The organism is Pseudomonas sp. BCA17 (assembly GCF_004519405.1).
In the GTDB taxonomy this organism is placed as follows: domain Bacteria; phylum Pseudomonadota; class Gammaproteobacteria; order Pseudomonadales; family Pseudomonadaceae; genus Aquipseudomonas.
Genome location: NZ_SGWI01000003.1, coordinates 169089 through 226759, shown reverse-complemented (window position 1 = coordinate 226759; position 57671 = coordinate 169089). Strand labels below are relative to the sequence as shown.

At 60.3% G+C, this 57671-nt stretch carries 52 protein-coding genes (1 of these 52 only partly in view); 32 read left to right on the top strand and 20 right to left on the bottom strand.

The genetic code is table 11. From position 1 onward, the window contains the following. Positions 1-6 precede the first annotated feature (6 nt). The 11 genes from EXW71_RS13530 to EXW71_RS13480 all read left to right on the top strand — a co-directional run bounded on the left by EXW71_RS13530 (position 7) and on the right by EXW71_RS13480 (position 16251). Complete coding sequence (locus EXW71_RS13530; protein ID WP_134659493.1) at positions 7-1413, top strand: hypothetical protein; 1407 nt, start codon at positions 7-9, stop codon at positions 1411-1413. Next, positions 1410-2645 carry an aminotransferase class III-fold pyridoxal phosphate-dependent enzyme gene (locus tag EXW71_RS13525; RefSeq protein WP_134659495.1) on the top strand — a complete coding sequence of 412 codons (1236 nt, stop codon included), beginning with the start codon at positions 1410-1412 and terminating at the stop codon, positions 2643-2645. Before EXW71_RS13530 ends, EXW71_RS13525 begins: the two co-directional genes overlap by 4 nt. A gap of 3 nt (positions 2646-2648) precedes the next feature. Continuing rightward, positions 2649-3800 (top strand): ATP-grasp domain-containing protein, encoded by a 1152-nt coding sequence (locus EXW71_RS13520; RefSeq protein ID WP_134659497.1) that lies wholly within the window; start codon positions 2649-2651, stop codon positions 3798-3800. Further along, positions 3797-5017, top strand: a complete 1221-nt coding sequence (locus EXW71_RS13515; RefSeq protein ID WP_134659499.1) for an MFS transporter — start codon at positions 3797-3799, stop codon at positions 5015-5017. The genes EXW71_RS13520 and EXW71_RS13515 overlap by 4 nt, the downstream gene beginning before the upstream one ends. Further along, positions 5004-5453 carry a GNAT family N-acetyltransferase gene (locus EXW71_RS13510; protein ID WP_123716601.1) on the top strand — a complete coding sequence of 150 codons (450 nt, stop codon included), beginning with the start codon at positions 5004-5006 and terminating at the stop codon, positions 5451-5453. Before EXW71_RS13515 ends, EXW71_RS13510 begins: the two co-directional genes overlap by 14 nt. A 305-nt stretch (positions 5454-5758) precedes the next feature. Beyond that, a complete protein-coding gene (locus EXW71_RS13505) occupies positions 5759-7204 on the top strand; it encodes a sodium:alanine symporter family protein (RefSeq protein ID WP_134659501.1) in 1446 nt (481 codons plus the stop codon). Positions 7205-7290: 86 nt separating this feature from the next. Next, the gene (locus EXW71_RS13500; protein WP_134659503.1) at positions 7291-8268 is read left to right on the top strand and encodes an asparaginase; all 978 of its coding nucleotides are present in this window, start codon (positions 7291-7293) and stop codon (positions 8266-8268) included. 113 nt (positions 8269-8381) lie between these two features. Next, on the top strand, positions 8382-12944 hold the full coding sequence (locus tag EXW71_RS13495) for a hypothetical protein (RefSeq protein WP_134659505.1): 4563 nt from the start codon (positions 8382-8384) through the stop codon (positions 12942-12944). 63 nt (positions 12945-13007) lie between these two features. Continuing rightward, entirely contained in the window at positions 13008-14000 is a 993-nt protein-coding gene (locus EXW71_RS13490; RefSeq protein ID WP_134659507.1) for an AraC family transcriptional regulator, read from the top strand. Between the two features lie 122 nt (positions 14001-14122). Continuing rightward, the gene (locus EXW71_RS13485; RefSeq protein WP_134659509.1) at positions 14123-15163 is read left to right on the top strand and encodes a histone deacetylase family protein; all 1041 of its coding nucleotides are present in this window, start codon (positions 14123-14125) and stop codon (positions 15161-15163) included. Then, positions 15160-16251 carry a polyamine ABC transporter substrate-binding protein gene (locus tag EXW71_RS13480; protein WP_134659511.1) on the top strand — a complete coding sequence of 364 codons (1092 nt, stop codon included), beginning with the start codon at positions 15160-15162 and terminating at the stop codon, positions 16249-16251. Before EXW71_RS13485 ends, EXW71_RS13480 begins: the two co-directional genes overlap by 4 nt. Position 16252: 1 nt before the next feature. On the opposite strand, the gene EXW71_RS13475 is transcribed toward EXW71_RS13480, so the two are convergent. After that, on the bottom strand, positions 16253-17791 hold the full coding sequence (locus tag EXW71_RS13475) for a PLP-dependent aminotransferase family protein (protein WP_134659513.1): 1539 nt from the start codon (positions 17789-17791) through the stop codon (positions 16253-16255). 87 nt (positions 17792-17878) lie between these two features. Between EXW71_RS13475 and EXW71_RS13470 the strand changes: the two genes are divergently transcribed. The 3 genes from EXW71_RS13470 to EXW71_RS13460 are packed head-to-tail and all read left to right on the top strand — an operon-like array spanning position 17879 to position 19642. Next, the gene (locus EXW71_RS13470; protein WP_123716608.1) at positions 17879-18517 is read left to right on the top strand and encodes an FMN-binding negative transcriptional regulator; all 639 of its coding nucleotides are present in this window, start codon (positions 17879-17881) and stop codon (positions 18515-18517) included. Further along, on the top strand, positions 18514-18960 hold the full coding sequence (locus EXW71_RS13465; protein WP_134659515.1) for a GNAT family N-acetyltransferase: 447 nt from the start codon (positions 18514-18516) through the stop codon (positions 18958-18960). Before EXW71_RS13470 ends, EXW71_RS13465 begins: the two co-directional genes overlap by 4 nt. A gap of 10 nt (positions 18961-18970) precedes the next feature. After that, entirely contained in the window at positions 18971-19642 is a 672-nt protein-coding gene (locus tag EXW71_RS13460; protein WP_134659517.1) for a GNAT family N-acetyltransferase, read from the top strand. 70 nt (positions 19643-19712) lie between these two features. On the opposite strand, the gene EXW71_RS13455 is transcribed toward EXW71_RS13460, so the two are convergent. Then, entirely contained in the window at positions 19713-20612 is a 900-nt protein-coding gene (locus EXW71_RS13455) for a homocysteine S-methyltransferase family protein (RefSeq protein WP_134659518.1), read from the bottom strand. Positions 20613-20724: 112 nt separating this feature from the next. Between EXW71_RS13455 and EXW71_RS13450 the strand changes: the two genes are divergently transcribed. The 3 genes from EXW71_RS13450 to EXW71_RS13440 all read left to right on the top strand — a co-directional run bounded on the left by EXW71_RS13450 (position 20725) and on the right by EXW71_RS13440 (position 23827). After that, positions 20725-21546: an ABC transporter substrate-binding protein gene (locus EXW71_RS13450; protein WP_123716612.1), complete on the top strand. Its 822-nt coding sequence runs from the start codon at positions 20725-20727 to the stop codon at positions 21544-21546. Positions 21547-21578: 32 nt separating this feature from the next. Further along, positions 21579-22349 carry an amino acid ABC transporter permease gene (locus tag EXW71_RS13445; RefSeq protein WP_134659530.1) on the top strand — a complete coding sequence of 257 codons (771 nt, stop codon included), beginning with the start codon at positions 21579-21581 and terminating at the stop codon, positions 22347-22349. 167 nt (positions 22350-22516) lie between these two features. Next, a complete protein-coding gene (locus tag EXW71_RS13440) occupies positions 22517-23827 on the top strand; it encodes an autotransporter domain-containing protein (RefSeq protein ID WP_134659520.1) in 1311 nt (436 codons plus the stop codon). Positions 23828-23909: 82 nt separating this feature from the next. Here the strand turns inward: EXW71_RS13440 and oadA are convergent, their stop codons facing one another. Both oadA and EXW71_RS13430 read right to left on the bottom strand, forming a co-directional pair. Then, positions 23910-25718, bottom strand: a complete 1809-nt coding sequence (gene oadA, locus EXW71_RS13435) for a sodium-extruding oxaloacetate decarboxylase subunit alpha (RefSeq protein WP_134659522.1) — start codon at positions 25716-25718, stop codon at positions 23910-23912. A 100-nt stretch (positions 25719-25818) separates the two neighbouring features. Beyond that, the gene (locus EXW71_RS13430; RefSeq protein ID WP_090367886.1) at positions 25819-27234 is read right to left on the bottom strand and encodes an acetyl-CoA carboxylase biotin carboxylase subunit; all 1416 of its coding nucleotides are present in this window, start codon (positions 27232-27234) and stop codon (positions 25819-25821) included. Positions 27235-27430: 196 nt separating this feature from the next. Between EXW71_RS13430 and EXW71_RS13425 the strand changes: the two genes are divergently transcribed. Continuing rightward, positions 27431-28405 (top strand): LysR family transcriptional regulator, encoded by a 975-nt coding sequence (locus EXW71_RS13425; protein ID WP_123716614.1) that lies wholly within the window; start codon positions 27431-27433, stop codon positions 28403-28405. Here the strand turns inward: EXW71_RS13425 and EXW71_RS13420 are convergent. The 3 genes from EXW71_RS13420 to EXW71_RS13410 all read right to left on the bottom strand — a co-directional run bounded on the left by EXW71_RS13420 (position 28335) and on the right by EXW71_RS13410 (position 32774). Then, positions 28335-28532, bottom strand: coding sequence for a PA3496 family putative envelope integrity protein (locus EXW71_RS13420; RefSeq protein ID WP_123716615.1), 198 nt, complete (start codon positions 28530-28532; stop codon positions 28335-28337). The genes EXW71_RS13425 and EXW71_RS13420 overlap by 71 nt on opposite strands. A gap of 338 nt (positions 28533-28870) precedes the next feature. Next, on the bottom strand, positions 28871-29737 hold the full coding sequence (hexR, locus tag EXW71_RS13415; RefSeq protein WP_003177007.1) for a transcriptional regulator HexR: 867 nt from the start codon (positions 29735-29737) through the stop codon (positions 28871-28873). Between the two features lie 163 nt (positions 29738-29900). After that, positions 29901-32774 (bottom strand): GGDEF domain-containing phosphodiesterase, encoded by a 2874-nt coding sequence (locus tag EXW71_RS13410; RefSeq protein ID WP_123716616.1) that lies wholly within the window; start codon positions 32772-32774, stop codon positions 29901-29903. A 278-nt stretch (positions 32775-33052) separates the two neighbouring features. Between EXW71_RS13410 and uvrD the strand changes: the two genes are divergently transcribed. The 3 genes from uvrD to EXW71_RS13395 all read left to right on the top strand — a co-directional run bounded on the left by uvrD (position 33053) and on the right by EXW71_RS13395 (position 36922). Beyond that, positions 33053-35236 carry a DNA helicase II gene (gene uvrD / locus EXW71_RS13405; protein WP_134661156.1) on the top strand — a complete coding sequence of 728 codons (2184 nt, stop codon included), beginning with the start codon at positions 33053-33055 and terminating at the stop codon, positions 35234-35236. A gap of 270 nt (positions 35237-35506) precedes the next feature. Continuing rightward, positions 35507-36379: a Tim44 domain-containing protein gene (locus EXW71_RS13400; protein ID WP_134661155.1), complete on the top strand. Its 873-nt coding sequence runs from the start codon at positions 35507-35509 to the stop codon at positions 36377-36379. A gap of 135 nt (positions 36380-36514) precedes the next feature. Beyond that, positions 36515-36922, top strand: coding sequence for an SMI1/KNR4 family protein (locus EXW71_RS13395; RefSeq protein WP_123716619.1), 408 nt, complete (start codon positions 36515-36517; stop codon positions 36920-36922). Between the two features lie 17 nt (positions 36923-36939). Here the strand turns inward: EXW71_RS13395 and EXW71_RS13390 are convergent, their stop codons facing one another. After that, the gene (locus EXW71_RS13390; RefSeq protein WP_134661154.1) at positions 36940-38703 is read right to left on the bottom strand and encodes a cation:proton antiporter; all 1764 of its coding nucleotides are present in this window, start codon (positions 38701-38703) and stop codon (positions 36940-36942) included. A gap of 290 nt (positions 38704-38993) precedes the next feature. Here EXW71_RS13390 and EXW71_RS13385 point away from each other — a divergent pair, with 290 nt between their 5' ends. Then, entirely contained in the window at positions 38994-39476 is a 483-nt protein-coding gene (locus tag EXW71_RS13385) for an acyl-CoA thioesterase (protein ID WP_016978672.1), read from the top strand. Here EXW71_RS13385 and pdxY read toward each other — a convergent pair whose 3' ends face one another. After that, positions 39477-40349: a pyridoxal kinase PdxY gene (gene pdxY / locus EXW71_RS13380; protein ID WP_134661153.1), complete on the bottom strand. Its 873-nt coding sequence runs from the start codon at positions 40347-40349 to the stop codon at positions 39477-39479. Positions 40350-40466: 117 nt separating this feature from the next. Between pdxY and EXW71_RS13375 the strand changes: the two genes are divergently transcribed. Further along, positions 40467-40862 carry a DUF3301 domain-containing protein gene (locus tag EXW71_RS13375; RefSeq protein ID WP_060756613.1) on the top strand — a complete coding sequence of 132 codons (396 nt, stop codon included), beginning with the start codon at positions 40467-40469 and terminating at the stop codon, positions 40860-40862. Here EXW71_RS13375 and EXW71_RS13370 read toward each other — a convergent pair. From EXW71_RS13370 to dksA, 4 genes are read right to left on the bottom strand one after another with little or no spacing between them, the layout of a single operon-like run. Further along, on the bottom strand, positions 40856-41818 hold the full coding sequence (locus tag EXW71_RS13370; protein WP_134661152.1) for a GTP-binding protein: 963 nt from the start codon (positions 41816-41818) through the stop codon (positions 40856-40858). The two genes, EXW71_RS13375 and EXW71_RS13370, sit on opposite strands and share 7 nt — an antisense overlap. 44 nt (positions 41819-41862) lie before the next feature. After that, entirely contained in the window at positions 41863-42507 is a 645-nt protein-coding gene (locus EXW71_RS13365; protein ID WP_134661151.1) for a DUF1826 domain-containing protein, read from the bottom strand. After that, on the bottom strand, positions 42507-43715 hold the full coding sequence (gene zigA / locus EXW71_RS13360; RefSeq protein WP_134661150.1) for a zinc metallochaperone GTPase ZigA: 1209 nt from the start codon (positions 43713-43715) through the stop codon (positions 42507-42509). Before zigA ends, EXW71_RS13365 begins: the two co-directional genes overlap by 1 nt. Positions 43716-43742: 27 nt before the next feature. Further along, complete coding sequence (gene dksA, locus EXW71_RS13355; RefSeq protein WP_134661149.1) at positions 43743-44147, bottom strand: RNA polymerase-binding protein DksA; 405 nt, start codon at positions 44145-44147, stop codon at positions 43743-43745. A 126-nt stretch (positions 44148-44273) separates the two neighbouring features. Between dksA and EXW71_RS13350 the strand changes: the two genes are divergently transcribed. Continuing rightward, positions 44274-44642 (top strand): glutamine synthetase, encoded by a 369-nt coding sequence (locus tag EXW71_RS13350; RefSeq protein ID WP_123716626.1) that lies wholly within the window; start codon positions 44274-44276, stop codon positions 44640-44642. Here the strand turns inward: EXW71_RS13350 and EXW71_RS13345 are convergent. Then, positions 44639-45862 carry an N-acetylmuramoyl-L-alanine amidase gene (locus EXW71_RS13345; protein WP_134661148.1) on the bottom strand — a complete coding sequence of 408 codons (1224 nt, stop codon included), beginning with the start codon at positions 45860-45862 and terminating at the stop codon, positions 44639-44641. The two genes, EXW71_RS13350 and EXW71_RS13345, sit on opposite strands and share 4 nt — an antisense overlap. Before the next feature lie 128 nt (positions 45863-45990). On the opposite strand from EXW71_RS13345, the gene folE2 reads away from it, so the two are divergent. The 7 genes from folE2 to EXW71_RS13310 are packed head-to-tail and all read left to right on the top strand — an operon-like array spanning position 45991 to position 51610. Beyond that, a complete protein-coding gene (folE2, locus tag EXW71_RS13340) occupies positions 45991-46881 on the top strand; it encodes a GTP cyclohydrolase FolE2 (protein ID WP_134661147.1) in 891 nt (296 codons plus the stop codon). Further along, positions 46878-47546, top strand: coding sequence for a metal ABC transporter ATP-binding protein (locus EXW71_RS13335; protein ID WP_134661146.1), 669 nt, complete (start codon positions 46878-46880; stop codon positions 47544-47546). Before folE2 ends, EXW71_RS13335 begins: the two co-directional genes overlap by 4 nt. After that, positions 47546-48412 carry a metal ABC transporter permease gene (locus EXW71_RS13330; protein ID WP_134661145.1) on the top strand — a complete coding sequence of 289 codons (867 nt, stop codon included), beginning with the start codon at positions 47546-47548 and terminating at the stop codon, positions 48410-48412. Before EXW71_RS13335 ends, EXW71_RS13330 begins: the two co-directional genes overlap by 1 nt. Positions 48413-48423: 11 nt before the next feature. Beyond that, positions 48424-49302, top strand: coding sequence for a metal ABC transporter substrate-binding protein (locus EXW71_RS13325; RefSeq protein ID WP_134661144.1), 879 nt, complete (start codon positions 48424-48426; stop codon positions 49300-49302). Next, entirely contained in the window at positions 49299-49712 is a 414-nt protein-coding gene (gene hisI, locus EXW71_RS13320; RefSeq protein ID WP_134661143.1) for a phosphoribosyl-AMP cyclohydrolase, read from the top strand. The genes EXW71_RS13325 and hisI overlap by 4 nt, the downstream gene beginning before the upstream one ends. Then, positions 49709-50269: a carbonate dehydratase gene (locus EXW71_RS13315; RefSeq protein ID WP_134661142.1), complete on the top strand. Its 561-nt coding sequence runs from the start codon at positions 49709-49711 to the stop codon at positions 50267-50269. The genes hisI and EXW71_RS13315 overlap by 4 nt, the downstream gene beginning before the upstream one ends. Before the next feature lie 3 nt (positions 50270-50272). Next, positions 50273-51610: a dihydroorotase gene (locus EXW71_RS13310; protein WP_134661141.1), complete on the top strand. Its 1338-nt coding sequence runs from the start codon at positions 50273-50275 to the stop codon at positions 51608-51610. Here the strand turns inward: EXW71_RS13310 and EXW71_RS13305 are convergent. After that, complete coding sequence (locus EXW71_RS13305) at positions 51607-52128, bottom strand: DUF3617 domain-containing protein (RefSeq protein WP_134661140.1); 522 nt, start codon at positions 52126-52128, stop codon at positions 51607-51609. The two genes, EXW71_RS13310 and EXW71_RS13305, sit on opposite strands and share 4 nt — an antisense overlap. 130 nt (positions 52129-52258) lie before the next feature. On the opposite strand from EXW71_RS13305, the gene cls reads away from it, so the two are divergent. Further along, complete coding sequence (gene cls, locus EXW71_RS13300; protein ID WP_134661160.1) at positions 52259-53698, top strand: cardiolipin synthase; 1440 nt, start codon at positions 52259-52261, stop codon at positions 53696-53698. Positions 53699-53773: 75 nt separating this feature from the next. Here the strand turns inward: cls and cfaB are convergent, their stop codons facing one another. From cfaB to EXW71_RS13275, 5 genes are all read right to left on the bottom strand, one after another. Beyond that, on the bottom strand, positions 53774-54958 hold the full coding sequence (gene cfaB / locus EXW71_RS13295) for a C17 cyclopropane fatty acid synthase CfaB (protein ID WP_134661139.1): 1185 nt from the start codon (positions 54956-54958) through the stop codon (positions 53774-53776). An 87-nt stretch (positions 54959-55045) separates the two neighbouring features. After that, the gene (locus EXW71_RS13290) at positions 55046-55834 is read right to left on the bottom strand and encodes a DNA-binding domain-containing protein (protein WP_134661138.1); all 789 of its coding nucleotides are present in this window, start codon (positions 55832-55834) and stop codon (positions 55046-55048) included. Beyond that, positions 55825-56670: a DUF692 domain-containing protein gene (locus EXW71_RS13285; RefSeq protein ID WP_134661137.1), complete on the bottom strand. Its 846-nt coding sequence runs from the start codon at positions 56668-56670 to the stop codon at positions 55825-55827. Before EXW71_RS13285 ends, EXW71_RS13290 begins: the two co-directional genes overlap by 10 nt. 67 nt (positions 56671-56737) lie before the next feature. Next, positions 56738-56989, bottom strand: coding sequence for a hypothetical protein (locus tag EXW71_RS13280; RefSeq protein ID WP_123716638.1), 252 nt, complete (start codon positions 56987-56989; stop codon positions 56738-56740). Positions 56990-57107: 118 nt separating this feature from the next. Further along, a protein-coding gene (locus EXW71_RS13275; protein ID WP_134661136.1) for a cation-translocating P-type ATPase crosses the window boundary here: on the bottom strand, positions 57108-57671 show its 3' end. The gene runs 1323 nt beyond the window's last position; the window shows 564 of its 1887 coding nt (coding positions 1324-1887); the start codon falls outside the window, past its right edge — the gene reads right to left on this strand; it ends in the stop codon at positions 57108-57110.

Sequence of the window (57671 nt, the reverse complement as noted above, 5' to 3'; positions counted from 1 at the left end):
TAGGCTATGGACTCCTGGTCTCTGGAAGCATTTAAAAAGCCTTATTTAAAAGTCGGTCATATTGAGAAGACCGGCGCCGGGATTTTTGAACTAGGGGAGTCCGGCTCCGAATTCGTCATAGAGAGCCAGGCGTGCGATGAACTTATTGCCACCGTTCATGGCCTCAAAAGCCCCGACAACGCACAGTGGCGCTCATTGAGCGAGCGCCATGAACACGATGAAGTTCGCGCGCTGATCAATCACCTGAATGAAGCCGGTTTAGTGCGCGAGTCCAGCCCTGAACATACGCTGCAGGGCAAACGAAACATTACTCAGGACAGTTTGGCGGAAGCCCTGGATGCGCTGCACACAACGCACTTTGATGACCCCGCCCTGTGCCACCAATTGCTCGATTTTATCGATAACCTGCACAACACCTCCGTCAGGCAGGTGCTGGCCGAAAGCGGGCATGTGTATATCAAGTACGCCAAGCTGACGCTTTTATGTTGGACGGTTACCTGCCCGCCCGCCGTCATGGCGGCGAAAAAGTTGCTGAACGCCCTCACAGGCCACCGCGACAACGAGTCCTCGATCGAGTACTCCGCTTTCTGGGCCGGTGAGCTAAGAAAGTGCCTCAGTGTCCTGGTGTGGTTATTGAACAGGAGCCAGAAAGTCGATACGCGCAAGGTGGATTTTCCGGCACTGCATATCGAGGAAGTAGACTCCGGGGTTAACCTGGCTGTTCGTCTGGAGCGCTGGGGTCTGGATTTCATGGAGCACGTCGCCCCCAGCCAGTATCAGCAAGCACTGGCCAAGACCGGCCCTGGTCGTGATGCCTTGATTGCCGCCAGCTACGCGCAGGAATACTACATCACAGATCGATTTGTAGATCTCATCTCACCGGCCATCGCGCAACGCCTGCCCCGCCCGTTGAAGAAACTGGCGCGCCGTTATTACATGGAAGAAGCGGGCCACGAGCTCTATGAATTGAAGACCTGTAAGGCATTGGGAATGACGGAAGCACAGCTGCACTCGTCGCTACCGACCCCCTTTGGCCAATTGGTTTGCGATCTCTACACCTGCCTGGCTTCCAAAGAACTGGTGGCTTATTTTGCGGCGGCAACCATTACCGAAGGCTTGCCTGGCCAGGTTAACTTGCTCAATGAGTTGTCCGCGGCGAACAACGCTACGCCGTTGTTCAACAAGACATCACGCAAGCACGAGTCGCTCAACGACAAGCTGGGCCATCAGTACATTTCGAGAATCATGCTGGCCGAAGTCGGTGAGTTGAGCATCGAAGAACAACAAACGGCGGCCAATGCGTATGCCTTGCTCCTGGACCTGAATATTCGCGCGTGGGAGCAGCTCCATGACTTCCACATCACCTTGCAAATGCCAGCCATCAATCACCGCATGCTTGATTACATTGCATGAGCGCCTTGATTGCGCGCTATGAGGCGTTCATCAATCCTCATTGGAGTGAGGTGCTGCACCAACTTGGGGAACAGCCGGTATTTGTGCGGGCCAAGGACGAGTATTTATACGACGACGCAATGACCCCTTGGCTGGATCTGGTAGGTCATTACGGCGCGGCGATATTCGGCCATAACCGCCAGGAGCTCAAGGAAGCGTTATATACCGCCCTGGAGGCGGATATTCCTTGCGTAACACCGCTGGGGCTCAATGATCTTTCGGCCCAGTTGGCAATCGCATTGATTGAACGCCTGAACCTGAGCGGCCCCTGGCGGCTATCCACACTGACGACCGGAACCGAGGCCGTGGAAGGCGCAATCAAGGCGGCGCTGATACACACAGGCCGCTCTCGCCTTTTAGTCCGCCGTGGGTGCTTTCACGGCAGCAGCAGCCTGGCGATGCACCTCACCGATAATGCGTTGTGGCGCCAGGGCTTTGAAGCACTGCCTTGCCCGCTGGACGTGGTGTATTTCGACGACATCCATCAGGCAACGCGCGAACTGGCCAGCGGAACGTTTGCGGCCATGTTGATCGAGCCTTTTCAGGCCATCGGTGGCGGCGTCAGGTGTTCGGCGCAGGAGGCTGAACAGTTGCTGGACGCCTGCACGGCTTCGGGAACGGTGAGTATTTGTGACGAGATTTTTTCCGGACTCGGACGCTGCGGTCACTACAGTGCAATGCAAGCACTGGGTTGGACAGTGCGGCCGGATATCTTATTGCTCTCGAAGTCGTTGACGGGGGCTTTCTTCCCCAGTGCCCACGTACTCATGAGGGCGCCTATTGCCGATTCGATTTTCGGTCGGCCAGGCTGTCAGAAAATACTGGGATCAACCTTCGCCAACAATGCGCTGGGTTTCAGTGTGGCCCTCACTGCACTGGGGTTACTCGACAGATGCCTGGCTGACAGTCTTGCCGGCCAGCTTCGCAGCGACTTTGTGCAGGCACTGCATGGGGTGGCGGAGACCGTTGACCCGCCGCTTCAGGTTCAGGCACTGGGCGCCTGCATCATCGTGGAGTTTTGCGATGCCCAGACGTGTTTTTTTGTTTGGCATTCGCTGTTCGCCAATCAAATACTGACCACCGTCTGCAGCAACAAACCCAGTTGTTTGAAAGTGCTTCCATCGCTGACGATGCACGCAGACAGCTACAGCAGATTTATCGATGTATTCACCGCAGTAGTGGCGGAGTGTTGAGCCATGGATAGCAAACCGACTGTTTTGTTACTCGGGCCTACCGATGATTACCTGAAGAAAGTCGAAGCCAAGGCTAACGTGGTGCTGATCACTGAGCCTGCCCGCGTCACACCCTACCAACGTGGGTTGATCGATCCGGTCAATCTCCTGGACTTCAACGACGTCAATGCCCTGGTCAGACGCGCGCTGGAATTACAGCGTCAATTCGCGATTGACGGGGTTTACTCGTTTACCGAGTTGGGCATGGAATGCGCGTCGATACTTGCATCGACACTGGGTGTCCCTGGGCCCGACCTGCATTGCTCCTTTGCCTGCCGGGACAAGTTAATGACGCGACAGGCGTTGGAGCGCAAGGGCCTGAACACGGTAGCGTTCGAAGGGATAAGGCCTGGCGATATCGACGAACCGCTGATTGCGCGTGGCAAGAAAGTGCTCAAGCCAGTCGATGGCACCGGAAGTGTGGGCGTTCGCATTATTGAGGAGGGCGAACTGATTGGCTCGCCCTCCAATCTGTGCATCCTCGAGGACTATGTCGAGGGCCGCGAATTCAGCTGTGAGACTTTCAGCATTGATGGCCAGCATTTCAAACTGGCAGTGACCGAGAAACGCTTGTCGCAGCCTTGCGGGGTGGTGGAAGTCGGCCATGTTATTGATCCCGCACAGACGTTTATCAGTCCCGCTCAGTGGGACTATCTACAACACGTGCTGGACGCGATCGGGCTACGAAACGGCCCGGGCCATATCGAGTTCAAGTTGCACGATGAGGCGCTCCATATCATCGAATGCCATAACCGGCCTGGCGGGGACAGAATCTGGAACCTGGTGGAACTCGCTACCGGCTTCGACATGATTACGGCCTCGATTGACAGGCTACTGGGCGCGCCCGTCGAGGTACGCCTGCTTAATCATCGCTGCGCCGCCATCCATTACTTTGAATACTCACCGGGCCTTGTCCGGCACTGTAAAGCCTGGCAAGGGAGCCTGCCGGCGGATATTCACTGGCTGGACTGGAAGCTTTCCCCTGGGATGGTGATAGCGCCAATGACCAGCTCCTCGGACCGTTATGGCAGCTTCATTGTCTCGGCCGATTCAAGATCCGAACTGCTCGGACGTATCACTGATGTCGAGCGCCAGTTCGAGGTTGAAATATCGTGAATGTCCTGACGATGATAAAAGCGCTGCCGGCGTCGGCCATGCGCGTACTGTTGATTCAATGGCTGACGGCAATCGGGTATTTCTCGGTTATCCCGTTCTTCATGGTCTACCTGGTGCGGTACCTGCATTTTTCTCCGGCCTTCGCAGCCACTCAGCTGACACTTTTCTTGGTCGGCCAATATGGTGCCTCTTTCCTGGGTGGCTATATTGGCCACACCAAAGGCCCACTGTTGGCGATGCGGCTGGGGCTCGGGCTGCAAATTATCTGCTACCTGGTCTTTGCCTGCGGGATCGACGATGCGCTGTACCTGAGTTGCTTCAGCCTGCTGCTAGGCGTAAGCAAAGCGTTTTTTACACCCGCCTCCAAAGCTTTGCTCTCTACGCTAACGCCTGGGCAAGATCAGCTATTGCTGTTTTCCCTGCGTAGCACCATCAACAATCTGGGGGTTGCCATTGGCAGCGCCATCGGCGCGTCCATGCTGGATTTCAATGTTGTCGGTTTTTTTATCGCCGCCGCCGCCGTACAGATAGTTGCCCTGTTTCTGTTATTGACCCTGCGATTACCCGCCATCGCCATCGAAGCCAACCTTAAAAAGGCGAGCTTTATCAGCGGCGTGAAGCGCTTGATGGTTAAACCTTTTTTTCTCTTATTGCTGATTTTGTACGCGCTCTACAGCTTTTTATATATCCAGCTCGAATACTCATTTCCACTGCATGCCGCACAGGGCTGGGGCAATGAAATGGTGACCTATATCTTTTGGGTCAACGCCTTGGTGGTGATGGGTCTTCAAGTGCCGCTCAATATGTATTTATCGCGCTTCATTTCTCACTGGGCTGCCATTTTTATTGGCTTTCTATTCATGGTGCTGGCGTTTCTGATCATCGGCACGTCCAGTTTCAGTACGCCTTTTTTGCTGGCCATCGCGTTCTTCACACTGGGCGAGTTAATCATTGACCCAGCGATTGATACCGTGGCCGGAAGTCGAAGCGAAAAGCACTACCTGGCAATCGCTTTCTCCTTGCTCGGGCTGGCAGGCCTGGTAGGCAGTGTCAGCGGCAACCTGATAGCAGGAGCACTCAGTACGGAGGAAGGAGCCTTTCAGCGCAATCTATGGTTTTTGAATGTGCTGTTGGCTATGGTGGGCGCAGGGCTTGTCGCACTCACGGCGAGGGTCAGATTCTTTAGTAAAATGGAACTTTATAATGAAAAAGAATGATGATTTTTTTACTGCTGAGGGCTACAGCCTGAGCGCAGACAAGCGCCTGTTGGACCTGGATTTTATCCACGGCTTTCTCGTCCAGTCGACGTGGGCCAAAGGCATTACCCGTGACCGTGTGCAGTTAAGCATTGATAACAGTTTGTGCATGGGCGTCTATCACCATGGGCGGCAAGTCGGTTTTGCCCGGCTGGTGACGGATTTCGCAACGTTCGGCTATTTGTGCGATGTCTTTGTCGACGAACGCTATCAAGGTAAAGGCCTGGGCCGCTGGGTGTCCGAAGGCATATTGGCGGGCCCCGAGGCTGAACAACTGCGCCGCATCATACTGGCCACTACGACGGCTCCGTGGCTGTATGAAAAGATGGGCTTCGTGCCGGTCAACCAACCGAACTACATCTGGCAAGTCTTCCGCTCCGATATCTACCAGCGCTGAAACCTCGACAAACCCGCCTGGGGGACGACCCCAGGCGTGAGCGTTCATCGGTCCATAAGCCGGCGGTCACAGACCGCTGCATCTTCCTTTAATCGCCTCATGCAGACGTATGCCGTTCGGCTAGGTATAGTGCGGCCCCTCTTCGCGTCTGCGGTCGTCGGTAACGAGGCCCGGATACAACGCGAAAGCGCATGAATAACAACACCCGCAAAAGGATTGGGGCGAAGCGTCGTGCACTGCCTGGTGCTGAGCGACGCGTCGGACCGTCCTGCGTTTGCCATTAAAAAATCAGCGAGGAACACTCCATGCTCGAAGTCATCAACGACTTCCTCTCAGGGAAAGTACTGATCGTGCTCATTGTCGGGCTCGGCGGTTATTTCACGATCCGCTCGCGTTTCGTTCAACTGCGTCACTTTTTCCACATGTTTTCGGTGTTTCGCGACAGCCTGAAAAGCAGCTCCGGCCAACTCAGCTCGTTCCAGGCGCTGATGCTCAGCCTCGCGGGCCGTGTGGGTGCCGGTAACATCGCCGGTGTCGGCATTGCCGTAACCCTGGGCGGCCCGGGTGCCGTGTTCTGGATGTGGGTCACCGCGCTGGTGGGCATGTCTTCGAGCTTTATCGAGTGCTCCCTCGGCCAGCTGTATAAGCGCACCGACGCTGAAGGCACTTACCGTGGCGGCCCGGCCTACTACATCCAGCACGGCTTGCATAAGCGCTGGTTGGGGATGGTCATGGCGTTCCTGCTGCTGGTGACCTTCGGCTTTGCCTTCAACGGCCTGCAAGCCCACGCCGTGACCCACTCGCTGAACAACGCCTTCGGCCTCGACACCACCTACACCGGCCTGGCCCTGGCGGTACTGCTGGGGCTGGTGTTCATCGGCGGGATCAAGCGCATCGCCTCGATTGCCGACCTGCTGGTACCGGTCAAGACCCTGGTCTACATCGCCGTGACCCTTTACGTGATCGTGCTGCAATTCGACCATGTGCCGGCCATGCTCGCGACCATCGTCAAGAGCGCCTTCGGCCTCGACCAAGCCTTCGGTGGCCTGGTGGGCAGCGCAATCATCATGGGTGTAAAACGCGGCGTATTCGCCAACGAAGCCGGTTTGGGCAGTGCGCCTAACGTGGCAGCGGTGGCTTCGGTAGAACACCCGATCGCCCAGGGCGTAGTCCAGGCGTTCAGCGTGTTCCTCGACACCTTCGTGATCTGCACCTGCACCGCTTTGCTGATCCTGCTCTCCGGTTTCTACACCCCGGGCTTTGAAGGCGACGGCATTGCCCTGACCCAGAACTCCCTGGCCGCCGTGGTCGGTGACTGGGGTCGCATGTTCATCTCGGTGGCCCTGGCGTTGTTCGTGTTCACTTCGATCATGTACAACTACTACCTCGGTGAGAGCAACCTGCGCTTCCTGGTAGGCAACAACCGCAAGGTGTTGATGGGCTACCGTGCACTGGTGCTGGCGCTGATCTTCTGGGGCTCGATCGAGAACCTGAGCACCGTGTTCGCCTTCGCCGACATCACCATGACCCTGCTGGCGTTCGTCAACCTGTTCGCCCTGGCGTTCCTGTTCAAGATCGCCATGCGCATCCTGAACGACTACGACAACCAGCGTGCAGCGGGGATCAAGACACCGGTGTTCGATTCCAGCCAATTCCCTGACCTGGATCTGGACCGCCAGGCCTGGCCGGCCAATCCGGTAAAACCGGACAGTGCGCCGCTGGCTGAACTGCATGCTCAAGCGCAACGCTGAGTCTGCCAAAACCAGATAGATGACACGCCGCCCGGCCTTGGGCATGCTCTGGGCCCGGCGGCGTTTTTCGTTCAGGAGATTTCTTGATGCACTCAGCTAACAACGTGATGGTGCTTTATACCGGCGGCACCATCGGCATGCAGGCCAGCGCCAACGGCCTGGCGCCCGCATCCGGTTTCGAGGCGCGCATGCGCGAACAGCTTTGCAACCAGCCATTGCCCACCTGGCGCTTCCGGGAAATGTCCCCGCTGATCGACAGCGCGAACATGACGCCCGCCTACTGGCAGCGCCTGCGCACCGCCGTGGTTGAGGCGGTGGACGACGGCTGCGACGCGGTGCTGATCCTGCACGGTACCGACACCCTGGCCTACAGCGCCGCGGCGATGAGCTTCCAACTGCTGGGGCTGCCGGCGCCGGTGGTGTTCACAGGTTCCATGCTGCCGGCGGGTGTGCCGGACAGTGATGCCTGGGAAAACGTCAGCGGTGCGCTGGCAGCCTTGGGCGAAGGCCTGGCACCCGGCGTTCAGCTGTATTTCCACGGCGCGCTGATGGCGCCGACCCGCTGCGCGAAGATCCGCAGCTTTGGTCGCCACCCGTTTGCCGCGTTGCAGCGCAATGGCGGCGGGGCCCTGGCCAGTGAAATTCCGGCTGCCCTGGATTTTCGTCAGCCCAAGGCCCTGGCCAACGTCGGGGTATTGCCGCTGGTACCGGGCATCGCGGCCGTGCAACTGGATGCGCTGATCGACAGTGGCATCCAGGCGCTGATCCTCGAATGCTTCGGCAGCGGTACCGGACCGAGCGATAACCCTGAGTTCCTGGCCAGCCTGCAACGGGCACAGGACAACGGGGTGGTGGTCGTGGCTATCACCCAATGCCATGAGGGTGGCGTGGAGCTGGATGTCTACGAAGCCGGCAGTCGCCTGCGCGGCGTCGGCGTGCTGTCCGGCGGCGGCATGACCCGTGAAGCGGCATTCGGCAAGCTCAACGCACTGGTCGGTGCCGGCCTCGATGGCCTGGAAGTCCGCCGCCTGGTGGAGCTGGACCTGTGCGGCGAGTTGCGCTGAGGGGCCGCTCACCTACATAAGCACCACCGCTCCTGACACGACGCTTTCTAGCATGGCAACGCCCCGGGTTTCTTCCTGGGACGTTGCCATTCTTTTGCTTGTCAGGACACGCCATGACGTCACCTCCCGCTCTCGAGCCCCATCAAAACCCCACTGACACGCTGATCGCGCAGATGTCTATCGGCCCAGCGTTCCGCGAAGTGGCTGCGACACGGCTGCGTGAACATTTGCAGTTGCTTTACCCGAGCCTGGACATCGACCCGAACGCAGTCGTTGTAGGCACGCCGCTGTGGGACCTTAAAGACGATGAGGTCGTCCTGGTCGGCTGCGATTATCAGGCGCTCACCGATATTCTCGCCGTGCAGACCTTGTTCGCAACGACAGCGCTGTACATCGAAGGGCAGCATTTTCTGAGCCAGCTGCCGATCGTCGAGCCTGCGGTACACCTGCCGGTACGCATTCTCGACATTGCCAGCCTCCTGAACGCGGTGGCGCCGCTGATGGTGCGGGCGTACCAACAGGCGCAACTGGATTATTGGAACAGCGCCGAGGACGGCAACCCGCGCTGGCGTGCGCTGTCGACGGTGCTGCGCAACGTCTGGAACGTCAACAAGGTGCCCGGCTGGACCGACGACGACTGCCTCATGGCGCGCCAACTTTTTCTTGCGCCTGATGCCGCGACACGCAAGGCCGATACCTCTCATGCGCTGCGCGCCTATGTGGTGGATATCGACCAGGTCGACGATTACCTGATCAGTGTCCTGATCGGCAAACAACAAGGCAGAGAGGTGGTCCTCACCCACTCATTGTTCTCGGGCCTCAAGAAATACACCTCCCTGGACCAACTGGGCCTTGAACTGCCGCTGTCAGCGACACAACAGTGGCGCCTGATAGAGCCCGAAGGTGACTTTTTCGATTACCTGGCCAGCGCCTTTATCGGTATCCAGATAAAGGACATCGGCACCATGGAGTGCTCTGACATACGCGAGCCGGAGGCCGCCCAGCACAACCTGGCGCAACCCCCGACGCCCCGGTCCACGCGTGAAGCAGCGTTCCTGCAGGACTACCTGGAGGCGCTCCCCGATTGGCTGACCAACTCCTCGGCTCCGGACCAGGACGCCTACGCCCGCCACCTCAAGGATCTGGCGGCCTTGCACAGCGCCAATGAAGGCCGCAGCTATGACCAAGGCCTCAGCTCGATCCATGCCTACACCCTTGAGCAACTGAAGGCCGAACTGCTCAAGGACCACCCCGACGCCGACGCACAGTTGCTGGATGACCTCGACATCGTGGTACGCAGCCCTGTGGTCTGGGGCTTGTTCGCGGTACCGGGGCAAATCGAGACCACGGTGTTCAGCCTGACGGAGCTGGCCCTGCAAAACCTGATCGCCCTGCCTCTGGGAAGCAAGTCCCTGCGCCGCCACAAGGCCCGCGCGTCGCCAGAATGGCTGAGCGTCGATTACCTGGAGAGCCTGATCACCCGCGTGGATATCGGCACCACCTACCCGGCGTTGATCAAAGAAACCTTGCTGGATAACCCGACAGAGTCCGCACGCCGCCAGCAACTGTATGCCGAGCACTTGCGTATTCAACTGCCGCTGCTGGCGCTGCAATGCAAGATGCGCGGCGAAGGTGCGATTGATGAACACGGCTATGCCTACGTGAAGGCGGTCATGCAGGCCAAGCCGGCCGAACGGCAAGTCCAGGGCCAGTTGATCGTCATGCGCCCACTGGCGTTTGTGCCGACCCGGCGACAGGACGCCACGCCGGATGAGGTCGCCAACATGTATGTGATCGGCCCCGAGGACCCGGCTGCCGGCCCGTGCCTGCTGTACCGACCGTTGCTCGACAAGTCGCTGCTGCAGTTCCCTTCGCCAAGCAATTTGCTCTACGCCCTGCAGCAATCGATCAGCCTGCGCGAATCCGTACTGGCCTGGCTGCCCGATAACGTACGCACCGATTACGCCCGCTATGTATTCCCCGGCGACCTGCCCTCGCCCTGGGCCATGGTCGACTTCATCGTCGATCCCTACAAGGTATGGATCATGGGCGGCTCGCTGCTGCTCAGCCAAACCGCGATCACCGGCGAGCTGTTCAGCGCGCTCTACAACGCCAATGCCAATGCACTGGTCACCCTGGCCGACCAGCAATCGATGTCCAACGTCGAAGCACGCTGGGCCACGTTCAAGCGTACCGGCTGGCTGATCTTCAACCTGGCGTTGCCGTTCCTGGGGGGTACGGTCGGTGCCGCAGCCTGGATCTGGCAGATCATGGACCAGTTGCAACACCTGGCCGACACCCGCCGTCACCCTGAGCAGGACTCAACCTGGGCCGCACTCGCCGACTTGCTGTTAAACATTGGAATGGCCATCACGCTGCACAGCGTCAGTCGCAGCGCACCGCGCCGGACACTGCGGAGCAAACCACTGCCTCCCCCGTCACTGTCGGCCCCTGCCGGGCCCGTGAAGCCCAGCAGACTGGCGACGATTTCTGCGGACGCGCTGGACACGCCTGACCAACCCTTACACGTCAGCGGCGCAATCAACCGCACACCGCTGCGCCTGGCGACCGTGCTGGATAGCTTCAAGGTGAGCAAGCCAGACACCGTGGGGGACGCCAACGGCGAAGTCGGCCCGTGGCAAGACCTGTATCGGGGTGGCGAACACTGGTACGCGCCGGTGGGCGATCGCTGGTTTCAGGTGGTCGTGGATGAAAACGAAAACGTGTTGATCGTCGACTCTGAACGTCCCTCGCGCACCGGCCCGCCGTTGGTTCATAACCGCCAGGGCCAATGGTTTGTCGATACACGCCTGCGCCTGCGCGGGGGCGGGCCTAAGATCATGACCGCAAAAGGACGGGCGCAAGCCAAGCAAAAAGCCGAGGAGCTGCGCAGGCGCCTTGAAGTGTTCGAAAGCCAGAAAAAAACCAGCCAGGAGACCTTGCAACAGGCACGCCAGGCAATGGACACCGGACCTTCCAGTTCGGCGCAAGCCACGCGACAGGCTTACCTTCAGACCCTGCAGACCCAACGCACGGACTACGAGTCGGCGTTGCAGATGCTTAAGGAAATGAATGTGCACGAGCCAAGCGTGGAGTACGCGCCAAAGGCACTGGGCTACATCAAGGCCCAAGCCAAATTGACCCAGGCGGCGCTGAGCGAAATCCTTGCCCGCTTCACACCAAAATGGCGCGCCGTGCACGAACAGATGCTCCGCCAGGCCGAAGCGCCGCAAGAGCGTTCGATTGAAGACTTCCGAGAAATGCGCGAGCTGGCCGGGGCATTGCTCGTACAACTGGAGTACATGCACGGGCGCTTTAACGAGCTCAAGGGGCTGGCCAGGGATGGTGCGCTGCTGTTGAGCACTCTCAAGGGCTCGATGCCGGTTTACAGCAGTGATGACCTCAAGGCGATTCGCGTGTCGCTCAACCGAAACCTGTGCCTGCCGCCTGACAGCCTAAAGACAGCGCCCGCCGCCTGGTCGGCGATTGACCAGATTATCGACAGCGCGGACATTACGATCCAGTGCCTGCGCGACACCCTGAAAGAGCGCAGTGACCGCCGCCTGGACGAACGTATCGATACCTTGAGCAACCTGGTGGAGCAGTTTCAATTACTCGACGAGCGCTTGCAGGATTTTCCCGTGGAGTTCTCCGAGCATGCCATCCCCGACCAGATAAAGGAGTTACGCGAGGAGCTGAGGGGGTTCCACCGACGCGCAATCACTCATCTCGGCCTCTTGAGCAATGAGCGCGAGGTGTTCAGGAGCCGCCCCACGCCACCGTCGACCCCGCCACGCCCTCTCAGGCAGTTTATCCGCACCCGCTACAGCGGCCTGCTGATAGGCGAACCGCGCTTGAACGAGCTTGGCCTGGAAACCGGCCTGGTGGATATCCGCTCGCCAATGACCGAGCAAATTCTCGCCACCTACCGTGAGAAAACCAAGGGCGTGTGGGTGGTCCACGACACCGTCGCGCGCCCTTCTGCCGAACCGGTCGAGGTGGATGTGCAAGCGACCATCAATCAGGGCCAGGCCCTGCTCGATGAGTTGCCGGCATTTCTGGCGCGAGCCCGTACCCATGCCAACCTCGCCGACCGCGTCCCCTTTGGTATCGAGTACTTTTACCAACAATATGCACAGCGCCTCGAGCAGGCCAGCAACGCGATCGAAGAGGCCCTGACGCAGCGCAACATTACTGAAAGCGATGCCATGTCCGTGCCCGCCAGTACCGTGACCAAGGCCATTGACAGCGCCCTGGCCCAACTTCACCAACAGAGTAATCAGTTGGTGCACAGGGCGCTCAAACTGGCACCCCCGACCATGTCGGGGGTGGAATGGCTTCAACGCCACAACGCGATCACCATCAAGAAAACCATCACCCGCCGTCGAATAAAGTCCTCGACACCTGACTATCTGGATGAATACACCATCAGCGACCGCGCCACGCACGAAGTGCTCTGGTATGCCCATTTTCACTACAGCGCCAGCTGGACGCCGGACAAAGCCATCCTGTCTGCCCGCCTGAAAACCCCGGCAGAACATCGCCTGGGCGCCGCGGCCGACTCATCCAAAGGCCTCAATCGCACGCAAACTGTTGCGTTTTACCGCAGTGAGATCAGCCTGCAGCAGGCGCGCGAGCTGTTTTTCGAGCGCCCCAAATCCGAGTCCGGCGGCTGATCGGCAGCAGGGGACGGCATACAATTTGCTGCGCCACTGCCACACCCTCGCGCTGGTTTCCCCATGCTGCACTCACATCTGACTACCCTCAATGCCGTCTCCCTGGTCCTGGCCACCTTCAAGGACCAGGGCCTGGCAAGCGACGTATTACTGGCCGGCAGCGGCATTGACGTGGCCGATCTGCACCGCGCCGACACCCGTATCACCACCTGCCAGGAGATGCGTGTATGCGCCAACGCCGTGGCCCTGCGCCAGGACATCGGCCTGGAACTGGGCCAGCGCATGCATGTGTCGTGCTATGGGCTGCTCGGCTATGCGCTGCTCACCAGTGCCACCTTAGGTGACGCTTTGCGCCTGGCGCTGCGCTACCCGGCGCTGCTGGGAACACTTTTCGAGCTGAACCTGTTGGAAGACAGCGAGCACGCCTGGCTGACCGCCGGCGATTATCGGGAAAACCCGGCGCTGGCGGCGTTCAATGTAGAGTTCTGCCTGGTGTCGTTGAAGGTCATCTGTGATGACCTGCTCGGCCGTCCGCTGCCGTTGCGTGAGGTGCGCCTGGACTACCCGGCACCGGAGTACCACGCACGGTATGCCGAGCGCTTCGACTGTCCATTGCAGTTTGACACGCTGACCAACGGGTTTGCCTTCGACCCACAGTGGCTGCAACAGCCCCTGCCGCTGGCGGATCCCATCACCCATCGGGCCATGGCCGAGCGCTGCCGCAAGCAAAACTCCGAATTCACCGGGCGCCAGGCCTGGCTCAACCGTGTGCGCCAGTTACTGGCCGACCAGCTGCATGCCGCGCCTGGCCTTGCCGGCTTGGCCGCGCAGATGAACTGCTCTGCGCGCACGCTGCGCCGGCACCTGCACGCGCTGGGTTGCAGCTACCAGCAACTGCTCGACGAACTGCGCTTTGAGAGAGCCAAACAATGGCTGGCGCAAGACCAGATGCCGGTTCATCAGATCGCCGAACAGCTGGGCTTCAGCGAGATCGCCAGCTTTCGCCATGCCTTTGTGCGCTGGAGCGGCGTGGCGCCCAGTCTCATGCGCCATTAACGGGCGCGTTGCGGTCACTTAATCTGGCCACATTTATCCCCTTCTGGCCGCTCTTGCCATTCTCTTGAGCGCCCCGCGCCGCAACACTTGAAGGCACAACAACGAGCCTGCGGGGAGTACCCATGCTGACGATCTACTCCGACGATCACCATCTGCACCATGGACGCTGTGAACTGATGGACGGGCAACTGATGCCCTGCTTCGAAATGCCTTCCCGTGCCGATCATGTATTGCAACGGGTCAAGGACCGCGAGCTCGGCCCGGTGCAGCCTCCGCGGGATTTCGGCCTGGCCCCGCTGCAACGCATCCACAGCCGCGACTACCTCGACTTTTTCAAGAACGCCTGGGCCCGCTGGAGCGAATTCGGACAGGACGGCGACCTGCTGCCCTACACCTGGCCCGCCCGCACCCTGCGCCGGGTGCTGCCCACCAGCCTGCATGGCCAGCTCGGCTATTACAGCTTCGACGGTGGTGCGCCGATCACCGCCGGCACTTGGCAGGCGGCGTACAGCGCGGCACAGGTGGCGCTCACCGCGCAGCAGGCGATCCAGCAAGGCGCCCACAGTGCCTTCGCGCTGTGCCGCCCGCCCGGGCATCACGCCGCCAGCGACTTGATGGGCGGCTATTGCTACCTCAACAACGCCGCCATCGCTGCCCAGGCCTTTCTGGACCAAGGCCACGGGAAGGTCGCGATCATCGATGTGGATTACCACCATGGCAACGGCACACAGTCGATTTTTTACGCACGCAACGATGTGCTGTTCACGTCTATCCATGGCCACCCGGAGGCTGAGTTTCCGTTCTTTCTGGGCTACGCCGATGAGCTCGGCGAAGGCGCGGGTGAAGGGTTCAACTTCAACTACCCGCTGCCCGCCGGTTCCGGTTGGGACGCGTGGAGCGCAGCACTGGAAGAAGCCTGCCGGGAGACCGAACGCTACAACACCGACGTCCTCGTGGTGTCGTTGGGCGTGGACACGTTCAAGCACGACCCCATCTCCCAATTCAAGCTCGACAGCCCAGATTACCTGGCTATGGGCCAGCGCATTGCACGCCTGGGCAAGCCGACCCTGTTCGTGATGGAAGGCGGCTACGCCGTGGAAGAAATCGGCATCAACGCCGTCAATGTGCTCGAAGGTTTCGAACAAGCAGGAGCCACCCGATGAAGATGCTCACCTCCCTCGCCTTGTGCGCCGCCGTGTTGAGCGGCGCGGTACAGGCCGAAGAAAAAACCCTCAAGGTCTACAACTGGTTCGACTACATCACTCCCAAGGCCCTGGAGGATTTCAAGGCGCAGAACCCCGGCGTCAAGCTGGTGTATGACATCTTCGACACCAACGAAGCGCTGGAAGCCAAGCTGCTCACCGGCAACTCCGGTTACGACGTGGTGGTACCGTCCAACGTGTTCCTGGCCAAGCAGATCGAAGCCGGCGTGTTTCAGCCCCTGGACCGCAGCCGGTTGCCTAACTGGAACCACCTCGATCCCAAGCTGATGAAGCTGATCGAAGCCAACGACCCCGGCAATAAATTCGCCGTGCCCTACATGTACGGCACCATCCTGATCGGCTTCAACCCGGACAAGGTCAAGGCGGCGCTGGGCCCCGATGCGCCGGTGGACAGCTGGGACCTGATCTTCAAGGAAGAGAACATCAGCAAGCTCAAGCAATGCGGTGTCGCCTTCCTCGATTCGCCCTCGGAGATTCTGCCATTGGCCCTGCAGCACCTGGGCCTGGACCCCAACAGCAGCAACCCCAAGGATTACGTCAAGGCTGAGGCGCTGTTGATGAAGATCCGCCCGTACATCACCTACTTCCATTCCTCCAAGTACATGGCCGATATCGCCAACGGCGACATCTGCGTGGCCGTCGGTTATTCAGGCAGTTTTTCCCAGGCGGCCAACCGCGCCAAGGAAGCCAAGAATGGCGTGACCGTGGACATGCGCCTGCCCAAGGAAGGCGCGCCGATCTGGTTTGACATGCTCGCGATCCCCAAAGGCGCGCAGAACCCGCAGGACGCCTACACCTTTATCAATTACCTGCTGCAACCCCAGGTGATTGCGCCGATCAGTGATTTTGTCGGCTACCCCAACCCGAACAAGGACGCGACCGAACAGGTCGATCCATCGATCCGCAACAACCCCAACCTGTACCCGACCGAGGCCGCAATGGCCACGCTCTACACCCTCAAACCCTTGGGGCGTGAGGCGGAGCGCGCGAGGACTCGGGCCTGGACCAAGATCAAGTCCGGCACCTGATTCAGCCCTGCCAGGCCTGGCGCAACCGCGCCAGCGCCTGCGCAATACCTGCTTCGGGCACCGCGGCAAACCCCAGGACCAGACCGGCGCGCTGGTCCTCCGGGGTGGTCGATTGCGCCAGCCAATACGCACTCAACCCATTGATTTCGACATCCACCGCTTGGGCCTGCGCCAGCAATTGCCGCTCACGCGCCAGGCTGTCGACACGCACCGTGACGTGCAGCCCGGCCGCGACGCTGGGCAGTTCACCGACGCCCGGCAACCCGACCGGCCAACCGGCCAGCAAGGCATTGCGTCGGCTCAACGCGGCCCTGCGCATGCGGCGAATGTGCCGCTGAAAATGCCCGGCCGCCATGAACTCGGCCATCACCGCCTGGGTGCTGACTTCAGAATGGCGCATGTCCACGGCGCGGCGCCGAGCGAACGCATCGACCAGACCGGGTGGCAACACCAGATAACCCAGGCGCAACGCGGGAAAAGCCACTTTGCCGAAGGTACCGACGTACAGCACGCGCCCGCTGCGGTCCAACGCCGCCAAGGGCGACAACGGCGCACCGCTGTAGCGGTACTCGCCGTCGTAGTCATCCTCGATGATCCAGCCCCCCGTACGCTCGGCCCAGGCGAGTAACTCCAGGCGCCGTGCCAGGCTCATGACCACGCCCAACGGGTATTGATGCGAAGGGGTGACATAGGCCACACGGCAGTCAGCCAGGGTGCCGAGCACCTGGCAATCAATGCCCTCGCCATCCACCGGCACGCCCTGCAATTGCGCACCGGCCAAGGCGAACGCATGCCCGGCCGCACGATAACCCGGGTTTTCCACAGCCACGCCGTCTCCCGGCTCTACCAGCAACTGTGCACAAAGGCTGATTGCCTGTTGTGCTCCGCAGGTGATCACAATTTGCTCAGCCGCGCACTGCAGGCCCCGTGAGCTGCGCAAGTAGGCGGCGATCAGACCGCGCAGGCGACCATCCCCTGCCGGGTCGCCGTAACACAGCTGTTCCAGGTCCGGCTTGCGCCAAAATGCCCCATTCAGCTTGGCCCACACCTCAAATGGAAACAGATCGAAGGCCGGTACACCCACGCGAAATGCCCGCGGCGGCCCCGAAGGCGGCTGGGACAGGTGGTTGTTTTTTACCCGCATCACGCCCGCGCTGTGGATAACTTCGCTGTCCAGATCTTCCGGTAAATCCGTCCATTTTGTGGATAAGGCTGGGGATAAGCCTGTTGGTAACCCTGTGGATCGTTTTGTGGATAATTTTTTTGCCATGGGCAACTGGGCCACATAAGTGCCATCGCCCACTCGGCTCTCAATAAATCCTTCGGCATACAGCTGATCGTAGGCGCGCACCACACTGTTACGGGAAATCGCCAGCGCCGTTGCCAGGTCCCGGGTGGCGGGTAACCGCGTGCCGCTGACCAGGCGCCCATCCAGCACCCGTTGGCGCAAGGCGTCGTACAGCTGGCGAGTCAGGCCCTGGCGGCGATCCAGCTCGATTCCCGCAGGGTTGAATGACAGAGGTGGCGTGAGGGGCGACATATTGGACCTATGAAATTGGTGCCAGATGGCTCTTACAACGAACCATTAGCCTGCCTAGGATGCAGGCATTCGCCAAGGAAAATCTCCATGTACACACCTCGCGCCTTTGCCCTCGATGACTTGCCTGAAATCCAGCAACTGATCCAGCACACCCGCCTGGCGCAGTTGGTGACCTTTGGCGAGCAGGGGCTGCAAGCCAGCCACTTGCCCCTGTTACTCAACCCTGATGAAGGCCCCAACGGCACGCTCTATGGGCATATGGCGAAGGCCAACCGGCAGTGGCAAGACCTGCAAAACGGCAGCGAAGCCCTGGTGATCTTTGCCGGCGCCGACGCCTACATCAGCCCGGCGTTTTACCCGGCCAAGACCGAGCACGGCAAAGTGGTGCCTACCTGGAACTACATCGCCGTGCACGCTTATGGCAAAGCCGAGGTGTTCACCGATGCCGAGCGTTTACTCAAGTTGGTCAGTGCCCTCACCGACCGCCATGAAGGCAATCGCAACCAGCCGTGGAAAGTCAGCGACGCACCCGCCGACTACATCGACGGCATGCTCAAGGCCATCGTCGGCTTCGCCCTGCCGATTGAGCGCCTGACAGGCAAACGCAAACTCAGCCAGAACCGCAGCGCGGCTGACATGGCCGGCGTTCGCGAAGGCCTGGCCGCAAGCCTGGACGTGCGCGACCAGACGCTCGCACGCTTCATTCCCCAAGGAGTTTCAGAATGAGCCCGATCGACATCCGCCAGGTAACTGCCGCCGACCACGCCGCGTGGCTGCCGCTGTGGCAAGCGTATTTGAAGTTCTACAACACCGAACTGCCGGACCAGGTGAGCCAAAGCACCTGGCAACGCTTGATCGATGCCAATGAGCCAACCCATTCGGCGCTGGCCTGGCAGGACGGCAAGGCGGTGGGCATGGTCAACTTCATCTACCACCGCTCCAACTGGAGCATTGAAAATTCCTGCTACTTGCAGGACCTGCTGGTGGACCCCGCTCAGCGCGGTACCGGCATCGGCCGCCAGTTGATCGAATTCGTCTACACCACCGCCAAGGCCGATGGCTGCTGCAAGGTGCATTGGCTGACCCACGAAACCAACGCCACGGCGATCCAGCTGTACGAGCGCATCGCCGAACGCCCGGGTTTCATTCAATTTCGCAAAGGTCTTTAAGGAGCGCAGCATGTCTATTTCCCCCGCCGAATGGAAAGGCGTCCCGGCACCTACCGTGCAACGGCTTGAAGGGCGCTTCATCCGCCTGGAAAAGCTCGACCCGGCGCGTCACGGCGCTGACCTGTTCCAAGCGCTTCAAGGCCCCGGGGCCGATCCGAAACTGTGGGACTACCTGCCTTATGGCCCCTTCCCTGAGCGCAGCGCCTTCAATGACTGGCTGAACAACCACGCGTCCCACAATGACCCGTACTTTTTCAGCGTGATCGACCGCCTGTCAGGCCAGGTCCAAGGCATCCTCAGCTTGATGTCCATCGTCCCGGCCCAGGGCCGTATCGAGATCGGGCACGTCACCTTCGGCGCACCGATGCAGCGCTCGCCGAAAAGCACCGAAGCGGTGTACCTGCTGGCCAAGCATGCCTTCGAACAGGGCTATCGCCGCCTGGAATGGAAGTGCAACAACGCCAACGCCCGCTCCAAATACGCGGCCGAACGCCTCGGCTTCAGTTTTGAAGGCGTGTTCCGCCAGCACATGGTGGTCAAGGGGCAGAACCGGGACACGGCGTGGTATTCGATTCTGGATGGGGAATGGCCAACCGTGGCCGCGGCATTTGAGCAATGGCTGTCAGAAGCGAATCAGAGTGGCTCGGGGCAGCTGAAAACGCTGGCCGAGTGCCGAGCGTAGACCGCACGATCGGTACTTGAGCCATGGAGGAACAGGCAAGCCCGCTCCCCCGTGTTTGATCGGCGGTGGCTCAGTCACCCAGTGCCTGGGCCAGCACCGCAATATGCTCAGGCCCGATCCCGCAGCACCCCCCCAGATGACTGGCGCCGCGCTTCTGCCAATCAGCAGCCCAGTGCAGGTAGCCGGGCGGGTCCAGGTCGTCGCGCAACGGGTCGAGACCATCGTTGGCCGTGGCTTCCTTGGGCTGCGGAGGGAAGGCATTGGCGTAGGCGCCGATCCGGATCGCTACGCCCAGTCGCTCAAAGGTCTGGCGCGCCGCATCAATGGCCGCGCCGATCACTTCCGGCTGGCTGCAATTGAACAGCAGCACTTGCACGCCCAATTGTGCAGCCGCCTCGGCCGCGTCCGCCACCGGCTCGCCGGAGCGCAGCCGTGGTACTTCGTCGGTGTCTTCATCCTTCAACGTAAACGACAACCAGAACGGCTTGCCATCCTGAGGCAGGCCCGCCTTGATCGCCCGCGCTTCGACGATTGAGCTCTGGGTTTCCGCCAGCCACAGGTCGACGTGAGGCGCCAGGCCTTGCACCAGAGGTGTGAGTAACTCAGACACGCGCTGTGCTTCAAACAAATCGGGACGATAGGAGCCGAACAACGGCGGCAATGAACCGGCCACCCGCACATGTTTACCCGAAGCCGTTACCGCCCGGCGCGCCAACTCACCCGCCAGATCCGCCAAGGCTTGGCCTTCAGCGGCAAACCGCGCCTCACCGATATGAAATGGCACCACTGCATAGCTATTGCTGGTGATTACGTTCGCACCGCTGTCGATATAGGCCGCATGCACTGCCTCCACCGCCTGCGGCGCCTCGCTCAACGCCAGAGCCGACCATTCCGGCTGGCGGAACGGCGCGCCACGGCGCTGCAGTTCACGGCCCATGCCGCCATCGAGAATCACTGTTGCTGTGCCCATATGCTTTTTACTCATAAGCTTATGAAAATAACTCACTATGAGAGTCTTTTTTATAACTATTTAATACGCTCAATTCGGTACATAACAACTCTTTTTTCTAAAGGTGTCACTCATGAAACTTAACCCCTTGCTGGCCTTGGGCCTGTTGACACTGGTTGCGTCCACCCAAGCCTTCGGTGGCGCCACGCTGGATCGAATCGAGCAGAAAAAAGAGCTGGTGGGCGTGCTGATGGAAAGCTACCCGCCCTTCTCGTTCCTCAATGACCAGAACCAGCTGAGCGGCTTCGACGTCGATGTGGCAAAGGCCGTGGCGCAAAAACTGGGCGTGAAGCTACGCCTGGAAACGCCCTCATGGGACGTGATCGCCGCCGGCCGCTGGAGTGGGCGCTACGACATTTGCATCTGCTCGATGACGCCAAGCAAGGCCCGCGCCGAAGTGTTTGATTTCCCGGTGGAGTACTACGCCTCGCCGGCGGTAATCGTGGTCAATGCCAAGGACGAGCGCATCCACGAGGCCAAGGACCTGAGCGGCAAGAAAGTCGGCCTCACCAGCGCCTCCAGTTACGAAAGCTACCTGAACAAGAACCTGGTGATCGAAGGCGCCGAAGACACGCCGTTGCAGTACCCGTTCGAGAACGTGCAGATCGCCCCGTACGACACCGACAACGTGGCCTTCCAGGACCTTGGCCTGGGGGCCGGCGTACGCCTGGACGCGATCCTTACCAACCTGGTCACCGCCCAGCCGCGCCTGACGCAGGACAAGCGCTTCAAGCTGGCCGGCGAGCCGCTGTACTCGGAGCCCAACTCGGTGGCCATCGAAAAAGGCGACGCGGAGTGGGACAGCAAGGTGCGTGAGGTGTTTGCCCAGCTCAAACAGGACGGTACCTTGAGCGCACTGTCGCAAAAATGGATTGGCGCCGATATCAGCCGATGACCCCTTCAAAACCACCCTTGCTGCAGCGCCTGCTGGGCTTTCGCACACGGCTGTACCTCACTTGGGCGGCGTTGTTCGCCCTGTTTGCCAGCTTCTTCCTGAGCTTTGACCTGAAGTTCTCGATCATCCTCGACAAGTTGCCCAACCTGGTCGGCCTGCACTTGGCGCCCAACGGCTTTCTGCAAGGTGCGGCGCTGACGGTGTTCCTGTGCCTGTGCTCAATGGTGGCGTCATCGGTGCTGGGTTTTATCACCGCCCTGGGGCGCCTGTCGAAAAGTGCCGTGGCGTTTGGCATTGCCAGTTTCTACGCCTCGTTCTTTCGCGGCACGCCGCTGCTTATCCAGATCCTGCTGATCTATCTGGGCCTGCCACAACTGGGCCTGGTACCGGGCGCCATCGTCGCCGGGATCATCGCGCTGTCGCTGAACTATGGCGCCTACCTGAGCGAAATCTTCCGCGCCGGTATCCTGGGCGTGCCCCATGGCCAACGTGAAGCCGCCCTGGCCCTGGGCATGCGCGACAGTGCGATCTTCTGGCACGTCACCCTGCCCCAGGCCATGCGCACTATTATTCCGCCCGCCACCAGCCAGTTCATCTCCATGCTCAAGGACTCGTCCCTGATCTCGGTGATGGGCGTGTGGGAAGTGATGTTCCTGGCGCAGTCCTACGGTCGTTCGAGCTATCGCTATATCGAGATGCTCACCACGGCGGCGATCATCTACTGGGTCATGTCCCTGGGCCTGGAACTGATCCAGGCGCGTATGGAGCGGCATTACGGCAAGGGCTACACCCGGCGTGGATGAAGGCCATAAACCTGCATCCGGCCGCAGCCTTAGCGCGCTGCCGGGGCACCATTTTAATCGCAGCAGACTAGAGACATCTCCCGCAAACGAGGGGTAGCCGGCCTGACAGTTATCCCCACCGCCCGCCGCTAAATTCCATCGCCTCATACATGAAGAGGTGGGTTTAGATGCCGTTTTTTATACACAAGCAACTCGGGCTCGCTATCACCCTGATGCTGGGAGCCACCAGCGCCCAACACACTCAGGCACGTGGCGATATGCGGCCAAACAGCGAATGGTTTGAGCCGGTCGCATTGAGCACCAACACCCCTGTCAAGCCCGTGGCTCCGGCGCCTGCAGCGTTTCATTTTGCCGACCATGCCGGCAGTCGCAACAGCTTGAGCGTCGCCCGTGTGTTGGACTCCGCAGTAGATGCACTGCTGGCGTCGGACGAATTGAGCGAATGGGAAAAGTACCACCTCAAGGCCTATGGCCAATACCTGGGCAGCCTGGCGCCAGGGCGGCTAGCTGCCACGCTTGAGCAATTGGCCGGTAGCCAGAATGCCAACCTGGGCACCGCGACTCAAAACAGCATGAAACAACTGAGCGCCAGCCTGCTGTCGGCGATACGTCAGTTGGATAACGATACCCATGAGGCAGGCCGCTTTTGGCTTCAAGGTCTGGGAAGCGGCGGCCGGCTCGGTGCGCAACACGGCAGCGCCGGCTTGAACCAAAGCAACCAAGGCTTGCTGCTGGGTGCCGACTGGGCACTCGACCACGCATGGCGGGTCGGTGTCGTGGGTGGCAAGTCTGGCAGCGACCTGAGCGCCAAGGGTTTCAAGGGTGAATTGGACAGCTGGCACCTGGGCGGGTATGCCGTGCGCCAGGACGGGCCGCTGGCGTTGCGCCTGGGCGCGCTATACAGCCGTCATACCGGGCAAAACAGACGCACGGTGGATTTTGGCTTCGTCGGCTACCGCGAGCGCCTCGCGGGTACTTACACCGCTCAGAGCCAAAACGCTTTCGCCGAACTGGGCTATCAACTGGACACTGGCGGCTTACGTGTCGAGCCCTCTGCCGGCATCGGTTTCCAGCGTTACCACCGCGGTCGCTTCCAGGAAAAAGGTGGTTATAGCGCGCTGAACGTCGGTACACAGACCCAACAAAACCTCAGCAGCACCCTCGGTCTTCGCCTGAGCCATGAGATTGCGCTGAGCAACCGAATTGCCCTCAAACCGCACCTGAGTACCCATTGGAAACATTTATATGGCAACGTCGACAGTCGCGTACGCCAGTCCTTCGCGCAAGAAAAACGCGAGGACTTCAACAGTGAGTTCACCATCGCCGGCACGTCCCTGGACCGTGACAACCTGACACTGCGCACCGGCCTGGACATGGCACTGTCGGCAGAACACAGCGTAGGCCTGGCCTATACCGCCGAAGTTGGCAGCCACAGTCGCCATCACGGATTGATGGGACAGTGGGCGATGACGTTCTAAGGCAGAACCGCCTGATCGCCAGACAAAAAAAAGGGGGCACATGCCCCCCCGAGGTTTAAACGGTAGTGTCGAAGGCTGTGTATCAGCCTTCGACTTCGATCAGGATTTCACCCGGGTTGACCCGGTCGCCCTTGGCTACATGAACAGCGGTCACCTTGCCGGCAATGGCTGCCTGCACTTCGGTTTCCATCTTCATGGCTTCGGTAATCAGCACGGCCTGGCCGGCCTTGACCATGTCACCTTCCTTGACCAGCACGTCGACGATGTTGCCCGGCATTGCCGTGCTCACATGGCCCGGAGCGCTGGCGTGCTTGCGCTTGCTGCCACCGCTGCTGACAAACTCGTTGAGCGGTTCGAACACCACTTCTTCCGGCATGCCATCAATGGACAGGTAGAAATGACGTTTGCCTTCGGCCTTCACGCCAACACCGGTGATGTCGACGCGGTAACTTTCACCGTGCACGTCGATGACGAACTCGGTCGGCACCCCTTCGCCACTGGCCCGGGCCACGCCGCCGGCTTCTGGGATCGGCAATAACACTTCCGGCGCCAAGGTCCCGGCCTCACGCTCTTCGAGGAACTTGCGCCCAATGTCCGGAAACATGGCGTAAGTCAGCACGTCCTCTTCGGATTTGGCCAGCGCACCGATCTCGCCACGCAGCTTGGTCATTTCCGGCTTGAGCAGGTCGGCCGGACGCACATCGATCACTTCTTCACTGCCGATGGCCTGGCGACGCAGCTTCTCGTTCACAGTGCCCGGCGCCTTGCCGTAGCCACCCTGCAGGTACAGCTTCACTTCGTTGGTGATGGTCTTGTAGCGCTCACCGGCCAACACGTTGAAGAACGCCTGGGTGCCGACGATCTGCGACGTCGGGGTAACGAGTGGCGGGAACCCGAGGTCTTCTCGTACGCGCGGGATTTCAGCCAGCACTTCGCCCATGCGGTTGAGGGCGCCCTGCTCCTTCAACTGGTTGGCCAGGTTGGAAATCATCCCGCCCGGCACCTGGTTGACTTGCACGCGGGTGTCGACCGCCGTGAATTCGCTTTCGAACTGGTGGTACTTCTTGCGCACGGCGTAGAAGTACAGGCCGATTTCCTGCAGCAGTTCCAAGTCGAGGCCGGTGTCGAACTCGCTGCCTTTAAGGGCCGCGACCATCGACTCGGTACCTGGATGGCTGGTGCCCCAGGCGAAGCTGGAAATCGCGGTGTCGATATGATCGGCACCGTTTTCAATGGCCTTGAGTTGGCACATCGCGGCCAGGCCGGCGGTGTCGTGAGAGTGAATGAACACCGGCAGGCTTTGCTCGGCTTTCAAGGCTTTGACCAATTCGCCAGTGGCATAGGGGGTCAGCAGGCCGGCCATGTCTTTGATCGCAACCGAGTCGCAGCCCATGGATTCCATCTGCTTGGCCTGGGCCACAAACGCGTCGATGGTGTGCACCGGGCTTGTGGTGTAGGCGATGGTGCCCTGGGCATGTTTGCCGGCGGCTTTCACCGCTTCGATGGCCACGCGCAGGTTACGCACGTCGTTCATGGCGTCGAAGATGCGGAACACGTCGATGCCATTCACGGCGGCCTTGGCGACGAAGGCTTTGACCACGTCGTCGCTGTAGTGGCGGTAGCCCAGCAGGTTCTGGCCACGCAGCAACATTTGCAGCCGGGTGTTAGGCAACGCGGCGCGCAGTTTGCGCAGGCGCTCCCACGGGTCTTCTTTCAGGAAGCGCACGCAAGCGTCAAACGTCGCGCCGCCCCAGACTTCCAGGGACCAGTAGCCGACCTTATCGAGCTTGTCGCAGATCGGCAGCATGTCGTCGGTACGCATGCGGGTCGCGAGCAGCGATTGGTGGGCGTCGCGCAGGATGGTGTCAGTAACGAAGATCTTTTTAGTCATTGGTATCTCCTCATAGCGACAAGTTTCAAGCTACAAGCCGCAAGAAAAAGCCAATCTGCCTTTACTTGCAGCTTGCCACTTACAACTTGCCGCTGTTTATTCATAAACCCGCGTGGGCGGCGATGGCGGCGGCGATGGCCAGGGCCAGCTCTTCGGGTTTGCGCTTGATCGAGTAGTTGGTCAGCTCAGGGTGACTTTCCACAAAGCTCGTATTGAACTGGCCGCTGCGGAATTCCGGGTTGCGCAGGATTTCCTGGTAATAGGCGGCGGTGGTCTTCACGCCTTGCAGGCGCATGTCGTCCAGGGCACGCAGGCCACGGTCCATGGCCTCTTCCCAGGTCAACGCCCACACCACCAGTTTCAGGCACATGGAGTCGTAGAACGGCGGGATGGTGTAGCCGGTGTAGATCGCCGTGTCGGTGCGCACGCCAGGACCGCCGGGCGCGTAGTAACGGGTGATCTTGCCGAAGCTGGGCAGGAAGTTGTTTTTCGGGTCTTCGGCGTTGATCCGAAATTGCAACGCGAAACCACGATGGTGGATGTCTTCCTGTTTGACCGACAGCGGCAGGCCCGAGGCGATGCGGATCTGCTCACGGACAATGTCGATCCCGGTGATTTCTTCGGTGATGGTGTGCTCCACCTGCACCCGGGTGTTCATTTCCATGAAGTACACCTCGCCCTCGGCGAGCAGGAACTCCACGGTACCGGCGTTCTCGTAGCCCACCGCCTTGGCCGCACGTACCGACAGGTCGCCGATGTAGGCGCGCTGCTCCGGTGTCAGCTGGGGGCTGGGGGCGATTTCGATGAGCTTCTGGTTACGGCGCTGGATCGAGCAATCCCGCTCGAACAGGTGCACCACGTTGCCAAAGCTGTCACCGAGAATCTGCGCCTCGATATGCTTGGGGTTGACGATGCACTTTTCGAGGAACACTTCCGCCGAACCAAACGCTTTGGTGGCTTCGGAAATCACCCGCGGGAAGGCTTGTTCGAGTTCTTCGCGGCTGTTGCAGCGACGGATACCACGACCACCACCACCGGAAGTGGCCTTGAGCATCACCGGGTAACCAATGCGGTCGCCTTCGCTGAGGGCTTCATGGATGTCGGCAACGTTGCCTTCGGTGCCCGGCGTGACCGGCACGCCCGCCTTGATCATGCTGCGGCGCGCTTCAGTCTTGTCGCCCATGCGGCGAATCACTTCAGCCGATGGCCCGATAAATTTGATCCCACGCTCGGCGCAGATGTCCGCCAGTTCGGCGTTTTCCGACAGGAAGCCATAGCCTGGGTGCAAGGCGTCACAGCCGGTTTCCACGGCCAGGTTCACCAGCTTGCGCGGGTTGAGGTAGCCGGCCAGAGGTTCGGCGCCAATGCTGTGGGCTTCGTCGGCACGTTTGACGTGCAGCGCATGACGGTCGGCATCGGAAAACACCGCAACCGAACGGATCCCCATCTCGGCGCAGGCACGCACGATGCGTACGGCAATTTCACCACGGTTGGCGATCAGGATCTTTTTTATCACTTGGAAATTCCCTTGAGCCGATTGCTGCGTTCTTCAACCCACCACACCCGGGTCGACGCGTGACCAAATGTTTCAAGTCAGTCGCGAGACACACACTAAGCCGCTCAAGGAATTAACAAAAATCAATAATTATTGGGTCATGCATAAGTAAAGACTTATAGTTGGTTCGAAGGCTCGACTCAAAAGGAACAAAGTAATGCGTAAGTCATTGATGCGTATGACATTGCGTCAATTGCAGATTTTCAATGAAGTCTGTGATTTGCGTTCCTACAGTCGCGCTGCCGAGGAAATGTCCCTCACCCAACCGGCAGTCAGCCTGCAAATCCGTCAGTTGGAAGAGTTGATCGGGCAGCCACTGTTCGATTACGTCGGCAAAAAGCTCTACATGACCGAGGCCGCCGAGGCCCTGCAAAGGGCCAGTCGCGATATTTTCGGACGCCTGGAAAACCTCGACATGCAGCTGTCGGACATGCAGGGCTCGCTGCAGGGCCAGCTGAAGCTGGCGGTGGAGTCCAGCGCCAAGTACTTCGTGCCGCACTTGTTTGCGGCCTTCAAGCGCCAGCACCCCGAAGTGCAACTGCACCTGACGGTGGTCAACCGCGCCCAAGTGATTCGCAGGCTGTCGGACAACCGTGACGACCTGGTGATCATGTCCATGGTGCCCCAGGAAATGGGCCTGGAATTCCTGCCGTTTCTCAACAACCCGATCGTCGCCGTGGCGCCTCTCGACCATCCCTTGAGCCTGCAAGGCCCGCTGCGCCTGCAGGACCTGGAACCTTACACGTTGCTGCTGCGCGAACCCGGTTCCGGCACGCGACTGGCCTGCGAGGAGTACTTCAAGGAGAAACGCGTGCACTTCACCCAGACGGTGGAAGTAGCCTCGGCCGAAGCCCAACGCGAGTGCGTGACTGCAGGGTTGGGCGTGGCCTTGCTCACGCGCCACGCCGTCAACCTGGAACTGGCCACCGGTGGGCTCAAGGAGTTGCCGGTGGAAGAACTGCCGCTGTACCGCAGTTGGTGCCTGGTGCAGGCCAAGGCCAAACGCCTGTCACCGGTGGCGCATGCGTTCCTGGGCTTTATCCGCAGCGAACGGGTGCAGATCAGCGCGTTGGCTGAGCGCTTCGCTGGGCGGCCACGGGTGCCTGCCAGTGCAGTTCCGGGTAGTCACTGATGCTCTGGAGCAGTTGGCGCTCCTCGCAACGGTCTTCGATTGCGCGACGGAACGCCATGCGGCGTTGGTCTTCCTGCTGACGACGGGTCTTGACGGTGCTGTTGCTGTCTTCGTAGTGCCGGGTCATTTGGAGTCTCCCAATGCGAGTACGGGGAGCTCAGAATGACCACGAGGGATGACGAGGCGATGACAGCCTGATGAAGATTCTGGACAGGCAGGAAAATGAATCATGGAAGGGGCAAGCCCTAATGCCAGTCAGTTAAGCGATAGAGCGGACAACGAGTAACCTGTGGCGAGGGAGCTTGCTCCCGTTGGGTCGCGAAGCGGCCCTAGCTTTGGGCTTGAAAAGACTGGGCCTGCTACGCAGTCCAACGGGAGCAAGCTCCCTCGCCACAGTGACTATGCTCCGCGTTAAACTGGCATTTGGGGCAGGCCCCTCCCATATTGGCCGAGCAAGGCCGAGGGTCAGTCGTCGAGGGCTTTGACGGACTTGGGCGACAACCGCAGGCTGCGCAAACTGCGCTTCACACTCTTGAGGTGGTTGACCAGGCTCGGCCCACGCGCCATGGCTACGCCCATCGCCAGCACATCGATCACCACCAGGTGAGCAATACGCGAGGTCAGCGGGGTGTAGATTTCGGTGTCTTCGTGCACATCGATCGCCAGGTTGACCGTAGACAACTCCGCCAATGGCGTCTGGCTCGGGCACAGGGTGATCAGCGAAGCGCCGCTTTCGCGCACCAGGTTGGCGGTGATCAACAGGTCTTTGGAACGGCCTGACTGGGAAATGCAGATGGCCACGTCGGTAGGCTTCAACGTCACGGCCGACATGGCCTGCATATGCGGGTCACTGTAGGCCGCGGCGGTGAGCAGCAGACGGAAGAATTTGTGCTGGGCGTCAGCGGCAACGGCGCCGGAAGCACCAAAGCCGTAGAACTCGACACGCTGGGCCTGGGACATGGCGGTCACCGCCTTTTGCAACTCCACCGGGTCGAGCTTCTCGCGCACCTCCATCAACGTGTGCAAGGTGGTGTCGAAAATTTTCAGGCTATAGTCGGCGACGGAGTCATCTTCGTGGATCGCAAACTGCCCGAAGCTCGCGCCGGCCGCCAGGCTCTGGGCCAGCTTGAGTTTCAAGTCCTGGAACCCGGAGCAACCGATTGCGCGGCAGAAGCGCACGATGGTCGGCTCACTGATGCCCACGCTGTGGGCCAGATCGGCCATGGAACTGTGCATCACGGCCGCAGGGTCAAGCAGCACATGATCGGCAACCTTGAGTTCCGATTTGCGTAACAGGTGGCGCGACTGGGCGATATGTTGCAACAGGTTCAAAGGACAGGACTCTTGTTATTGGCAGACGCCAGGGATGTAGCAAGCTTGTAGTTATACTACAAGAATTGCCGTTTTGCCCGTCCGATGCATCACTAAATCGCCCTGCTGCCCTCTGAATCAAAGGGCAGGTATTTTGGTAGCCACAAAAACGCACTCGCTGTGGCTAAGGAAAATCTGCATTTTTCCGTAACAACTCTGCCAGCCCTTGCGCCTGCATCGGCCGACTGATCAGGTAGCCCTGCACTTCGTCGCAACGCTCCGCTCGCAGAAACTCGAGCTGCTGCTGGTCCTCCACACCCTCGGCCACCACTTTCAACGACAACCCATGTGCCATGGCGATGATTGCGCGGGTAATCGCGGCGTCTTCACGGCCTTGACCAAGGCCGCGAATAAACGCCTGGTCGATCTTCACGTAGTCCACCGGGATACGCTTGAGGTAGCTGAGGGACGAGTAACCGGTACCGAAGTCATCGATGGCCAGCTTCACACCCAAGTCCCGCAGTTGCTGGAAGGTGGCGATGATGTGTTCGACGCTGTCGAGCAATTGGCTTTCGGTCAGTTCCAGTTCGAGGTATTGCGGGTCCAGACCGGTTTCCTCCAGCACCTGGCGTACCAGGCTGACCAGCTTGCCCTGGCGCAACTGGTGCACCGACAGGTTCACCGACACCCGAATCGGCGCCAGGCCCTGACGCTGCCACTCGCACGCTTGCCAGCACGCCTGGCGCAGTACGAATTCACCCAGCGGTGTGATCAACCCCGTCTCTTCAGCCAAGCCGATAAAATCGGCTGGCGGCACCATGCCCCACTGCGGATGCTCCCAGCGAACCAGCGCTTCGGCAGCGTTCAGGTTGCCAGTGGCCAGGCACAGTTTCGGTTGGTAGAACACCGTGAGCTGACGCTCGTCGATGGCCTTGCGCAACTGATTTTCCAGCTGCAATCGCTCCAGGGTGCTGGCTTGCAGGCTGTCGGTATAGAACTGGAAGTTATTGCCGCCCAAGTGCTTGGCGTGCTGCATGGCCATGTTCGATTGGCTGACCAACGCGGAAATTTCCCGTGCGCTATCCGGCAATAGGCTGACGCCCATCGAGGCACTGACCACCAACTCGTGCCCTTCCACCGTCACCGGCACGCGCAGCTTGGCCAGCAGACGGGTGGCCACCCGCGCCAGGCTCGACAGGTTGCCGTAGGCATCGAACAGCACCGCGAACTCGTCACCGGACAGGCGCGCAATGGTATCGGCCTCGGGCAAAGCGTTGATCAACCGACGCGCTATTTTTTGCAGCAATTGGTCGGCGACTTCATGGCCCAGGCTGTCGTTGAGCAGCTTGAAGCGATCCAGATTGATATGCAGCAGTGCCAGGCTGCGCCCGCCCTGGCGTACCCGCACATGGGCCTCGCGCAGGCGTTCGCGAAACAGCGAGCGGTTGGCCAGGCCGGTCAACTCATCGTAGTGGGTGAGGTAGCGCATACGCTCCTCGGATTCGCGACGCGCCGACAAGTCGGCGAAGAAGCCTACGATATGACTGACTTTTCCACGAACATCACGTACGACGTTCAGCTGTAGCCATTGCGGATACAGCTCGCCGTTCTTACGCGTTTCCACCAGTTCACCCTGCCAGGTGCCGTGACTGAGCAGAGCCTGGCGGATCACCGGGAAGTGACGGCGCACATCGCGGCTGCAGGGTAACTCCACGAAATTACGGCCGATCATGTCGTCGATTTCAAAGCCGGTGACACGGCTGAACGCCTGGTTCACCGCGATCAACACATAGTCCGGGTCGAGAATCACAATGCCCTCGCTGGCGGCTTCGAATACGGTCGAAGCCAGGCGCTGCTGTTCTTCGAGCGCCTTGTCGGCACTGATATCGCGGCGAGTACCGAGCATGCGCGTCACCCGCCCGCTCAAAGCCCATTCCACGGCGCGACCACGGTCTTCGATCCACACCCAATGGCCGTCGCCGTGACGCACACGGTATTGCACCTGATAGTCCTCGCTGCGGCCTTTCAGGTGTTCCACCAGGGCGCGCTTGAGCAGCGGCAAATCCTCGGGATGCAGGCGCGGCTTCAGGTGGCTGAGCATCGCCGTGACGTACTCGGGTTCCAGGCCGAACAGCTCTTTGAGTTGGGTGTGGTGGACTTCGTCGGTTTGCAGGTTCCAGTCCCAGAGGCCCAGCTCGCTGGCCTGCAAGGCCAAGGCCAGGCGCGCTTCGCTTTTGGTCAGGGCGAGGCTGGCAGCGCCCAGTTCCTGGCTGCGTTGTGCCACACGGTCTTGCAGGCCGGTCTGGGCTTCGCGCAGTTCCTGCTCAACCTGGCGGCGCTGCTCGACTTCGCGTACCAACTCCTGATTCAACTGCTCGCTGCGTTGCTGCGCCTGCTGCAGATGCTCGATCAGGGCCTGGTTCTGGAAGCGTCGCAGCAGACCGTGCTGGATCAGGCGATTGACCTGCCAGGCGACCAAGCTCAAGGACGCCAGCAGGATCAGGCCCAGCACACCCCAGCCTTGCTGTTGCGGACCGCCGCTCCAGAACAGGTAAAGGATGGGCGGCACCAGGCACGGCATGGCAAACGACAGAAACGCCGGCAGACTCACGGCATAGGCCACGCTGGCCGACAACGTCGCGGCACCAAGCAGGCCGAACACCCAGGCCTGTTGCACAAAGCTGTCCGTCGGCACCAGGGCAATGGCGGCAGTGGCCAGGGTCAGACCGCTCACCGCCGAGCCGAGCATGAACATGCGTCGCCAGATCGGCTGGGCCTGGCGGCTGGGCATGGCTGACTCAAAGGCCGCCACCTGGATTACGCGCAGCGCCACCAGGGCCAGCAGCCAGACCAGCCAGATGCTGTCCAACACGTATTGCTTGGGGCTCCATAACAGCCAGGCGCAGACCAGGCCGTTGACCAGCATCAACAAGGTGGGCAGCAGAGAGCCCTGATACAACAGACGCGTACGTTCGACCGCCATCTCGGTTGCATAGTGTTTACGGATAACCTGCGCGGGCGCCGCCGAGGTGCCGAGCAGGTCGGTGCTGAGAATCATAGGCAGTGTTCTTATAATGGTGAGCCCGAAACGTCGACGGAGCATACACAAGCAAACGCCTGGGCCAAACTGCTCCCTGTCATAAAAGTCGCTTGTTATTTGTGCGCAAACATCCGGGCCAGACAGCTTGAGCGAGACGCTGCGCGGGTTGCGGCCCATGACCAACCGGTCATCCCCCACGACGGAATGCCGACCGGCCGTCGCTGCGCCCCAGGCTTTGCGTCGACCATCCGGCAATGGGATTTGCCCGTCTCCCCCCGGCACCCTAGAATGCGCCGATGCGCGATGATCTCTCTCTTTTGCTGAACTCCCTCAACGATGCCCAACGCCAGGCCGTAGCGGCCCCCGTTGGCCGTCAGTTGGTCCTGGCCGGGGCTGGCTCCGGTAAAACCCGAGTGCTGGTGCACCGTATCGCCTGGTTGATCCAGGTCGAGAACGCGTCCCCGCATTCCATCCTGTCGGTGACGTTCACCAACAAGGCCGCTGCCGAAATGCGCCACCGCATCGAGCAGTTGATGGGTATCAGCCCGGCGGGCATGTGGGTGGGCACGTTCCACGGCCTGGCGCACCGCCTGTTGCGGGCACACTGGCAGGAAGCGGGCCTGAGCCAGACCTTCCAGATCCTCGACAGTGACGACCAGCAACGCCTGGTCAAGCGGGTGATCCGTGAACTGGGCCTCGACGAACAGCGCTGGCCGGCGCGACAGGCGCAATGGTTCATCAACGGCCAGAAAGACGAGGGCTTGCGCCCGCAACATATCCAGGCCAGCGGCGATTTGTTCCTGGCCACCATGCGCAGTATTTATGAAGCCTATGAGGCGGCCTGCGTACGCGCCGGTGTCATCGACTTCTCCGAGCTGCTGCTGCGCGCCCTCGACCTGTGGCGTGACAACCCGGGCTTGCTGGCCCATTACCAGAAACGCTTCCGTCACATCCTGGTGGACGAGTTCCAGGACACCAACGCCGTGCAGTACGCCTGGTTGCGCCTGCTGGCCAAAGGTGGCGACAGCCTGATGGTGGTAGGTGACGACGACCAGTCCATCTACGGTTGGCGTGGCGCGAAAATCGAGAATATCTACCAGTATTCCGAAGACTTCCCGGACGCAGTCACCATCCGCCTGGAGCAGAACTACCGCTCTACCGCCGGTATCCTCAAGGCCGCCAACGCCTTGATTGCCAACAACACCGGCCGCCTGGGCAAAGAGCTGTGGACCGATGGCGGCGAAGGCGAGGCAATCAACCTGTACGCTGCGTTCAACGAACACGATGAAGCGCGTTACGTGGTGGAAACTATCGAAAGTGCGCTGAAAACCGGCCTGGCACGCAGCGACATTGCGATTCTGTACCGGTCCAACGCCCAATCGCGGGTACTGGAAGAAGCGTTGCTGCGCGAACGTATCCCGTACCGCATCTATGGCGGCCAGCGCTTCTTCGAGCGGGCAGAAATCAAGAACGCCATGGCCTACCTGCGCCTGCTGGAAGGTCGTGGCAACGATGCGGCGCTGGAGCGGGTGATCAACATCCCGGCCCGCGGCATCGGCGAAAAAACCGTTGAAGCGATCCGCGACCACGCGCGCCATGCCGACGTGTCGATGTGGGAATCCATGCGCCTGCTGATCGCCAATAAAGGCCTCACAGGCCGCGCCGCCAGTGCGTTGGGCGCTTTTGTCGAGCTGATCGAGAACCTGGCCGCCAAGTGTGCAGACATGCCGCTGCACTTGATGACCCAGACCGTGATCGAACAATCGGGGCTAATCGCCTATCACGAAGCGGAAAAAGGCGAGAAAGGCCAGGCTCGGGTAGAAAACCTTGAGGAACTGGTCAGCGCCGCTCGCGCCTTCGAAAACACCGAAGACGAAGAAGAGCTGACCCCGCTCGCCGCGTTCCTCGGCCATGCTTCACTCGAGGCGGGCGATACCCAGGCCGATGAGCATGAAGACAGCATCCAGTTGATGACCTTGCACAGCGCCAAGGGCCTGGAGTTCCCGTATGTGTTCCTGGTGGGCATGGAAGAAGGCCTGTTCCCGCACAAGATGAGCCTGGAAGAGCCCGGCCGCCTGGAGGAAGAGCGCCGCCTGGCCTATGTGGGCATCACCCGCGCCATGCAGAACCTGGTGATGAGCTATGCCGAGACCCGACGCCTGTATGGCAGTGAGACCTACAACAAGGTGTCACGCTTCGTACGCGAGGTACCGAAGGGGCTGATCCAGGAAGTGCGCCTGTCCAACAGCGTCAGCCGGCCGTTCGGCGGCGGCCAGCAACAGAACTCCAGCAGCATGTTTGCAGGTTCCGAGATTCCGGAAACACCGTTCAGCCTGGGCCAGCAGGTCAAGCATGCGATCTTCGGCGAAGGCGTGATCCTCAACTTCGAAGGTGCCGGCGCCCAGGCCCGGGTGCAGGTGAATTTCGCCGAAGGCAGCAAGTGGCTGATGATGGGTTACGCGAAGCTCGAAGCAATCTGAAACCCTTATATGGCGAGGGCGCCTGGCAAAACGCGCCCCAACGGGAGCAAGCGCCCTCGCCACATAAAGGCAGCATGATGAAACGTCGCGTTACATGAAGGTTATTGGCCCGCCCTTGTATTTAGCGAGCGCGGGCCAATATTAGTAACTAGTCCTACAGACCATTCTGAATCGGTCTTACGCAAAAGCCCGAAACATTATGTCGCTAGCCACTGTCACGACACCTGTGCAACATGGCGCGCGTGCAATCCACAAATGGGAATTCCCTTTATGAAACGTTTTCTTAGCATCGCCATGGCGCTGTGCATCGGCTTGACGATGAGCCTCGACGCCAACGCCAAACGCTTCGGTGGCGGCAAAAGCATGGGCTCGGCACCGACTCACCAGACCAGTCAGATGGCTCCATCCGCCGGTGGCATGGGCGGCGCTGCCGCAACCGCTGGTGCAGCCGGTGCCGCAGGCGCTGCTGCCAAGGCCGGCGGTGCTTCGCGCTGGTTGGGCGCTCTGGCTGGTATCGCCGCCGGCGGCCTGCTCGCTTCCATGTTCATGGGCGGCGGCTTCCAAGGCATGCAGATCTTCGACATCCTGATCATGGCGCTCATCGCCTTCGTGATCTTCCGCTTCATCGCCGCCCGTCGACGCAAGCAGCAGGAGCACCTGGCCCCGGCCGGCGCGCCGATGCAACGTGAAGTGTTCGAACAAAAACCGGCCATGGGTTCGATCTTCGGCGGTTCGGCAGCACCTGCGGCCGCCCGTCCGGTCATCAATGCACCGGCCTGGTTCAACGAAGAACGCTTCGTCGAAGCCGCGCGCAACCACTTCCAGTCCCTGCAGCAACACTGGGACGCCAACGAAATGGACAAGATCGCCGAGTTCGTGACCCCGCAACTGCTGGAGTTCCTCAAGCGCGAACGCGCCGACCTGGGCGACGGCTTCCAATCGACCTACATCGATGACCTGCGCGTACAGTTGGAAGGTGTGGATGATCGCGCCGACAAGACCATCGCCACCCTGACCTTCAGCGGTGTGTCGAAGACCTCGCGCTTCGACCAGGGCGAAGTGTTCAGCGAAAGCTGGAACATGGAACGCGCCCAGGGCGACAACCAGCCTTGGCTGGTCGCCGGTATCCGCCAGAACGGCTGATAGCTGCGCGTTCAAGCACCTGGTAATAAAACCCCGGACATGTTCCGGGGTTTTCTATTTCACGGTTGCACTTATAGCGAGCTACTGTATAAAACGCCTCTATAAACCGCGCCATCTAGCAAGAGGATCCCGGCCGTGGAAGAAATCATCGAACAATTGCGTGAAGCCAATGAACCGGTCCCGGTTCCTCTGGAATTGCCAGACGAAGACCAACTGGTAGAAGTCGAAGAACAGCTGTTTATCAACATTCCGTTTGTCTTCAAAGAGTTTCTGCTGACCGTCAGCGACGTGGTCTATGGCAGCCTGGAGCCGGTGACCATCACTGATCCGGGCTCCCACACCTACTTGCCTGAGGTGGCGGCAACGGCCTGGGACATTGGCGTACCGCGCGAATTGATCCCGATCTGCCAGGATGGTGACGACTACTACTGCGTCGAAGAAGACGGCACCGTGGTGCTATGGTCCGGCGAAGAAGAGCTTGTCACCGAAGAGTCCTGGGAGTCGGTGTGGCACTGGGCGCGGGATGTCTGGCTGGAAAGCTGAGCCCTGCTCACTGGTCTCTAGTGCTCCGGCGTATCCTTGTGGTTATCCAGCGTCTCCAGCAAGGCGACCTGCATCCGCGTATGCACGCGGATGAACCACCGCCAGAGCACCGCCGCGACTGCCGCCGTGACCACGGCGATCAGTACCAGCAACTTGTTGGTCGGCAGGATACTGGCCGACAAGGCTGCCAATAGCAGAAAGATCACCAGCAACGACAGGATCGGGATCAGCTCGGCGATCACCCGTCGCACGCGATGCGTATGCCGCCCGGCCATCTCCGGCTTTACGCTCATCTCAGCCAGCAACATCGACAGCGCCTTGAGCTTTCGATAGGCCGCAATCAAAAACGGCAACGACAGCAACAACGCGCCCCCCCAGATCAATGCCTTCTGCCAGCTTGGATCACTGATCCAACCCTCCAGATACCCACCGATACGTGCTGCAAAAAAGCCACCGGCGAAGAAGATCGCTACCACCAGTGCCAGGTTCACTCCCACCTGCAGGATGATCTTGCGGATCATCGACGCCAGCATCGCGCCTTCACCTTGAGGCTGAATGCTGCGCAGCCATTCGCCATACATCCCGAATACCCGGCTCAGGCGCTTGGGCATTACCGCGGCAATCTTCAACGACAGTGGGTCGGCCCCGCGAATCAAGTAAGGCGTGAGCAGCGTGGTGATCGCCGATACCGCCACGGCTACCGGATACAGGAAATCGCTGGTCACCTGAAGCGTCATCCCCAGCGCCGCGATGATGAAGGAAAACTCGCCAATTTGTGACAGCCCCATGCCCACCCGCAATGAAGTGCGGCCATCATTGCCGGCGATAAAAGCACCCAGGCCGCAGGACAGCATCTTACCCAGCACCACGGCCACGGTGATCACCGCGATCGGCCAGGCGTATTGCAGCAGAATGTGCGGGTCGATCATCAAACCGATGGCGACGAAGAAGATTGCACTGAACATGTCGCGAACAGGCTCGATCAGGCGCTCGATCTTGAGCAACTGCCGGGATTCGGCCATGATTGCTCCAATCAAGAACGCCCCCAGCACCATGCTGTATTCCAGCTTGACCACCAGCAGGCAGAAACCGAAGCACAGGCCCAGCACGGTGATCAGTAGCATCTCGTTGCTGTCGAACTTGGCCACGTAGGCCAGCAGGCGCGGCACCAGCAAAATACCGATGACCAGCGCAACAATCATGAACAGTGAGAGTTTGCCGACGGTGGAGAAGACCTCGCCGGAGCTGACCGTGCCACTGACGGCAATGCTCGACAGCAAGGCGATAATGCCGATGCCGAGGATGTCTTCAACGATCAGCACACCAAAGATCAGTTGAGCGAAACGCTGGTTTTTCATCTTCAGGTCATTGAGCGCCTTGACGATGATGGTGGTCGAGGAGATCGCCAGGATGGCGCCCAGGAACAGCGAGTCCATGGTACTCCAGTCAAACCAGCGGCCGATTTCGTAGCCGATCCAGATCATCAGAATGATCTCCAGGAAGGCCGCGATAAACGCCGTGGCGCCCACCTTGAACAGCTTGCGCAGGCTGAATTCCAGGCCCAGGCAGAACATCAGGAAGATCACCCCCAGCTCGGCGAGAGTCTTGATGGTGTCTTCGTCGTGGATCAGGCCGAACGGCGGGGTATGAGGGCCGATGATGAAGCCGGCTACGATGTACCCCAGCACCACCGGTTGCTTGAGCCGGTGAAACAGGATGGTGACAACCCCTGCCACCAGCATGATCACGGCCAGATCCTGGATAAAGCTGATGGCGTGCATGGCGAGGGGCTCCTTGAGGGTACCGGCGCTTTTCCCACTTCCGCCCACGCTTTGAACAGTCGTAAAAAACGGGAGGAAAAGTCTGCCTTGATCGTAAGAAATGCCCTGAGACGGGCTTTTGAAGGTTAACACCGCGACTTCCGGCAGAAAGCCGGTGCAATATATGGAAACAGATCGGTCCCGGCGTGACGGCGAGCCGCCCACCGGCGTCCCGTTAGGGAGAGCGCTGCAAAGATTTCAGCACCCGCAGAGGTGCCCCCCAACCGATGCCTACAACCCGTGAGTGTGCTATGGAACCCGGAAACGCCCAGCTGTCGATGACGGTATTGATGACCCCTGACATGGCCAACTTCTCAGGCAATGTCCACGGCGGCACCCTGCTCAAGTACCTCGACGAAGTGGCTTACGCCTGCGCGAGCCGTTATGCCGGTCGCTATGTCGTCACGCTGTCGGTCGACCAAGTGATTTTTCGCGAACCGATCCATGTCGGCGAGCTGGTGACCTTCCTCGCATCGGTCAACTACACCGGCAACACCTCAATGGAGGTGGGCATCAAAGTGGTGACCGAGAACATCCGCGAGCGCTCGGTGCGCCACACCAACAGTTGCTTCTTCACCATGGTGGCCGTGGACGACCAGCGCAAACCTGCCGCCGTACCGCCGCTGCAGCCCCAGAACAGCGAAGACAAACGCCGGTTCGTGCAGGCCCAGCAGCGTCGGCAGATTCGCCAGGAGCTGGAAAAGCGCTATCAGGAAATCAAGGCTGACGCCTGATCAAAGTTCGATCGGTGTCGCTTCGAAGCGCACCCGCGGATGAACGATACGATCCTGGGCTCGCACCAGTTCCAACTCGTAACTGGCGCAGGCCTGGGTTTCCAGCAGCACTTCATGCACCGCTGCCGCCGTGAACTCAAAGGCGGCCAACAGGCTGTCGCCCAACAACACCCGCGCCAGGAACAGCCCGGACGTCAGATCACCCACGCCCACCGGCTGGCGTGGGAAAGCCAACAACGGCCGACGCAGGTGCCAGCTGCCTTCAGCAGTAACCAGCAACATCTCGAAGCCATCCGGCAATTTGCCCGGGTAATCCAGGTGCTTGACCAGCACCGCCTTCGGCCCTCGCGCCAGTAACGCCTTGGCCATGCCCAGGCAGTCGAACAACGATTGCGGCTTGCGCCCGGCAAAGCTGTCCAGCTCCAGTTGGTTAGGGCACAGGAAGTCAGCCATGGCTGCGGCTTCATCCAGCAGGAAATCGCTGACTTCCTGAGGCACGATGCAACCTTTTTCCGGATGCCCCATCACTGGATCGCAGAGGTACAGGGCCTTGGGGTTGATGGCCTTGATGCGCGCCACACCTGTGAGAATCGCACGACCCTGATCGGCACTGCCCAAGTAGCCAGACAGCACGGCGTCGCAGTTACCCAGCTCACCAATCGCGGCAATACCTTCCACCAGCGCCGGAATTTGCTGCGGCGCCAACACTTCTCCTGCCCACTGGCCATACTGAGTGTGGTTGGAGAACTGCACCGTATTGAGCGGCCAGACATTCACTCCGACCCGCTGCATGGGGAATACGGCGGCGCTGTTTCCGGCGTGGCCAAAGACCACATGAGACTGGATCGCAAGCAGATGAGGTGTGCGTTTCATGCGGGAGATTTCCGTAAAGCCATTGAAATTCTGGCCGCGCAGTATGCGGCTAAACGCAGCCTGTACGACAGACCAGCGACACAGTTAAGCTGCTCTCACTTTGTTGGAGTTCATCGCATGCTGACCCTGGGAAACATCTTCGTGTTGATGCTGCTGGCGACCGGTGCCGCCTGGGTATGGCACAACCACGGCCTGCGCGAGCGGGCACTGGAGCGGGTTAAACAGCATTGCGCCAAGCTCGACATCGAGCTGCTCGATGGCGCGGTGGCGTTGAAACGCATCGGTTTTGTGAAGGATGCCAATGGTCGGCGCCGTCTGGCACGGATCTATAACTTTGAGTTCACCGTAACCGGGGAAACCCGTCATCCCGGGACCATTACACAGTTTGGCGCCCACAGCGCCCAGATCGAACTGGCACCCTACCCGTTCGAGATCAAGACACCACTGCCCAGCGCCGAAGTGATCGAGCTGAGCCAGTGGCGTCAGGACCATGCCACCAAGCATCGTCACTGACGGCAGGCGGCCAGGGCCGTCTGCAACGCGGCTACGTCCTGTGGTTCGCTGAAAATCAATTCCATACGTGAATCGCGACGCCACTCGCTGGGCTGCCAAGCGAATGAGCTGTTATCCACAGCGTTGGCCGAGACCCACCCTTCGGGGCTGTGGATAACCAGCTTGGCGCGTCGCCAGTCAAGGCTTGCCAGCCAGTGATGCAGACGCTGCGTATTGAATTGCTGGCTTGGATGCCAGCGCCAACCAATGCTCCAACCGCCCTCTTGAGACTGGCTCAGGCAAATAGGCAGTGCGGGATCGCTCCAGATGGCCGGCATTTGCGCCAGGCTTTTGGGTAGTTCGAAGTTACCCACAGCCGTAGCAGCTTTTGCATTCAGACCTGGCAATTGCGTCAACGGCATTTGCGCCTGCCGCGTCCAATAAAGCGGGCAGCCGGGTAATTGCCGCTCAATAGCGTTGCGCTGAGCGGCATCCAGCGACTCATCCTTGTTCAAGACCAGAAGCCCGGCATTGGCCAGTGTTTCTCGTTGCGCTTCAGGCAAGGCTTTGCCCGCCGCCAACGCTTGGGCGTCCAGCACCAGCACGCAGGGTTGAACCGCCAACACCTGCTGCCAAGGGGCCTCCCGCAGTTGCTTGAGCAACTGAGCGGGATGGCCCAGGCCCGAGGGCTCTATAAACAACCGATCCGGCTTGGCCTTACGCAGCAAACGGCCCAGGCCTACTTGAAACGGTGCGCCGTTCACACAGCACAGGCAGCCTCCGGCCACTTCGCCCAGGGCTATGCCATCGTCATCCTGGGTGAGCAACGCCGCGTCCAGGCCAATCTGCCCAAACTCGTTGATCAATACAGCCCAACGCTCGTTGGCCGGACGCTGGGCGAGCAGGTGCTTGATCAGGCTGGTCTTGCCGGCCCCTAAAGGCCCGGCAATCACATGAGTGGGAATGTTCTGCAGCATGAGTGGCATCATTCAGACCGTGTAGAGAGCTTGATCCTACGCGCTTATGCAAGCCAATCCAGCGTCAGGATCAACCGTCGCTCATCTGCGTTCAGCGCTGGCGAGCGGTGAATCAAACCATGGCCTTCATTGCCGTGCCATTTAGTGCCCTTGAGCAGGGCGACTTCGCCACAGTGAAGCTGCTCGAAGCGCTTGGCGGGCTCGGCCTCCGGTTGGCCCAACTTGAGGCGGTCCATCTCCCCTTCACGCAACCATTGGCTACCGATCCCGGCATAGGTGGTGATCAGTCGCACCGGCACGTGGTCGACGTGAAAGCGTGGGCACATAGCCTTGTCCAATAGCCGCAGGCGTATGCCAATCCGCCTGGCCCCCAACAGACACGCAAAGGCGTCGACCAGCCACGACACATCGGCGATAAATCCTTCGTAGCCTTCCAGATCGCGGCAACTGGACGCCAAACCCTGCACGTTCGGCACGGCGTTCTCGTGGCTGAGCTCAATCACCAAAGACTCGGCCAACGGCTCATCGAGCGCCACCAGCAAAGCGCCAAATTCGGCGATGTGCAGCGGTAACTGACGCTGCCACACCGCCAGGTTGACGCCGTCTTCGAGTATGTCGGACAGCGCCAGCGGCGTTTCGCCGCGGGTCTGACGGATGACGGGCCGCGACGGGATAACCGAGGCGAGCATCACGCGGCGGCCTCCTCATACCAAGGGCCAAAGGGGTCGGGCAGTTGGCGCCACCCTTCGACGCCCAAGGCCATTTCTTCATCGCTGAGCAGGCACGCGTCCAGCTCAGCGCGCATCTGGACGAAGTTAATGTTTTGTCCGATGAAGACCAGCTCCTGGCGGCAGTCGCCGGTGCTCAATTGCCAGTTGCCCATGATCGCCGCGATGCTTTCTTCATCTTGAGGCCACTGGCTTTTCGGCACAAAACGCCACCAGCGACCGGCAAAACCATGGCGCATCAAGCCCCCCGCCTGGGACCAACTGCCCGCATCCCGATGTTTGCTGGCCAGCCAGAAAAAGCCTTTGGAGCGCAACAGCTTGCCGTTGACCCACGGGCGGTCGATAAAGTCGAAAAAACGCTGCGGATGAAACGGACGACGTGCGCGGTAAGCCGTGGAGGCGATGCCGTACTCCTGCGTTTCCGGCACATGTTCACCGCGCATTTCCTGCAACCAGCCCGGCGCCTGGGAGGCGCGCTCGAAGTCGAAGCGCCCGGTGTTGAGAATCTTCGGTAGCGGCACCTCGCCCATGACCATCGGGATAATTTCCGCCTGGGCATTCAGGCGTTCAAGAATGGCGATCAGCTCTTCGCGCTCGCGACTGCTGATCAGGTCGATTTTGCTGATCAGGATCACATCGGCGAATTCGATCTGCTCGATCAGCAGGTCGGTGATGGAGCGCTCGTCTTCTTCGCCCAGGGTTTCGCCCCGTGAGGCCAGGCTTTCGGCAGCCTGGTAGTCGATCAGGAAGTTCACGCCGTCCACCACGGTGACCATGGTGTCCAGGCGGGCAATATCGGCCAGGCTTTGCTCGTTTTCATCGCGAAAGGTGAAGGTTTCCGCCACGGGCAACGGTTCGGAAATACCGGTGGATTCGATCAACAAGTAATCAAACCGCCCCTCCTTGGCGAGTTTTCCGACTTCTTCCAGCAAGTCTTCACGCAAGGTGCAGCAGATGCAGCCGTTGCTCATTTCCACCAGCTTTTCTTCGGAACGATTGAGCGTGACGTCACGCTGAACCTCGCTGCCATCAATGTTGATTTCGCTCATGTCGTTGACGATCACCGCTACCCGCAGGTTCTCGCGGTTGCGCAGGACGTAGTTGAGCAGCGTGCTTTTACCGGCGCCGAGAAAGCCGGACAACACAGTAACGGGGAGACGGTTGATCATCAGGTAATCCTCATAAAGGGAGGCCGGTCAAATCGCCCGTTTATGGCGTTCGCGCAGCTCTTCACGTTCTTTGGCTTCGATACACAGGGTGGCGGTTGGGCGCAGCAGCAGGCGTTGCAGGCCAATAGGCTCGCCGGTTTCACGGCACCAGCCGTATTCGCCGCGGGCCAGCAGCTCTAGGGCATCATCGATCTTGTCCAGCAGCTTCTTTTCCCGCTCCAGCAGGCGCAGTTGCCATTGGCGCTGTTCTTCGGCGCTGCCGACATCTGCCGGGTCGCTGTTGGTTTCCTGCTCACGTAACGCCAGGAACTCGGCATCGATACGCGCTTGCAGCTCGTTGCGCTGGGCGAGCAACAGCTTGCGGAAGAAGCCTTGCTGGGGCTCATTCATGTAATCGGCGGGCGATTGGGCCAGGAGGTCTTGCTCAGTCATGGGAAACGGTTCACGGGGCAGGCGGTTTTTAATGTTATAGTATAACAACACAAATAAGCCAATCCCCCTTGCTCGTCACGACGAAGGGCATGATGCTGGAGCACGTTCTTGCTACGAGAAGGCCCGATGAAACACTTGGTGTGCGTCCTGTTATTGGCTGCGGCAAGCCAAGCCTGTGCTCAAGCACCGAGCCTGTTGGCCAACTGCACGCGCAGCGCCAACTTGCTGGCCTGTGTGGACCCATTGGGGAACGCCTATAGCGTGGCGACTGTCGGCAGCACCACGTATTTGCGGGGTTTCGAGGTGATCGGCAAACGCTATTGGGCGCAAACCAACAGTCGCTATGGGCAACTGACGTTCTTTACCGGGTTGGCGTCCGATGGTGAGGCATGGGTCGGCTACACGCGGCGTGTGGGCTGGACCACCATCAACCGGTTCTCCAGTTCAGGTGGCGCCAGCGCCAAGTTCACGTGCAGCCGCATCACCGGCTGTTAGACCTGGCCGCTCTTCTGTTCCTGAACCCAGGCCATGTAGCTGTTCATCGGCGGGTTCTTCTGGAAGTATTTTTTCAAGCCTTCGAACAGGCCATCCGCCACCGCTTGTTGATGACGCGCCGTCACCAGCCGTTGGGCGTCTTGAGTGTTGGAGATAAACCCGGTCTCCACCAGGATCGACGGCACATCCGGTGACTTGAGCACCGCAAACCCGGCCTGCTCCACGCGCTTCTGGTGCAGCGTGGTGATGCTTTGCAGGCTGCCCAACACCGAGCTGCCCAATTGCAGACTGGAAGCAATGGTGGCGTTCATCGACATATCAAGAATAACCCCGGCCAGCATCGGGTCCTTGTCTTTGAGATTGAGCAACGTGGTGGCGCCGAGCAGGTCCGCGCCGTTTTCGCGCTGAGCCATGAAGCGCGCCGTGGCAGATGTGGCGCCGCCTTCAGACAGCGCATACACCGACGCCCCCGAGGCCGTCAGCCGTGGCGCGGCATCGGCATGCACCGAGATGAACATATCGGCCTTGTGCTGACGGGCGATGTCCACGCGCTTGCGCAGCGGCACAAAGAAGTCTTCATTGCGTACCAGTTTCACGGCGAAGCCCTTCTCGCGCTTCAGACGTTTAGCCAGCAATTGGGCAATGGACAGCACCACGTCTTTTTCGCGCTGGCCTTTGGAGCCGATGGCACCTGGATCTTTGCCGCCGTGGCCGGGGTCCACCACCACGATGATGTCACGCTTGGGGTGCGCTTTATCTGCTGTCGCCGTTGATGCGATCGCTGGGGGCACCGTTTCTGCGGCAATTTGCCGAGGTGCGCGGGTGGCATTGGTCAGGTCCAGCACCAGGCGATGCCCCTGCCCATCCTGCGGCGGTAATACAAAGCTGTTGAGCTGCATCGGCGTGGCCAGATCCAGCACGATGCGTGTGTCGTTTTTACCGAAATGCCCGGAGCGGATCGAAGTGATCCCGCTGTTTTTCAACACCAGCTGAGAAAAATCACCCGTGAGCCCGGCACCGCTCAGGTCGATGATCACGCGTTCCGGCGAGGTCAGGGAAAAAGTCTTGTATTGCACCGGACCGCTGAGGTCCAGCACCAGTCGCAGTTTATCGTCCGAGCGCCATAGGCGCGCATTGCGAATCTGCGTGGCGTAAGCCCCCAAAGGCAAGGTGAACAGAGGACTGACCAACAGCAGGTTAAGGAGCTGACGTCTGTGCATGGCAAATACCGCAAATGAAGGAGCGTCCCTGCTCGACTTGACTAAAGAAACACGGATGCAGAAAAATCATCGTCGACTCAATAGTTATAATATAACATGTCTTTTTATTTCCAACGATGGACCTGCTCATGAATGCGCTGACTCTGCCGGATATCGCCGCGCAGGCTTCACGCCAAGCCTTGCCACTCGACTGGGTGGGCATGTGCGGCATCGCCTTGCCCGTCCTTATCGACGGCCAGCGCCTTACCGCTACGGCTGACGCCGGCGTCAGCCTGGACGATGGCTCGGCCCGTGGCATTCACATGTCACGCTTGTACCTGGCTCTGGAAATGTTGGATCAGCAGCTTCTTACACCTGCACTTCTGCGTAATGTACTTCAACGTTTTCTCGACAGTCATGAAGGATTATCTAAGAACGCTTACCTGCGTATTCACACCGATCTCATGCTGAAACGCCCGGCACTGGTCAGTCCATTGGCTGGCTGGAAAAGCTATCCCATGTGCATCGAAGCGCGTCTGGAAAACCAGATGTTCCACGTGGAACTAAAAATTGACGTTACCTACTCGTCAACCTGCCCATGCTCAGCTGCCCTCGCCAGGCAGTTGATTCAGCAGCAATTTCTTGAAGACTTTGCCAATACACCGTTGCAGCATGAGGACATCTTGACCTGGCTCGGCAGCGCCAACGGCATCGTCGCCACTCCCCACAGCCAACGCAGCACCGCGCAATTGCACGTCCAACTGCAAGGCGAGCATCTGCCGCTGACTGATTTGATCAACGACGCGGAGGCCGCCCTTGGCACCGCCGTACAAACCGCTGTGAAACGCGCGGACGAACAAGCCTTCGCCCTGGCCAATGGGCAGAACCTGATGTTCTGCGAAGACGCCGCCCGCCGCCTGAACCTCGCCTTGAAACGCTCGGATGCCGTCAAAGCCTTCCACCTCAAAGTGATCCACGCCGAAAGCCTGCACGCGCACGATGCCGTGGCTGAAAGCCGTTGGACGAGACATTCTGCATGATCACCTGCACCGCTTTGCGCTGGGGCGCTCCCGGCCAGCCACTGACGCCCGCCATTGATCTGACGCTGGCAAAAGGCAGCCTCACCGGAATCATTGGTGCCAACGGCACTGGAAAAAGCAGCCTGCTCAAAGTCATCGCCGGCCTGCAAAAGCCGCTGGCGGGAAAAGTCACCGTGGATGTCCCACGCCGCGGCGGCTTGTCGTTTCTGCCTCAGCAACAACACCTCGATCGCCAGTTCCCCATCAGCCTGCAAGAGTTAGTCGCGGCCGGCTTCTGGGGCACCAGGCTCACCCCGGACCAGCGCAGCCAGCGCCTGCAAGCGGTACTGGAAGACTGGTGCCTCGGCGGCCTTGAACACCGCCCATTGATGGCGTTGTCGGGTGGCGAATTGCAGCGCGCCCTGCTCGCCCGCATGAGCCTGGCTGAAGCGCCGGTGTTGCTGCTGGATGAACCCCACGCAGCGCTCGATGAAGAAGGTCAGGCCCTGTGCTGGAAACACGTACACGCCTGGCACGATGAAGGCCGCACCGTGGTGATCGTTTGTCACGACCTCGCCTCCGTGCGCCATCACACCCAACACGTGGTGCAAATCAAAAGCACCGGCTGCGTGTACGGGCCAAGTAAAGAGCTGATCCGCCCGCAACCGCACATGCAGGTGGCTTGATGCACTTCGCCGCCCACCTGTGGATGCCCTTCCATGACTTTGTTTTTATGCGCCGTGCACTGATCGGCGGGCTGGTGCTCGCCTGCAGCACCGCGCCGCTCGGTGTATTCCTGATACTGCGACGCATGAGCCTGATCGGCGACGCCGTGGCGCACGGCATTCTGCCTGGCGCCGCTCTCGGCTTCTGGTTCGCCGGGCTCAGCCTGCCCGCCCTGACCATCGGCGGCCTCGGTGCAGGTCTGGGCATGGCCGGCTTATCCGCATGGATTACCCGCCGCACCGGCCTGCGTGAAGATGCCAGCCTCGCCGCCATCTACCCCATCTCACTCGCCGCTGGCGTGTTGATTCTCGGCATCGCCGGCAAGCGCCTGGACCTCTTGCACCTGCTGTTCGGCTCTGCCCTGGCCGTGGATGAAACCACCTTGACCGGCATGCTCTGGGTCTCCGGTTTCAGCCTGATCGCCATGGCACTGATCTATAAGCCGCTGCTGCTGGACACCCTCGACCCACTGTTCCTGAAAACCGTCAGCCGCCTCGGCCCCCTCGCACACGGGTTGTTCCTGACCTTGGTGGTGCTGAACCTGGTGATCGGTTTCCAGGCCATCGGCGCGCTGATGGTAGTGGGTCTGATGATGTTGCCGGCCATTGCTTCACGCTTCTGGAGCCGACGCCTGCCCGTGTTGATCGCGGTCTCGGCGGCGCTGGGATGCCTGTCGGTGTGGTTGGGCCTGTTGCTGTCGTTTTACTACTCGCTGCCCAGCGGCCCGGCCATCGTGCTGGTGGCTGGCGGCGGGTATCTGCTGTCCGTGGTCTTCGGTCCGGTGCACGGTTTGCTGCGCCGCCCACCTTCGCTTACATCCCAATGAGGTGTTTCCCGATGCGCGCTCTACTCGTGCTGTTCAGCCTGCTGCTACCGCTGTCGATGGCCCAGGCTGCCGATAAACTCCAGGTGGTTACCAGCTTCAGTATCCTTGATGACATCACCCACCAGATCGGCGGCGATCACATCCAGATCAGCAACATGGTCGGCCCCGACGCCGACGCCCATACCTACGAACCCACCCCGGACGATGCCAAGGCGCTGCTCAAGGCCAGGCTGATCATCAAGAACGGGTTGGGTTTCGAACCCTGGCTGGACCGCCTGGTAACCAGCACCGAAACCAAGGCCACCGTCGTCACCGCCAGCAAAGGTGTGATCTCCCACACGATGGAAGAAGACGGCGAAACCATCCCCGACCCGCATGCCTGGCACAACCTGGCCAATGCCGAAATCTACGTGAACAACATCACCAAGGCGCTGGTGGCGGCCGATCCGGCCAACAAGGCCGACTACCTGCACAACAGCCAGGCGTACCTGAAAGAAATCTACCGCCTGCTGGCCGAAGCCAAGACCAAGTTCGGCGCATTGCCGGCGGGCAACCGTCGCATCGTTACCTCCCATGACGCCTTCGGCTACCTGGGCCAGGCTTATGGCATCCAGTTCCTGGCGCCGCAAGGTTTGTCGACTGAGCGTGAACCATCGGCCGCCGAAGTCGCCGCGCTGATCACCCAGATCCGCAAAGACAAGGTCAAGGCCGTGTTCATGGAAAACATCAAGGACTCGCGCCTGCTCAAGCAGATCGCAGACGAAAGCGGCGCGCAGATCGGCGGCACCCTGTACTCCGACGCCCTCGCCGCAGAAGGCCCGGCCAGCACCTTCACCGGGCTGTTCGAATACAACCTCAACACCCTGTGCGCCGCCCTGAGCAAACCATGACGTTGAGCATGCTCGATCTGGAAAAGGCTGCCCTTGGCAGCCGCTTCCCACTCGACCCCGTGCTGAATGCCCTGCCGTGGAACAGCGATGGCCTGATTGCCGCCATCGCCCAGCAGCACGGCACTGACGAGGTGTTGATGCTGGCCTGGATGAACCGCCAGGCCCTCGACGAAACACTGTCCACCGGTCAGGTTTGCTACTGGTCGCGTTCGCGCCAACAGTTGTGGCGTAAAGGCGAAAGCTCCGGCCACTGGCAGCAGTTGATCGAAGCGCGCCTGGATTGCGACGGCGACGCCGTACTGCTGATCGTCGATCAACAAGGCCCGGCCTGCCACACCGGCCGGCCGACTTGCTTCTACAACGCCATCGACGGCAATTACGTTCATATCATTACGGAGCCTGAAGCATGATCCGCAAGAACCCTTCCGGCGATCTGCCAGTGATTGCCGAATCGGCCTACGTCGACAAAACCGCAATCATCTGCGGCAAAGTCATCATCGGTGAGAATGTGTTCGTCGGCCCCTATGCCGTGATCCGTGCCGACGAAGTCGACGCGACCGGCGACATGGACCCGATCACCATCGGCGCCAACTCCAACATCCAGGACGGCGTAGTCATCCACTCTAAATCCGGCGCGGCGGTGACCATTGGTGAGTTCAGTTCCATTGCGCATCGCTCCATCGTCCACGGCCCCTGCACCGTCGGCAATCGGGTGTTCATCGGCTTCAACAGCGTGCTGTTCAACTGCGTCGTGGGCGACGGTTGTGTGGTGCGCCACAACTCAGTGGTCGACGGACGCGACTTGCCCGCGGCCTTTTACGTGCCCTCCACCACCCGCATCGGGCCCAACACCGACCTGTCGCAGTTCCCGCCGGTGAGTGTCAGCGCGTCTGAGTTTTCCGAAGACGTAGCTCGCACCAACGTTGACCTGGTGCTGGGTTACAAAGCCCTGCAAAACGAGTTCTGAACCATGAGCCGCCTGCTGATTCGCAATGCCCGCCTGGTCAATGAAGGCGTGGAGTTCGACGCCGATATACTGGTTGCCAATGGTCGTATCGAGAAAATCGCTGGCAGCATTGAAGGCTGCAACGAACCGGTGGAAATCGACGCCCAGGGTCAATGGCTGCTGCCGGGCATGATCGACGACCAAGTGCACTTTCGCGAACCTGGGGCCCCGGACAAAGGCAGTTTCTACAGCGAGTCCCGCGCGGCGGTGGCCGGTGGTATCACCAGCTTCATGGACATGCCCAACACACACCCTGCCACACTGACCCTGGAGGCCCTGGCCGATAAAAAGCGCCGCGCCGCCTTGAATTCGGTGGCCAATTACGGCTTTCACTTTGGTGTGAGCAACGACAACCTCGATACCGTGGCCGCCCTCGACCCACGGGAAGTCGCCGGGGTCAAAGTGTTCATGGGCGCCTCCACCGGCAATATGCTGGTGGACGACCCTCGTCTCCTGGAGCGGCTATTTGCCGAAGTACCGACCATCCTGCTGGCCCACTGCGAACACACGCCCAGCATCCTGGCCAACGAACAGCGCCTGCGTGAACGCTTCGGCGAGCGGATTCCCGCCGTTGCTCACCCGCTGATCCGCGATGCCGAAGCCTGCTATCGCTCATCTTCTTTTGCCGTGGAGTTGGCCCAACGTCACGGCACACGGTTACACGTGTTGCACCTGACCAGCGCCCTCGAACTGGATCTGCTCGAAGACAAACCCTTGGCCGAAAAACGCATCACCGCCGAGGTCTGCGTGCACCACCTGCTGTTCGATGACCGCGACTATCACCGCCTCGGCCACCAGATCAAATGCAACCCGGCGATCAAGACCCGCGCCGATCGCGATGCGCTGCGCCTGGCCTTGTTGAGTGATCGTCTGGATGTCATCGGCACCGACCATGCACCGCATACCTGGGCGCAGAAAACGCTTGCCTATCGCGAAGCGCCGGCCGGGTTGCCGCTGGTGCAGCACGCGTTGCCGGCGTTGCTGGAGTTGGTGGCTGACGGGCACCTGCCGCTGACTACGCTGGTGGCAAAGACCAGCCACCGAGTGGCTGACCTGTTTGCCATTCCTGAACGTGGGTATCTACGCGAAGGCTATTGGGCCGACCTGGTGTTGATCCAACCCGAGCCTGAAGGCAAGCCCGTCAATACCCAACCTGTCCTGGCCCGCTGCGGCTGGACGCCGTTCGCCGAACGCAGCTTTCGCCACAGCGTCAGCACCACGTTGGTGTCCGGCCATCTGGCGTGGCACCGAGGCCAGGTCGTCGACAGTTGCCAGGGCTTGCCCCTGCACTTTTTGCGTTAAGCGCGAGGTTTGACCGTACCGCAATCGTTGCCCAGCCACTGGGCGTGGGTGTCGAGGCTGCCCTTCTGCTGGATACCCGTGGCATTGAAGGTGCCGTTGACGGTGGTGGTGAATTCCTTCTGGCTCTGGAAGGTGGCGATGCCACTGCCTTGGGCTTTCGGGCAGCTGAAACGGAATTTCCACTGGTTGCCGGTCTTGTCGGTCACTTCCTGCTTACAACCCGACTGCGGGTCGGTCAGCGGGATCGAATCGGACGCGACCTGGGCGGGAGTGAGGCATACCTGCACGCCTTTACCGGCCATGGTGATGCCCTGTTTTTCAAGCATCGCACGTTGCTCCGGAGTCATCTGTTGCTTGAGCTGACCGAGGATCAGCGAAAGGTCCGGCAGGTCCTGGTTATCAACTTTCATATTGCTGGTGGTCAGTTCCCACAACCCCGGCGTCAGCATCTGAGCCTGAGCCGCCACGGGCAGCGACAATCCAACAACCATGGCCAAACCAAGCAGACGAGCATTCATCGAGTAACTCCTGGGTAATTGTGGGCGTTAGACGCCGCAAAGGCGCCAGTGTTGCACGGCAAATAAAATAGCGACATTCGCAGCCGTTCATGGTCTGTTAGGCACTCGATTGCCTGGAGATATGTCGTTCATGGACTTCTTTGGCCCGCACCTGCTCGCCTATTTCATTGCCACGCTGCATTTTCTCGGGACCCTCGCCGCGATCCATGCGGTGCTGACCGTCAGGACCGCCCAAGGCTCAATCGCGTGGGCGTTGTCGTTGATGTTCATGCCGTATCTCACATTGATTCCTTACCTGATCTTCGGCCGCAGCACCTTCGACGCGTACATCCAGGCGCGCCGCCAGGCCAACCAGGAAATGCACGCCGCCATTACCGAGCTGAACTGGCGCCCCTGGGTCGAAGAAGCCCTCGCCGCACGCAACTCCAGCGCCTACGCTTCACTGCGTGCCATGCCCAAGCTGGGACGCATGCCGTGCCTGGCCAACAATCAAGTACGCTTGTTGATCAATGGCGACGCCACCTTCAGCGCAATCTTCGACGCGATCCGCAACGCCAAAACCGCCGTGCTGTTCCAATTCTTCATCATCCATGACGACGAACTGGGCAGACAGTTGCATGCCCTGCTGAAGGAAAAGGCAGCTCAAGGCGTAACCCTATACGTGCTATATGACCGCATCGGCAGCCACGCCCTGCCCCATCACTACGTGCAATCACTGCGCGACGCAGGTGTGCAGGTCAAGGCGTTCGCTACTCGCGGCGGCTGGCTCAACCGTTTCCAGGTCAACTTCCGCAACCATCGCAAGATCGTGGTGGTGGACGGCATCACCGGGTTTGTCGGTGGCCATAACGTCGGTGACGAATACCTGGGCAAAAAACCGCCGCTGTCGCCCTGGCGCGACACCCATGTGCAAGTTACCGGCCCGGTGGTTGCGTGCCTGCAAGAGTCGTTTGCCGAAGACTGGTTCTGGGCCGCCCGCAAGTTACCGCCACTGATTCTGCCGGACGCCTACCCCGAAGACGGCGTGCTCTGCCAATTACTCGCCAGTGGCCCGGCCGACCCGTACGAAACCTGCTCACTGTTTTTCGTCGAAGCCATCCACGCCGCGACCGAGCGGGTGTGGATCACCAGCCCGTATTTCATCCCCGATGAGGCCGTCTTTTCCGCTCTGCGCCTGGCCGTGCTGCGCGGCGTCGACGTACGCCTGTTGCTGCCCTCGCGTCCCGATCACCGCATCGTCTATGCCGCATCCAGCCTTTACGCGATCGAAGCCGTTCGCGCCGGAGTGCGCGTCTTCCGCTACACGCCGGGCTTTCTGCATCAGAAAGTGGTGTTGGTGGACAGCGAAATCAGCGCCATCGGCAGTGCGAACATGGATAACCGTTCGTTCCGACTGAATTTCGAAGTGATGTTACTGACGGTGGATGAGGCGTTTGCTGGCGAAGTTGAACGAATGCTGGTGGACGACTTCGCCCTGGCCCACGAAGTCAGCCAAGAAGAAAGCCGCGAGACGCGCCGCCTGCAACAACTGGGCATGCGGGTCGCGCGGTTGATCTCACCGATTCTCTGACAAACAACGCAAAAAAATGTGGGAGGGGGTCTTGCCCCCTCCCACGTCTGGATCTTCTTGCGGTGGAACATCGGCTCAGCGGTAGAGATCCTCCCGCGTCCACGGCAGCTCATGGCTACCATCGGCATGGGGTTTCACCGCCAGGATCTGGTGCAGGTTGATCCAGCCCCGCGCAAACGCATAAGCGCAGCCGGCCAAGTACAACCGCCAGATACGCAACGCTTGCTCCGGCACCATTTTCGCCGCCGCTTCCAGGTTGTCTTCCAGGCGTTCGCTCCAGTGGTCGAGGGTGCGCGCGTAGTGCAGGCGCAGGCTTTCGACGTCGACCACTTCCAGTCCGACCTCGCTGATCTCCTTCACCATCATCGCCAGGTGCGGCAACTCGCCGTTGGGGAACACATAACGCTCGATGAAGTCCCCGGCGCCCCGGCCGACAGGGCGACCGTCAGTGTGCTTGGCGGTAATACCGTGGTTCATCACCAGGCCGCCTTCACGTACCGCGCCGAACAGGGTCTGGCAGTACTGCGCCAGGTTGGCGTGGCCGACGTGCTCGAACATGCCCACGCTCACCACTTTATCGAACCGGCCATCCTGCGGCAGGTCACGGTAGTCGAGCAGTTGCAGGTCCACCTGGTCTTCCAGGCCCTCGGCGCTCACACGTTCCCGGGCCAGCGCCAACTGCTCCTTGCTCAAGGTGATGCCAAACACTTTGACGCCGAACTCCCGTGCGGCAAAACGCGCCAGCCCACCCCAGCCACAACCTACATCGAGCAAATACTCTCCCGGCTGCAACCGCAGTTTGCGGCACAGGTGGCGAAATTTGTCTTGTTGGGCCTGGTCGATGGATTCGCTGCCGGTTTCGAAATAACCGCAGGAGTACACCATGTCCTGATCCAGCCATAGCTGGTAGAACGCGTTGGACAGGTCGTAATGGTAGGAAATAGCCGCTGCGTCGGTGGCCTTGTCGTGGATCGAGCGCACCGGACGACTCCCCTCGTCGTCGTCGACCAGGGCGTGACTCAGTTCGTCACACACCCGAATGACCTCGGAGATGGAGCCTTCAAGCTCCAATTTGCCCTCGACGAAGGCTTCGCCCAGTAAGTCGAGCGTTGGATGGGTCAGCTGGGACACGACCGTGGGGTCCTTCACCACGATGGTCACACTGGGCTCAGGGCCCAGGTTGAATTCATGGCCGTCCCAGAGTCGAAGACGCAGCGGTAGCTGAAGATTCTGTAAGGCCGGTGGAAGTTGCGCGAGCATGAGTAGTCCCCCCTTGTTTCAGACGTCTGGAGTGAGGGTAGACCATCAGAAGACAAAGTAGGAGGCTATCGAATTCATAGCGCTCTTCTATGGGGCTCTGCGCTCGAGCAAACCGTCCTGGACCCACTGTTTCATCCACGTCACCGCCTGCAGTGGCGCACCCTCTGCATAGGTGACTGCCAATTGCGCGCACAGTTCTGAAAAATTCCAGCCGGTGGTCACCATTCCCATCAGGGCAAAGGCCTCAGCGGGTTCAAGGCTGCGGTATTGGCACACGTTATCGTGGCGCCATACCAGGCAGACCTGGGCCGGCTCCAGCGCATGGCTATCGGGAAAGTCCGAACCCCCCTTGCTCGCACGCCATATCGCCACCGTGTTGAAGTGGCACAGCATCTGCTGCACCGAAGGTGCCAGGGTGAACTGCAAGCCGGGCCAGTCTTCAGGCGGCAGTTGTGCCATGTCATCCAAGCCAAGCGGCTCACCCTGCGGCGCATCGAATGCCAGGGTAAACGCCCACTCGAGGCGCGCCAGTTCGGCCAGCGGCTCGCTCTGTTCAGCCACCAGGTGCTCGACAATAAATGAAGGGAACCGCTCGCCCAGCCAGCGCAAGCTGTAATGCGCAGACGGATAACGGCGCACGTAGGCTTCGGTCAGTGACGCGAACTCATCATCCCCCAGCCAATACCAGATGGCGCCGAAGTCATGCCGCAGCACTTCCTGCAGGCGCGCCAGATAGGCGTTGTGATAGATCGCCAGCCCCGTGTCGACGTCCAGCGTCGGCCCGCCCAGCAACGTGGCGGCAAAACCACTGTTGGCCGCCGGGGTTTCGGATAACAGATGCTGCTCAAAGGCCAACTGCCAATCGGTCAGGCGCATAGCGATCTCCTGGCCAGCGCAGTAGCACCCAGCTCACGGGCCTTGCTCAGTTCGGTGAGCAACTCTTCGAACGGTGGGAAATGATCGTCGCGCTCCAACAGCGTCGAGATCGGCCCCAGGTGCTCCAGGGTTTGTTGATAAAGCGCCCACACCGGATCGCACACTGGATGGTCATGGGTATCGACCACATAGTCGCCATAGTCCATATGCCCAGCCAGATGCAGTTGGCGAATGCGCTCGGGCGGCAGGTTGCGGATAAAAGTCCAGGCATCGAAACCGTGGTTGCGTGAGCTGACGTAGACGTTGTTGACGTCCAGCAACAACTGGCAGCCCGTCAGGTGGGCCAAGGCATTGAGGAATTCCCATTCGGTAAATTCATCGGCCTTGGAGCGCACATAGCTGGAGACATTTTCCAGCACCAGCGGACGCTGCAGCACGTCCTGCACTTGCAGAACGCGAGCCGCCACGTGGTAAAGGCTCTCCTCGGTGTAGGGCAACGGCAGCAAGTCATGCAACTGATGCGCACTGCCACGGCTCCAGCACAGATGATCGGAAATCCACGCTGGTTCGATACGTGCGGCGAGCTGTTTGATTTGCCTGAGGTAATCAGTATCGAGGGCATGGGGCCCACCGATGGACAAGGACACACCATGCATCACCAGGGGATAGCGCTCGGCTATCGCGTCCAGGTAATACAAGGCTTTACCGCCCTGGACCAGATAATTTTCGGAGATGACTTCGAACCAATCCACAGCCGGCGATTGTTCAAGGATCTGCTGGTAGTACTCACTGCGTAAGCCCAGACCGTAACCCAGACTTGGAAGGGAAGCGGACATGATTCACTCCTGGGGAAAGTGCCCGCAGCGGCAAAGGGCATCCGCTGCGGTAGCACTCAGTCGCCGGTTACTCGCCGACTTTGCCGCCAGCCGCGTCGCACGCAGACTTGCTCATGGCCTTGAAGCCGTGGCCTTTGCAGACAGCCTGGCCTTTGCAGGCGTTTTCAGCGGTTTTGCAGTCATTCATGCCTTTGCAGGACGTCACGCCATAGCAATGAACAGCAGCGTCGGCGGCCTGTACCTGGGTAGTAACACCCGCAAACATAGTGGCGGCAGCGATGGCCAGGGCAGCACCGGAAACGGCGTTTTTGATGTTCATTTTTGTTTCCTCAGAGATCAATAGTGGGTATCGGTCTGAACGGTTTGTTCAGTCTCGATACACCACTAGAGTGAGCTCCCTTGTCGGCGTTACAGCCTTTGGAAAAAACTTCTGAAAATTATTCCTCAAGCTTCAAAAGCGGCTCCTGGAAACGCAATAAACGTCCGGCATTGCCCAGTACCAATAACGTACTGAGGTTATGCAATACCGCCGCAATCATTGCTCCCGCAGCCCCCAACCAGCCAAATGCCGCGAACACCACGATCGCCAGGGTCCAACCCAGGCCGATAACGACGTTGACCTGCAGGGTGTGTCGACACTGACGGCTCAAGCGCACACAGGTACCCAGGCGCCGCAAGTCGCTGCCGATCAGCACCACATCCGCCGACGCCAGGGCGATGTCCGCGCCACCCGCGCCCATCGCCACGCCGACCACGCCGGCCTTGAGCGCCAGCGAGTCGTTGATGCCGTCGCCCACCACCATCGGGCGAAAACCGTTGCCGATCTCTCCCAGCACGCGGTTGAGCTTGTCTTCCGGCAAGGCCTGCGCTTCGACATCGCTGATGCCCACATCCAGCGCCAGGCTGTCGGCGACGCTTTGCCGGTCGCCGGTCAGCAGCAATTGACGACCCAGACCCAAGTCGCGCAGTTCCTGCAGCGCCTGGCGTGCTTCCGGCTTGAC

Bases quoted from the DNA above. Each gene is read 5' to 3' on its own strand.
- EXW71_RS13315 (WP_134661142.1), top strand. From the start codon at position 49,709: ATGATCCGCAAGAACCCTTCCGGCGATCTGCCAGTGATTGCCGAATCG.
- EXW71_RS13365 (WP_134661151.1), bottom strand. From the start codon at position 42,507: ATGCTCGCCTCGGTTATCCCGTCGCGGCCCGTCATCCGTCAGACCCGC.
- EXW71_RS13400 (WP_134661155.1), top strand. From the start codon at position 35,507: ATGAAACGTTTTCTTAGCATCGCCATGGCGCTGTGCATCGGCTTGACG.
- EXW71_RS13350 (WP_123716626.1), top strand. From the start codon at position 44,274: ATGAAACACTTGGTGTGCGTCCTGTTATTGGCTGCGGCAAGCCAAGCC.
- folE2 (WP_134661147.1), top strand. From the start codon at position 45,991: ATGAATGCGCTGACTCTGCCGGATATCGCCGCGCAGGCTTCACGCCAA.
- EXW71_RS13410 (WP_123716616.1), bottom strand. From the start codon at position 32,774: ATGATTCTCAGCACCGACCTGCTCGGCACCTCGGCGGCGCCCGCGCAG.
- EXW71_RS13525 (WP_134659495.1), top strand. From the start codon at position 1,410: ATGAGCGCCTTGATTGCGCGCTATGAGGCGTTCATCAATCCTCATTGG.
- pdxY (WP_134661153.1), bottom strand. From the start codon at position 40,349: ATGAAACGCACACCTCATCTGCTTGCGATCCAGTCTCATGTGGTCTTT.
- EXW71_RS13520 (WP_134659497.1), top strand. From the start codon at position 2,649: ATGGATAGCAAACCGACTGTTTTGTTACTCGGGCCTACCGATGATTAC.
- EXW71_RS13450 (WP_123716612.1), top strand. From the start codon at position 20,725: ATGAAACTTAACCCCTTGCTGGCCTTGGGCCTGTTGACACTGGTTGCG.
- EXW71_RS13470 (WP_123716608.1), top strand. From the start codon at position 17,879: ATGTACACACCTCGCGCCTTTGCCCTCGATGACTTGCCTGAAATCCAG.
- EXW71_RS13285 (WP_134661137.1), bottom strand. From the start codon at position 56,670: ATGTCCGCTTCCCTTCCAAGTCTGGGTTACGGTCTGGGCTTACGCAGT.
- EXW71_RS13500 (WP_134659503.1), top strand. From the start codon at position 7,291: ATGCACTCAGCTAACAACGTGATGGTGCTTTATACCGGCGGCACCATC.
- EXW71_RS13485 (WP_134659509.1), top strand. From the start codon at position 14,123: ATGCTGACGATCTACTCCGACGATCACCATCTGCACCATGGACGCTGT.
- oadA (WP_134659522.1), bottom strand. From the start codon at position 25,718: ATGACTAAAAAGATCTTCGTTACTGACACCATCCTGCGCGACGCCCAC.
- EXW71_RS13335 (WP_134661146.1), top strand. From the start codon at position 46,878: ATGATCACCTGCACCGCTTTGCGCTGGGGCGCTCCCGGCCAGCCACTG.
- EXW71_RS13465 (WP_134659515.1), top strand. From the start codon at position 18,514: ATGAGCCCGATCGACATCCGCCAGGTAACTGCCGCCGACCACGCCGCG.
- EXW71_RS13345 (WP_134661148.1), bottom strand. From the start codon at position 45,862: ATGCACAGACGTCAGCTCCTTAACCTGCTGTTGGTCAGTCCTCTGTTC.
- EXW71_RS13480 (WP_134659511.1), top strand. From the start codon at position 15,160: ATGAAGATGCTCACCTCCCTCGCCTTGTGCGCCGCCGTGTTGAGCGGC.
- cls (WP_134661160.1), top strand. From the start codon at position 52,259: ATGGACTTCTTTGGCCCGCACCTGCTCGCCTATTTCATTGCCACGCTG.
- hisI (WP_134661143.1), top strand. From the start codon at position 49,299: ATGACGTTGAGCATGCTCGATCTGGAAAAGGCTGCCCTTGGCAGCCGC.
- EXW71_RS13325 (WP_134661144.1), top strand. From the start codon at position 48,424: ATGCGCGCTCTACTCGTGCTGTTCAGCCTGCTGCTACCGCTGTCGATG.
- EXW71_RS13370 (WP_134661152.1), bottom strand. From the start codon at position 41,818: ATGCTGCAGAACATTCCCACTCATGTGATTGCCGGGCCTTTAGGGGCC.
- EXW71_RS13305 (WP_134661140.1), bottom strand. From the start codon at position 52,128: ATGAATGCTCGTCTGCTTGGTTTGGCCATGGTTGTTGGATTGTCGCTG.
- EXW71_RS13375 (WP_060756613.1), top strand. From the start codon at position 40,467: ATGCTGACCCTGGGAAACATCTTCGTGTTGATGCTGCTGGCGACCGGT.
- EXW71_RS13510 (WP_123716601.1), top strand. From the start codon at position 5,004: ATGAAAAAGAATGATGATTTTTTTACTGCTGAGGGCTACAGCCTGAGC.
- EXW71_RS13490 (WP_134659507.1), top strand. From the start codon at position 13,008: ATGCTGCACTCACATCTGACTACCCTCAATGCCGTCTCCCTGGTCCTG.
- EXW71_RS13495 (WP_134659505.1), top strand. From the start codon at position 8,382: ATGACGTCACCTCCCGCTCTCGAGCCCCATCAAAACCCCACTGACACG.
- dksA (WP_134661149.1), bottom strand. From the start codon at position 44,147: ATGACTGAGCAAGACCTCCTGGCCCAATCGCCCGCCGATTACATGAAT.
- EXW71_RS13280 (WP_123716638.1), bottom strand. From the start codon at position 56,989: ATGAACATCAAAAACGCCGTTTCCGGTGCTGCCCTGGCCATCGCTGCC.
- EXW71_RS13460 (WP_134659517.1), top strand. From the start codon at position 18,971: ATGTCTATTTCCCCCGCCGAATGGAAAGGCGTCCCGGCACCTACCGTG.
- cfaB (WP_134661139.1), bottom strand. From the start codon at position 54,958: ATGCTCGCGCAACTTCCACCGGCCTTACAGAATCTTCAGCTACCGCTG.
- zigA (WP_134661150.1), bottom strand. From the start codon at position 43,715: ATGATCAACCGTCTCCCCGTTACTGTGTTGTCCGGCTTTCTCGGCGCC.
- EXW71_RS13310 (WP_134661141.1), top strand. From the start codon at position 50,273: ATGAGCCGCCTGCTGATTCGCAATGCCCGCCTGGTCAATGAAGGCGTG.
- EXW71_RS13385 (WP_016978672.1), top strand. From the start codon at position 38,994: ATGGAACCCGGAAACGCCCAGCTGTCGATGACGGTATTGATGACCCCT.
- EXW71_RS13290 (WP_134661138.1), bottom strand. From the start codon at position 55,834: ATGCGCCTGACCGATTGGCAGTTGGCCTTTGAGCAGCATCTGTTATCC.
- uvrD (WP_134661156.1), top strand. From the start codon at position 33,053: ATGCGCGATGATCTCTCTCTTTTGCTGAACTCCCTCAACGATGCCCAA.
- EXW71_RS13455 (WP_134659518.1), bottom strand. From the start codon at position 20,612: ATGGGCACAGCAACAGTGATTCTCGATGGCGGCATGGGCCGTGAACTG.
- EXW71_RS13420 (WP_123716615.1), bottom strand. From the start codon at position 28,532: ATGACCCGGCACTACGAAGACAGCAACAGCACCGTCAAGACCCGTCGT.
- EXW71_RS13425 (WP_123716614.1), top strand. From the start codon at position 27,431: ATGCGTAAGTCATTGATGCGTATGACATTGCGTCAATTGCAGATTTTC.
- EXW71_RS13330 (WP_134661145.1), top strand. From the start codon at position 47,546: ATGCACTTCGCCGCCCACCTGTGGATGCCCTTCCATGACTTTGTTTTT.
- EXW71_RS13440 (WP_134659520.1), top strand. From the start codon at position 22,517: ATGCCGTTTTTTATACACAAGCAACTCGGGCTCGCTATCACCCTGATG.
- EXW71_RS13390 (WP_134661154.1), bottom strand. From the start codon at position 38,703: ATGCACGCCATCAGCTTTATCCAGGATCTGGCCGTGATCATGCTGGTG.
- EXW71_RS13530 (WP_134659493.1), top strand. From the start codon at position 7: ATGGACTCCTGGTCTCTGGAAGCATTTAAAAAGCCTTATTTAAAAGTC.
- EXW71_RS13505 (WP_134659501.1), top strand. From the start codon at position 5,759: ATGCTCGAAGTCATCAACGACTTCCTCTCAGGGAAAGTACTGATCGTG.
- EXW71_RS13475 (WP_134659513.1), bottom strand. From the start codon at position 17,791: ATGTCGCCCCTCACGCCACCTCTGTCATTCAACCCTGCGGGAATCGAG.